Origin of the sequence: Methylobacterium sp. Leaf399 (genome assembly GCF_001424525.1) — a bacterium.
GTDB lineage: Bacteria > Pseudomonadota > Alphaproteobacteria > Rhizobiales > Beijerinckiaceae > Methylobacterium.
In genome coordinates this window covers 1-56136 of sequence record NZ_LMQK01000002.1, presented here as the reverse complement: position 1 = coordinate 56136, position 56136 = coordinate 1, and the positions used below count along the sequence as shown (strand labels likewise).

General features: G+C 70.9%; 52 protein-coding genes, 1 tRNA gene, 1 other RNA gene and 1 pseudogene (1 of these 55 only partly in view). 23 read left to right on the top strand and 32 right to left on the bottom strand.

Annotation, left to right across the window (positions count from 1 at the left end; genetic code table 11):
- Positions 1-1504, top strand: the 3' portion of a protein-coding gene (gene alaS / locus ASG40_RS04640) for an alanine--tRNA ligase (RefSeq protein WP_055881479.1). The gene continues 1181 nt to the left of window position 1, outside the view; the window shows 1504 of its 2685 coding nt (coding positions 1182-2685); the start codon falls outside the window, past its left edge; the stop codon is at positions 1502-1504.
- A gap of 38 nt (positions 1505-1542) precedes the next feature.
- Here the strand turns inward: alaS and ASG40_RS04635 are convergent, their stop codons facing one another.
- Positions 1543-1962, bottom strand: a complete 420-nt coding sequence (locus ASG40_RS04635) for a DUF2147 domain-containing protein (protein WP_244472296.1) — start codon at positions 1960-1962, stop codon at positions 1543-1545.
- Between the two features lie 160 nt (positions 1963-2122).
- Here ASG40_RS04635 and rfbC point away from each other — a divergent pair, with 160 nt between their 5' ends.
- A complete protein-coding gene (rfbC, locus tag ASG40_RS04630; RefSeq protein WP_055881470.1) occupies positions 2123-2674 on the top strand; it encodes a dTDP-4-dehydrorhamnose 3,5-epimerase in 552 nt (183 codons plus the stop codon).
- Between the two features lie 5 nt (positions 2675-2679).
- Here rfbC and ASG40_RS04625 read toward each other — a convergent pair whose 3' ends face one another.
- From ASG40_RS04625 to ASG40_RS04605, 5 genes are all read right to left on the bottom strand, one after another.
- Complete coding sequence (locus tag ASG40_RS04625; protein WP_055881467.1) at positions 2680-5391, bottom strand: ATP-binding protein; 2712 nt, start codon at positions 5389-5391, stop codon at positions 2680-2682.
- A gap of 103 nt (positions 5392-5494) precedes the next feature.
- On the bottom strand, positions 5495-6871 hold the full coding sequence (locus ASG40_RS04620; protein WP_055881464.1) for a TadE/TadG family type IV pilus assembly protein: 1377 nt from the start codon (positions 6869-6871) through the stop codon (positions 5495-5497).
- Positions 6872-7202: 331 nt separating this feature from the next.
- Complete coding sequence (locus tag ASG40_RS04615; protein ID WP_055881459.1) at positions 7203-8291, bottom strand: HD-GYP domain-containing protein; 1089 nt, start codon at positions 8289-8291, stop codon at positions 7203-7205.
- A 161-nt stretch (positions 8292-8452) separates the two neighbouring features.
- Positions 8453-9127 carry a TadE/TadG family type IV pilus assembly protein gene (locus ASG40_RS04610; RefSeq protein ID WP_055881455.1) on the bottom strand — a complete coding sequence of 225 codons (675 nt, stop codon included), beginning with the start codon at positions 9125-9127 and terminating at the stop codon, positions 8453-8455.
- Positions 9121-9720: a TadE/TadG family type IV pilus assembly protein gene (locus ASG40_RS04605; RefSeq protein ID WP_055881451.1), complete on the bottom strand. Its 600-nt coding sequence runs from the start codon at positions 9718-9720 to the stop codon at positions 9121-9123. Before ASG40_RS04605 ends, ASG40_RS04610 begins: the two co-directional genes overlap by 7 nt.
- A gap of 252 nt (positions 9721-9972) precedes the next feature.
- Here ASG40_RS04605 and ASG40_RS22035 point away from each other — a divergent pair.
- The 3 genes and pseudogenes from ASG40_RS22035 to ASG40_RS04595 form a co-directional block, all read left to right on the top strand.
- A pseudogene (locus ASG40_RS22035) lies at positions 9973-10113 on the top strand (IS5/IS1182 family transposase); the annotation flags it as partial.
- A 384-nt stretch (positions 10114-10497) separates the two neighbouring features.
- Entirely contained in the window at positions 10498-12669 is a 2172-nt protein-coding gene (locus ASG40_RS04600; RefSeq protein ID WP_055881448.1) for a M10 family metallopeptidase C-terminal domain-containing protein, read from the top strand.
- Positions 12670-12927: 258 nt separating this feature from the next.
- Positions 12928-13821 carry a CRISPR-associated endonuclease Cas3'' gene (locus tag ASG40_RS04595; protein WP_055881444.1) on the top strand — a complete coding sequence of 298 codons (894 nt, stop codon included), beginning with the start codon at positions 12928-12930 and terminating at the stop codon, positions 13819-13821.
- A gap of 365 nt (positions 13822-14186) precedes the next feature.
- Here the strand turns inward: ASG40_RS04595 and ASG40_RS04590 are convergent.
- Positions 14187-14262 (bottom strand) — tRNA-Lys (locus tag ASG40_RS04590).
- 114 nt (positions 14263-14376) lie between these two features.
- Positions 14377-15936 (bottom strand): 2-isopropylmalate synthase, encoded by a 1560-nt coding sequence (locus ASG40_RS04585; protein WP_055881442.1) that lies wholly within the window; start codon positions 15934-15936, stop codon positions 14377-14379.
- Positions 15937-16497: 561 nt separating this feature from the next.
- Here ASG40_RS04585 and ASG40_RS04580 point away from each other — a divergent pair.
- A complete protein-coding gene (locus ASG40_RS04580; protein ID WP_055881440.1) occupies positions 16498-16983 on the top strand; it encodes an SRPBCC family protein in 486 nt (161 codons plus the stop codon).
- A gap of 126 nt (positions 16984-17109) precedes the next feature.
- Here the strand turns inward: ASG40_RS04580 and ASG40_RS04575 are convergent, their stop codons facing one another.
- The 6 genes from ASG40_RS04575 to ASG40_RS04550 all read right to left on the bottom strand — a co-directional run bounded on the left by ASG40_RS04575 (position 17110) and on the right by ASG40_RS04550 (position 23227).
- Positions 17110-17775: a L,D-transpeptidase gene (locus ASG40_RS04575; RefSeq protein ID WP_055881437.1), complete on the bottom strand. Its 666-nt coding sequence runs from the start codon at positions 17773-17775 to the stop codon at positions 17110-17112.
- Between the two features lie 194 nt (positions 17776-17969).
- Positions 17970-18827 carry a carboxylating nicotinate-nucleotide diphosphorylase gene (gene nadC / locus ASG40_RS04570; protein WP_055881434.1) on the bottom strand — a complete coding sequence of 286 codons (858 nt, stop codon included), beginning with the start codon at positions 18825-18827 and terminating at the stop codon, positions 17970-17972.
- Between the two features lie 101 nt (positions 18828-18928).
- Entirely contained in the window at positions 18929-20458 is a 1530-nt protein-coding gene (locus ASG40_RS04565; RefSeq protein WP_055881431.1) for an L-aspartate oxidase, read from the bottom strand.
- On the bottom strand, positions 20455-21471 hold the full coding sequence (gene nadA / locus ASG40_RS04560; protein ID WP_055881427.1) for a quinolinate synthase NadA: 1017 nt from the start codon (positions 21469-21471) through the stop codon (positions 20455-20457). Before nadA ends, ASG40_RS04565 begins: the two co-directional genes overlap by 4 nt.
- A gap of 142 nt (positions 21472-21613) precedes the next feature.
- Positions 21614-22636, bottom strand: a complete 1023-nt coding sequence (locus ASG40_RS04555; RefSeq protein WP_082523902.1) for an NUDIX hydrolase — start codon at positions 22634-22636, stop codon at positions 21614-21616.
- Between the two features lie 51 nt (positions 22637-22687).
- Positions 22688-23227 (bottom strand): sugar O-acetyltransferase, encoded by a 540-nt coding sequence (locus tag ASG40_RS04550; RefSeq protein WP_443136583.1) that lies wholly within the window; start codon positions 23225-23227, stop codon positions 22688-22690.
- 131 nt (positions 23228-23358) lie between these two features.
- Between ASG40_RS04550 and thiE the strand changes: the two genes are divergently transcribed.
- From thiE to ASG40_RS04535, 3 genes are all read left to right on the top strand, one after another.
- On the top strand, positions 23359-24105 hold the full coding sequence (gene thiE / locus ASG40_RS04545; protein WP_082494439.1) for a thiamine phosphate synthase: 747 nt from the start codon (positions 23359-23361) through the stop codon (positions 24103-24105).
- A gap of 40 nt (positions 24106-24145) precedes the next feature.
- Entirely contained in the window at positions 24146-24952 is an 807-nt protein-coding gene (thiD, locus tag ASG40_RS04540) for a bifunctional hydroxymethylpyrimidine kinase/phosphomethylpyrimidine kinase (RefSeq protein ID WP_055881424.1), read from the top strand.
- A 117-nt stretch (positions 24953-25069) separates the two neighbouring features.
- Entirely contained in the window at positions 25070-25696 is a 627-nt protein-coding gene (locus tag ASG40_RS04535) for a helix-turn-helix domain-containing protein (protein ID WP_055881422.1), read from the top strand.
- A gap of 127 nt (positions 25697-25823) precedes the next feature.
- On the opposite strand, the gene ASG40_RS04530 is transcribed toward ASG40_RS04535, so the two are convergent.
- The 4 genes from ASG40_RS04530 to ASG40_RS04515 form a co-directional block, all read right to left on the bottom strand.
- Positions 25824-26864, bottom strand: coding sequence for a sensor histidine kinase (locus ASG40_RS04530; protein WP_055881419.1), 1041 nt, complete (start codon positions 26862-26864; stop codon positions 25824-25826).
- Entirely contained in the window at positions 26851-28359 is a 1509-nt protein-coding gene (locus ASG40_RS04525; protein ID WP_055881414.1) for an ATPase domain-containing protein, read from the bottom strand. The genes ASG40_RS04530 and ASG40_RS04525 overlap by 14 nt, the downstream gene beginning before the upstream one ends.
- A gap of 191 nt (positions 28360-28550) precedes the next feature.
- The gene (locus ASG40_RS04520) at positions 28551-29468 is read right to left on the bottom strand and encodes an alpha/beta fold hydrolase (protein ID WP_055881411.1); all 918 of its coding nucleotides are present in this window, start codon (positions 29466-29468) and stop codon (positions 28551-28553) included.
- A gap of 51 nt (positions 29469-29519) precedes the next feature.
- Complete coding sequence (locus ASG40_RS04515; protein ID WP_244480529.1) at positions 29520-30575, bottom strand: SDR family oxidoreductase; 1056 nt, start codon at positions 30573-30575, stop codon at positions 29520-29522.
- Positions 30576-30737: 162 nt separating this feature from the next.
- Between ASG40_RS04515 and ASG40_RS04510 the strand changes: the two genes are divergently transcribed.
- The 5 genes from ASG40_RS04510 (at position 30738) to ASG40_RS04490 (ending at position 35588) form a co-directional block, all read left to right on the top strand.
- Entirely contained in the window at positions 30738-31841 is a 1104-nt protein-coding gene (locus ASG40_RS04510; protein ID WP_055881409.1) for an OpgC family protein, read from the top strand.
- Positions 31842-31972: 131 nt separating this feature from the next.
- A complete protein-coding gene (locus ASG40_RS04505) occupies positions 31973-32782 on the top strand; it encodes a GDSL-type esterase/lipase family protein (RefSeq protein WP_082523909.1) in 810 nt (269 codons plus the stop codon).
- A gap of 150 nt (positions 32783-32932) precedes the next feature.
- Complete coding sequence (locus ASG40_RS04500) at positions 32933-34270, top strand: lipopolysaccharide biosynthesis protein (protein ID WP_055881771.1); 1338 nt, start codon at positions 32933-32935, stop codon at positions 34268-34270.
- A 74-nt stretch (positions 34271-34344) separates the two neighbouring features.
- Positions 34345-34776: an FKBP-type peptidyl-prolyl cis-trans isomerase gene (locus ASG40_RS04495; RefSeq protein WP_055881406.1), complete on the top strand. Its 432-nt coding sequence runs from the start codon at positions 34345-34347 to the stop codon at positions 34774-34776.
- A 107-nt stretch (positions 34777-34883) separates the two neighbouring features.
- Complete coding sequence (locus ASG40_RS04490; protein ID WP_055881402.1) at positions 34884-35588, top strand: gamma-glutamylcyclotransferase; 705 nt, start codon at positions 34884-34886, stop codon at positions 35586-35588.
- On the opposite strand, the gene ASG40_RS04485 is transcribed toward ASG40_RS04490, so the two are convergent.
- The 9 genes from ASG40_RS04485 to ASG40_RS04455 form a co-directional block, all read right to left on the bottom strand.
- A complete protein-coding gene (locus ASG40_RS04485; protein WP_055881399.1) occupies positions 35569-36582 on the bottom strand; it encodes a peptidoglycan -binding protein in 1014 nt (337 codons plus the stop codon). The two genes, ASG40_RS04490 and ASG40_RS04485, sit on opposite strands and share 20 nt — an antisense overlap.
- Positions 36582-37547: a MotA/TolQ/ExbB proton channel family protein gene (locus ASG40_RS04480; RefSeq protein WP_055881396.1), complete on the bottom strand. Its 966-nt coding sequence runs from the start codon at positions 37545-37547 to the stop codon at positions 36582-36584. Before ASG40_RS04480 ends, ASG40_RS04485 begins: the two co-directional genes overlap by 1 nt.
- Before the next feature lie 235 nt (positions 37548-37782).
- On the bottom strand, positions 37783-38085 hold the full coding sequence (locus tag ASG40_RS22495) for a protease inhibitor I42 family protein (RefSeq protein ID WP_082494438.1): 303 nt from the start codon (positions 38083-38085) through the stop codon (positions 37783-37785).
- A 47-nt stretch (positions 38086-38132) separates the two neighbouring features.
- The gene (locus ASG40_RS04475; protein ID WP_082494437.1) at positions 38133-39056 is read right to left on the bottom strand and encodes a C1 family peptidase; all 924 of its coding nucleotides are present in this window, start codon (positions 39054-39056) and stop codon (positions 38133-38135) included.
- Between the two features lie 227 nt (positions 39057-39283).
- Positions 39284-40105, bottom strand: coding sequence for a TIGR00282 family metallophosphoesterase (locus ASG40_RS04470; RefSeq protein ID WP_055881390.1), 822 nt, complete (start codon positions 40103-40105; stop codon positions 39284-39286).
- A 13-nt stretch (positions 40106-40118) separates the two neighbouring features.
- Positions 40119-40712: a 5-formyltetrahydrofolate cyclo-ligase gene (locus ASG40_RS04465; protein ID WP_055881385.1), complete on the bottom strand. Its 594-nt coding sequence runs from the start codon at positions 40710-40712 to the stop codon at positions 40119-40121.
- Positions 40702-40858: non-coding RNA, 6S RNA (gene ssrS, locus ASG40_RS20220), on the bottom strand. Before ssrS ends, ASG40_RS04465 begins: the two co-directional genes overlap by 11 nt.
- Before the next feature lie 44 nt (positions 40859-40902).
- Complete coding sequence (locus ASG40_RS04460) at positions 40903-41262, bottom strand: cell division protein ZapA (RefSeq protein WP_055881380.1); 360 nt, start codon at positions 41260-41262, stop codon at positions 40903-40905.
- Between the two features lie 15 nt (positions 41263-41277).
- On the bottom strand, positions 41278-41565 hold the full coding sequence (locus ASG40_RS04455; protein WP_244475647.1) for a DUF4164 domain-containing protein: 288 nt from the start codon (positions 41563-41565) through the stop codon (positions 41278-41280).
- Between the two features lie 430 nt (positions 41566-41995).
- Here ASG40_RS04455 and gap point away from each other — a divergent pair, with 430 nt between their 5' ends.
- The 7 genes from gap (at position 41996) to ASG40_RS04420 (ending at position 48870) form a co-directional block, all read left to right on the top strand.
- Positions 41996-43003 carry a type I glyceraldehyde-3-phosphate dehydrogenase gene (gap, locus tag ASG40_RS04450; RefSeq protein WP_055881373.1) on the top strand — a complete coding sequence of 336 codons (1008 nt, stop codon included), beginning with the start codon at positions 41996-41998 and terminating at the stop codon, positions 43001-43003.
- 121 nt (positions 43004-43124) lie between these two features.
- Positions 43125-43625 carry a hypothetical protein gene (locus ASG40_RS04445; RefSeq protein WP_055881370.1) on the top strand — a complete coding sequence of 167 codons (501 nt, stop codon included), beginning with the start codon at positions 43125-43127 and terminating at the stop codon, positions 43623-43625.
- Positions 43626-43668: 43 nt separating this feature from the next.
- Complete coding sequence (locus ASG40_RS04440) at positions 43669-44871, top strand: phosphoglycerate kinase (protein ID WP_055881367.1); 1203 nt, start codon at positions 43669-43671, stop codon at positions 44869-44871.
- Positions 44872-45060: 189 nt separating this feature from the next.
- Entirely contained in the window at positions 45061-46125 is a 1065-nt protein-coding gene (gene fba / locus ASG40_RS04435; protein ID WP_055881364.1) for a class II fructose-bisphosphate aldolase, read from the top strand.
- A gap of 33 nt (positions 46126-46158) precedes the next feature.
- A complete protein-coding gene (locus ASG40_RS04430; RefSeq protein WP_055881361.1) occupies positions 46159-46830 on the top strand; it encodes a thiamine phosphate synthase in 672 nt (223 codons plus the stop codon).
- Positions 46827-47858, top strand: coding sequence for a tetratricopeptide repeat protein (locus ASG40_RS04425; protein WP_244480527.1), 1032 nt, complete (start codon positions 46827-46829; stop codon positions 47856-47858). The genes ASG40_RS04430 and ASG40_RS04425 overlap by 4 nt, the downstream gene beginning before the upstream one ends.
- A 217-nt stretch (positions 47859-48075) precedes the next feature.
- Complete coding sequence (locus ASG40_RS04420) at positions 48076-48870, top strand: inositol monophosphatase family protein (RefSeq protein WP_055881358.1); 795 nt, start codon at positions 48076-48078, stop codon at positions 48868-48870.
- Between the two features lie 44 nt (positions 48871-48914).
- Here the strand turns inward: ASG40_RS04420 and ASG40_RS22030 are convergent, their stop codons facing one another.
- Positions 48915-49043, bottom strand: coding sequence for a type II toxin-antitoxin system RelE/ParE family toxin (locus tag ASG40_RS22030; RefSeq protein ID WP_244480526.1), 129 nt, complete (start codon positions 49041-49043; stop codon positions 48915-48917).
- Between the two features lie 150 nt (positions 49044-49193).
- Entirely contained in the window at positions 49194-49418 is a 225-nt protein-coding gene (locus ASG40_RS04415) for a hypothetical protein (protein ID WP_055881356.1), read from the bottom strand.
- 162 nt (positions 49419-49580) lie between these two features.
- Here ASG40_RS04415 and ASG40_RS04410 point away from each other — a divergent pair, with 162 nt between their 5' ends.
- Positions 49581-50126 carry an adenine phosphoribosyltransferase gene (locus ASG40_RS04410; RefSeq protein ID WP_055881352.1) on the top strand — a complete coding sequence of 182 codons (546 nt, stop codon included), beginning with the start codon at positions 49581-49583 and terminating at the stop codon, positions 50124-50126.
- A gap of 21 nt (positions 50127-50147) precedes the next feature.
- Here the strand turns inward: ASG40_RS04410 and ASG40_RS04405 are convergent, their stop codons facing one another.
- Both ASG40_RS04405 and ASG40_RS04400 read right to left on the bottom strand, forming a co-directional pair.
- The gene (locus ASG40_RS04405; protein WP_055881349.1) at positions 50148-51005 is read right to left on the bottom strand and encodes a formyltransferase family protein; all 858 of its coding nucleotides are present in this window, start codon (positions 51003-51005) and stop codon (positions 50148-50150) included.
- Positions 51002-51796 carry an SDR family NAD(P)-dependent oxidoreductase gene (locus ASG40_RS04400; RefSeq protein WP_055881345.1) on the bottom strand — a complete coding sequence of 265 codons (795 nt, stop codon included), beginning with the start codon at positions 51794-51796 and terminating at the stop codon, positions 51002-51004. The genes ASG40_RS04405 and ASG40_RS04400 overlap by 4 nt, the downstream gene beginning before the upstream one ends.
- A 249-nt stretch (positions 51797-52045) precedes the next feature.
- On the opposite strand from ASG40_RS04400, the gene ASG40_RS04395 reads away from it, so the two are divergent.
- Positions 52046-54043 (top strand): capsular polysaccharide biosynthesis protein, encoded by a 1998-nt coding sequence (locus tag ASG40_RS04395; protein ID WP_055881343.1) that lies wholly within the window; start codon positions 52046-52048, stop codon positions 54041-54043.
- A 58-nt stretch (positions 54044-54101) separates the two neighbouring features.
- On the opposite strand, the gene ASG40_RS04390 is transcribed toward ASG40_RS04395, so the two are convergent.
- On the bottom strand, positions 54102-55484 hold the full coding sequence (locus tag ASG40_RS04390) for a capsule biosynthesis protein (protein ID WP_082523901.1): 1383 nt from the start codon (positions 55482-55484) through the stop codon (positions 54102-54104).
- Positions 55485-56136: the final 652 nt, after the last annotated feature.

Genomic DNA, 56136 nt, shown 5'->3' with positions numbered 1-56136 from the left:
CTACGGCTTTCCCCTCGACCTGACCCAGGACGCCCTCAAGGCCCGCGGCATCGGCGTCGACACCGACGCCTTCGGCGCCGCCATGGAGCGCCAGCGCAAGGCGGCCCGCGCCGCCTGGACCGGCTCGGGCGAGGCCGCCACCGAGACGGTCTGGTTCGGCGTGAAGGAGCGCGTCGGCGCCAGCGAGTTCCTCGGCTACGAGACCGAGACCGCCGAGGGCATCGTCACGGCGCTCCTGCGCGAGGGCGCGGAGGTCGAGGCGCTGGCGGCGGGCGAGACCGGCCTCGTCCTCCTCAACCAGACCCCGTTCTACGCCGAATCCGGCGGCCAGGTCGGCGACACCGGGCGCCTGTCGGGCGCGGGCCTCGAGGCCCGCGTCACCGCCACCGAGAAGAAGCTCGGCGACCTCTTCGTGCACCACGTCACCGTGGACGAGGGCCGGCTCGCCCTCGGCCAGCCGGTTGAACTCGCCGTCGACCGCGCCCGGCGCGCGGCGATCCGCGCCAACCATTCGGCGACCCACCTGCTGCACGAGGCCCTGCGCCAGGTGCTCGGCGACCATGTCGCGCAGAAGGGCTCCCTGGTCTCGCCGGACCGCCTGCGCTTCGACTTCAGCCATCCCAAACCGATGGACGAGGCCGAGCTGCGCGCCGTCGAGGAGATCGCCAACGCGGTCCTGCTGCAGAACACCCCCGTGGTCACCAAGCTGATGGCGCAGGAGGAGGCGGTGCAATCGGGCGCCCGCGCCCTGTTCGGCGAGAAGTATGGCGACGAGGTCCGCGTGGTCTCCATGGGCCGACCGGTCGCCGACGATGGCGCCCCCAAGGAGGGCGGCCGCTTGCCGGCCTTCTCGATCGAACTGTGCGGCGGCACCCATGCGGCGCGCACCGGCGACATCGGCCTGATCTCGGTGGTGGGCGAGAGCGCGGTGGCCTCCGGGGTGCGCCGGATCGAGGCGATGACCGCCCATGGCGCCCGCCGCCATCGCGGCCAGGAAAGCCGCACGCTCGGCCAGATCGCCGGGCTCCTCAAGGCGCCGGTGGCGGAGGTGCCCGATCGCCTCGCCGGGCTGATCGAGGAGCGCCGCCGCCTGGAACGCGACCTCACGGACGCGCGCAAGAAACTGGCGATGGGCGCAGGCTCGGGCGGCGCCACCAGCGAGATCCGCGAGGTCGGCGGCGTCAAGCTGCTGGCGCGGGTGGTGGAGGGCGTCGAGCTACGCGACCTCAAGAGCCTGGCCGACGAGGGCAAGACCCGGCTTGGCTCTGGCGTCGTCGCGCTGGTGGGCGTCTCGGCAGACGGCAAGGCCGGCCTCGTCGTCGGGGTCACCGCCGACCTCACCGGCACCCACGACGCCGTCGCCCTGGTGCGCGCCGGCGCCGAACACCTCGGCGGCAAGGGCGGCGGCGGGCGCCGCGACATGGCCCAGGCCGGCGGCCCCGACGGCGCCGGCGCCGAGGCGGCGCTGGCGGCGATCGTCGCGGCGCTGGAGGCGGCGGGCTGAAGCCGGCCGCCGCCCTTACGGCTCGATGTCGGAAAAGTTCAGTTCACCCGCTTCCAGGTCTGGCGCTTGCAGAACACGCTCATGACGCAGCCGGCCACTTCCAGCGTATCGGGGCCCTTGATCTTGAGGCTGCCCGAGTAGGTCTTGCCGTCCTTGGGGTTGTAGAGGGTTCCGTCATAGCCGTCGGCGGTGGCCGAACGCACGTTCATGATCTGGACGCCGACGAGGCTGCGGTTCTTCAACGACGCGTCCGGATTGTTGGAATCGACGCCCGTGCCGGAGGTGCTGGCGATGGTGCCGCAGAAGCCGCCGCCGCAGCGGCCGATGCGGATCTTCGAGTCGCCGCCCTCGGTCAGCCACATCCCGGTGGCGTCCGCCGCCTTCTGCGCCACGGCGAGACCCGGCACGGACAGGCCCGCCAGCAGCGTGGCCGCGAGGACGACATGCGCGCGTCGTATGGATACCAAGGTCCCGCTCCTGTCGCCGGCGCCGCTTCGGCGCGTCGGGCGAGGGCATAGCGTGGGGCCGGCGGATCGGGCAAGCGGGCTTGACGCGGGGGCCCGATCGTCCCGAGAACCGCCGCGACCGCCGGGCGCCCCGGAGCAGGAGAGACGAACGATGCGCGTGATCGAAACCGACATCCCCGCGGTCAAGCGCGTGGTCCCCGTCCGCCACGGCGACGCGCGCGGCTGGTTCAGCGAGACCTTCCGGGCGGACGTCCTGGCGGACGCCGGCATCGCGAACGTGTTCGTGCAGGACAACCAGTCGTTCTCGGCGCCGCAGGGCACGATCCGCGGCCTGCACTTCCAGATCGCGCCGGCGGCGCAGGCCAAGCTGATCCGGGTCCTTTCCGGCAGCATCCTCGATGTCGCGGTGGACCTGCGCCGGGCCTCGCCCACCTTCGGGCGCCACGTGGCGGTGCGTCTCGACGCGGAGAACGGCGAGCAGCTGTTCGTGCCGGCGGGCTTCGCGCACGGGTTCTGCACCCTGGAGCCGGGGACGATGGTCGCCTACAAGGTCGACGCCTACTACAGCCGCGCCCACGACCGCGCCCTGGCGTGGAACGACCCCGAGGTCGGCATCGCCTGGCCCGTCGCGGAAGCGGAGGCACAACTCTCGGACAAGGACCGGGTCGCCCCGCGCCTGAGTGACCTGCCGGACCTGTTCTGAGCGCCTCAGGAGGCGAGGGGGAGCCCTTCCGCCACGGGTAGCGGCGCGGGGAAGCGGGCCTCCAGGCCCGTGACCGTCACCGCGAGGAGGCCCGCCACCGCGTCGATCGCCTCCGGTGAGGGACAGATCGCCCGGCCCCGCGCCTCCTCCTCGATGGACGCCAGCGCGCGCGCCAGGGCCCGGCCGCCGACGTTGAGGCTCATCGACTTGAGGCTGTGGGCCGCGCGGGCGGCGGCCTCGCCGTCCGCGGCGGCCGTGGCCTCGCGCAACTGGGCGATGGCGGCGGGGGCATGCTCGGTGAAGATCGCCACGACGCGCCGGGCGAAGGCGCCGTCCGACACCCGGCCCATCTCCTCGAGGTTGGCGATGGTGTCCTCGTCGAGGACGGCATCGGGCTCCTGAACCGCCGGCACGGGCTCGACGTCGCCGCCGTCGGCCACCGCGGCGCCGGGCGTGAGCAGGCGGGACAGGACCTCGGACAGGGCCTGGAGGGTGAAGGGCTTGGTCAGCGTGGCATCCATGCCGGCCTCGCGCCAGACGTTGGCGGCCGAGCCGACCACGTGGGCGGTGGCCGCCACGATGGGCATGTGGGACACACCGTGCTCGGATTCCCACCGGCGGATCGCGCGGCTGGCGTCATAGCCGTCGAGCACCGGCATGCTGCCGTCCATCAGGACGAGATCGTAGGTTCCGGCCTGGCAGGCGGCGACCGCTTCGCGTCCGTCGTTCACGGTCTCGATCAGGGTGATGCCGAACCGGGCCAGCGCCTCGATGGCGACCTCGCGGTTGACCGCGCTGTCGTCGGCCACCAGCACCCTGGCGTGGGGGAAGCGCGGCCAGGTGCCGTCGCTGCGCGTGGGCCGCCGCTCGGACCGGTCGAAGGCCGCATCGGTCGCCAGCACCGCGAGCACGACCGCGAGATCGTCCTGAACGAGGGGCCAGCGCAGCACCGCATCGGCGAGGCCCGCATTCGTGAGGGTCGTGGCCGAGACCTCGTCGAGACCCGCGACCGCCACGATCCGGCCCGGACCGGGTCTCGTACCGCTGGCGAGGAGCGCGCCGGCATCGACGAACCGATCGGCCTCCCCGGCGGCTTCGGCGGAAGCCAGCGCGAAGCCGGCCTGCGCGAGGCGCTCGCACAGGACCTCGCGGGTGGCGCCGGGCGCCAGCGTCACCGCGACCGCACCGCGTGCACCGGGGGCGAGCGGGGGGGCGGCTTCCGTCCCGGCGGCGGCCGGGAGGGGGATCTGCGCCCAGAAGGTCGAGCCGGTGCCGACCTCGCTGTCGACGCCGATGGTGCCGCCCATCGCCGCCACCAGGCGCTGGGCGATGGAGAGGCCGAGGCCGGTGCCGCCGTAGCGGCGGGTGGTGGACTGGTCGGCCTGCGAGAAGGCGGAGAAGATCGAATCGCGGGCCTCGGCCGCGATCCCGATGCCGGTGTCGCGCACGCTCAGGCGCAGGCCGCCGGGGGAGGGGGCGATCCGCACCAGCACCGAGCCCCGCTCGGTGAACTTGAGGGCGTTGTTGACGAAGTTGCCGAGGATCTGCCCGAGGCGGACCGGATCGCCGGTGATGTGGGCGGGGAGGTCCGGGGAGACGTAGGCGGCGAGATCGAGCCCCTTCTCCCGCGCCTTTTCCGAGAACAGCGACACCACCGTGTCGGCCACCTCGGCCGGCGACACGGGGATCGCTTCGAGGTCGATGCGGCCGGCCTCGACCTTCGCGAAATCGAGGATGTCGTTGATGATCGACAGCAGGGTCTGGCCCGAGCGTGCGATCACCTCGGCATGGCGGCGCTGGCGCTGGGGCAGGTCGGCGCCGGCGAGCAGTTCGGCCAGCACCAGCATGCCGTTGAGCGGCGTGCGGATCTCGTGGCTCATGGTGGCGAGGAAGGCGGACTTCGCGCCGTTGGCGGCCTCGGCCGCGTCCTTGGCCTCCAGGAGGTCGGCGGTGCGGTCGGCCACGTCGCGCTCCAGGCTGGCGCGATGGCGGGCGAGGCGCGCATCGCGCTCGCGCACCGTGTCGAGCAGGCTGTTGAAGGTGGCGGCCAGCACGCCGACCTCGTCGTCGCGCGCGATCCGGGCGACCCGGCTGTAGTCCTGGTCGGTGCGGACCCGCTCCATGGTGCCGGCCAGGGCCGCGATGGGCTGGGTGATCGAGCGCTGCATCGCCCAGGAGACCACCAGCCCCAGCGCCAGCGCCACCGCCGAGCCGTAGGCGGAGGCCTCGACGATGGCCAGCAGGCGCGCGAACAGGTCGGAGGTATCGGCCACGAGCACCAGCGTGCCGACGACGCTGCCCTGGTGCACGATCGGCACGCGGACCTGCGCGGTGCGGGTGGTGAGGAGGTCGAGGGCGGAGACGGTGTGGTCGAGGTCGAGGTCGCTGGCCAGGCGGATGGTCAGGCCCTGGTCGGCCAGGGTGCTGCCGTCGGGCCGTTCGATGGCGGTGTAGACGAGCTCCGGCCGGCGGGCGATGGCGCGCAGGGTCTCGTTGGCGCTTCGGGTGTCGTTCTCGAAGGTCGCCCGCGCGGTGGCCGAGGCGAACACCTCGCCGGTGACGGCCAGAGCGTCGCGCTTGGCGGCGGCGTAGCGGTCCACCTCCTGCCACAGGCTGGAGGCGGTGCCGACCACCAGCGCCAGGGCGACCGATGCGAACACGGCCAGCGCCATCCGCCCGGCCAGGGAATGGGTGAGGCGACGGAGGGGCTTTCGCATCAGGGCGGTCTCGGCCCCGGCCTGGGGTGGCCGGAAGAGTAGGGCCGGGACCGTTGTCGCCGTCTTAAGAAGCCCTCACCGGCGGCCTCCGGGCCGGAAGGGATCAGTGCGACAGCACGGTATCGGCCGAGCTCGGGCCGACGCCCTCGGGGACGGGGATGTCGGTGGTGCCGTAGCGGGCATTGAGGACGAGGTCGGGCCCGTCGTAGAGGTTGATCATCCGGGCGATGATCACCGTGTAGGCCGACTGGTCGGCGATGGGCTTCTTCGAGTCGATGATGAGGCGGCCGGCGGGCAGGTAGATGGTGCCCAGCAGGTTGCGGGCCTCGTTGCTGATGATCCGGTACTCGCGCAGGCCAACGACGGCGCCGAGCAGGGACGGCGCGGGGCCCTTGCCGCTGAGGGGCGGCGGCAGCGGCACGAGGTTGATGAGGGCGCGGTCCTCGAAGAACAGCAGTCCCGCCATGATGCCGTCCTTGGGCGCGGTCAGGCTGATGACGCTGTCTTCGTCGAACAGCAGGCCGGCGCGCAGGCCGGTGAAGTAGAAGCCGGTGTTGGTACCGGTGAACGACGACTTCTTGTCCACCACGAGGGGCCCACCGGACATGATGTAGATGCCGGGCTTGAGCGTGACCTTGGCGCCCTTGGTGATGTGCAGGCCGCCGCAATAGGTGCCCGGCTCAAGGGTCGCCGTGGTGCTGACCACCTGGGTGCCGTAGAGCGGGCTGTCGATCCCGTCGAACAGCATCTTGGGGTTGTACCACAGTGGCAGGATCTTGCAGAGGCCGAGCGGCGGGCCGGCGCGGTCGGCGAGCGGGTCCTTGAGCACCGGGCAGTCGGTGGCCGGCGGCGGCATGAAGCTCGCCTTGTTGCCGGTGTAGCCGCCGGCCGAGCAGGTCGAGAGGGCGCGGGCGACCGCGTTGCTCTCGCCCTCGATGCCGGAGGCGTGGCGCGAGTTCGAGTAGAGCGAGCAGTCGCCCGCCGTGATCCGCGCCGAGGATTCGAGGTGGAAGGCGCCGCGCGCGGCGGGATCGAGGGCGAGCAGGCACAGGCGCGTCGTCCCCGACAGCTTGGCCGTCGATTGCACCTTGATCGTCATCTCCGACATCGCGAGCAGCTTGCCCATGGCCAGGGGCACGGTCTCGGTGAGCGTGACCTGCACGCTCGAATGGTTCCCGAGCACCTGCGCCGCGGCCTGGAGCGTGGCGCCGGCGGTGGCCTGCACCGCCGCCTGGGTCTGGGCGGTGGCGATCGCCACCTGCACGGAAGAGGCGTCGTCGGCATTGGCGAGCTTGAACTGGTTGACCCCGGCGATGCTGCCGCTGTCGGCGGCCCGCTGGAGTTCGCCGCGCCGCTTGACGATGGACCCGTATTCGAGGGCCGCCGCGCTCACGGCCAGCAGGATCGGCAGCGAAAGCGCGAAGATCAGCATCACGCCGCCGTCGCGATTACCGGCCGCGTCCCTCAACCAACGGATCATTCCACGCACTCCTTATGGAGACGAGGTAGCGCCGAAACGTTCTGCGATTCCGTGAAGACAAAGGTCGATTTTTCGAGGATTTCCCGAAAGACGAACAAATCGTTAGCGTAACCGGATATTTGCCATGGCTTGGCGATGTCACCGGAGCGATGTCGTCAGCGCGGCAACATCGCCTCCGGCACCGCGACCGGAGGAAAACGGCGACCGAGACGACGGAGCGTTCGCGTCTGACCATTTCCGGTTGATCACGTCGTGATGCGGACATGGGCTTCGCTCAGGCGCCACCCGGGCTCGGTGATGCGGTTCCCGCTCGATTCAAGCGGGAACCGTCTCAGGCCGCATCCGGGGGACGGGCCAGCGCCATGCGCGCCCGGCTTTCCTCGGCCCGTTCGGCCGGATCGAGGGAGCCGTCGGTCGCATCGATCGTCGCCAGCAGGGCCGCCACGCAGCGCGGGTCGAAGTGCCGGCCGGCCTGCTCCGACAGGAAGGCGAGGGCCTCCTCGCGCGGCCAGGCCGCCTTGTAGGGCCGCGCCGAGGTGAGGGCGTCGAACACGTCGGCGACGGCGACGATCCGGCCGCTGAGGGGGATGGCCTCGCCGCGCAGGCCCCAGGGGTAGCCGGTGCCGTCCCAGCGCTCGTGGTGGGTGCCGGCGATCTCGGCGGCGATCTGGACCATGCGCGAGGAACTGCCCTCGAGGATGCGCCGGCCGCGGTCGGCGTGAAGCTCCATCTCCGCCCTCTCCACCGGCGTGAGCGGCCCCGGCTTGAGCAGGATCGCGTCGGGGACGCTGATCTTGCCGACGTCGTGCATGGTGGAGGCGAGGCTGAGCTGACGGGCCTGCGCCTCGTCGAAGCCGAGCCCCCGGGCGATGAGGGCGACGTAGCTCGCCACCCGCGCGACGTGGTTGCCGGTTTCGGTGTCGCGGTGCTCGGCGGCCTTCATGAGCATCGTCACGATCTCGCGCTCGCGCGCCTCGATGGTGGCGGTGGCGGCGCGGACCTCGCGGTCGAGCCAGGCGGCCCGGTCGACCTGTTCCAGTCGCGCCCGGTTCAGTTCGAGCAGGTTGGCGACGCGGGCGCGGACCTCGAAGGCCTCGAAGGGCTTGGCCAGGAAGTCGGTGGCCCCGGCCTCCAGCGCCTCGCGGCGCAGGGCGCGCTGGTCCATGCTCGTCACCATGACGATGGGCACATGCGCGAACCCCGGCACCTGCCGCACGGCCTTGATGAAGCCGACGCCGTTCATCCCCGGCATGTCGTAGTCGGTGATCGCGATGCCGATCTCGGCCCCGTGCGCCTCGACGAAGGCCAGGGCCGCGAACGGGTCCGTGAAATCCTTCGGGACGCAATCGGGTATCGACCGGATGGCCTCGGCCATCAGGACGTTGTTCAGGACGGCGTCGTCGAGGATGAGCGCGATCATCGGCACAGGGGCTCCCTGACGTCGGGCGTCGGCCCCGGTGGGCGTCCCGGCCAGGGGACACCCGAGGCGGGCGGGTCCTCCGTCGTGCCACGGAAAGGTTGATGGCCGGTTGATGACCGGCCGCGAATACCCGCGCGGAGGGAAGCCGACGTCCCGTGCCCTCAGGAGGCCGGGCAGGGGCCGCCGCCGGGCAGGACCACTTCGGGGGCCTGGCTGTGGTAGCGCAGGCCCACGCGGACCGGCCAGTAGATCTGCCGCGAGAAGACGATGTTGCTCAGGACCTGCCCGAACAGGGCGGTGAAGGTCGAGCCGGCGATGGGCCGATAGGGCATGCGGGTCTCGACCAGGAGCATGCGCGCGCCGCCGACCCGCTGGTCCGCGGGCAGGGCGACCGCCGGCGTGTCTCCCACCGGCCGGGCCGTCGCATTGGCGCCGGCGACGCTCGAACACACCCGCATGACCCCCGATGGGACGGTGCCGAGGACGCCCACCGCGCTGACGACGATGGTGATGCCGGAATCGTCCAGGGGCTGCACGACCACCTTCGAGGCCGCGAACATGCCGTCGATCTCCGCCCGGCTGGCCACGGCGACGCTCCCGGCGAAGTCGCCCACGGTCTGGGTGAAGAGGTCGAGCTTGCGCAAGGTACCCATCATGTTCGAGACCTCGATCGTCCCGATGTAGGTCATGAGCAGGACCGGCAGGATCAGCGCGAATTCGAGGATGGCGAGGCCGTCCTCGTCGCCTGCGAAACGCCGCCGCAGGCCCCGGCCGGGACCGGTGCGACGCCGGAGCCATCCCGCCAGGGCGGCGCGCAGGATCGCGCGGCTCAGCATCCGGTGAGCCCGGTGGACCGGCGCCCGAGGGTGACGACCATGGTCGACTGGATCAGCCGGCTGCCGTCCGAGAAGGTGGCGAGGCCCGCAATGGCGTTGTGGACGCTCTGCTGGGCGAGGGCGGCGCGCACCACCACGATCCGGCTGTCCTCGGTGCAGCCGTGGGCGGTGCCGAACCCGGTCCGCCAGGTCTTGGTGGCCGGATCGACGGGACTGGGTGCGGTGACGGCCGAGAAGTCCGCGTAATAGCTGAGATCGACCTTGAGGCGGTCGCAGTTGATGAGCCCGCTCGCGCGCTCGCAGATGCCGGTGCGAACCGTGTCCACCATCGAGGCGGCACTGGCGCCGGTGTCGGTATAGAACGTCCTAGCCGTCGCCTGGACGCCGTTGTCGAGCACCGCCCCGGTCCAATAAACGAGGCCGACTTCGAGGACGAGGAGCAGGAGCGTCAGCAGCGGGAAGACGACGAAGGCGAATTCGATAGCGGTGGCGCCGCCCGCGTCGCCGGCGAACCGCGACACGACCCGGCCGTGCTCGCCCCGCGACGGCCCCTCGAGCGGCGTGGTCGCCGTGAGCGTTACGACCTCGCTCACCTCCGTCGATTCCTCCCGGCAACACCGCCTTGGCGATAGGCTACGACAGGGAATCTTCGCATTGTCTTACGAAGAGGCCGGACGTGGCCGAAACGACGCCGGCCGATGGCCGGAATCTCCACAGCGGCGCCCCGGCTTCGTCGTCGGAGACGTGTTGGGTGGGTGCGCAAGGGTTCGTACCGTGGGCCCCCCGACGGGGCTCGGGAGGCATCGGGTTGGTTTGGCGGGCACGTTCGCGACTCTTCCCCGGTGATGGAGAAGCGGTCCGAAGGGATCGCTTCGCGCCTGCCGAAGGAGCCGCGGGGCAAGGAGCGCGTCGACGATCGGCGCAGGTTCGGCGGGATCGTCCGCGTCTCGACGTCGGGCGGGCGTTGGGCCGATGCCCGGCGTGAGACCGCACGCATGCCCGGCGGCGGGCAAACAGGGATGCAGCTTTTTGCTTGGAGCTTTTTGCTTGGACAGGGCGGACGCGGGATCCGCGACAGTCGGTGGCCGGTCGCGGATCCCGAGCCCAAATAGATAAAATTCTCCATCAAGGTCGATCGTGCATCCGTAAACCCAAAATAGGGGGACATATTATCTTCGATGATTTATTAGGTCCCTATTAAGTCTGACTAAGACGGAAATTGTATTATCTGATTGAGGCTATATCGCCGCAGAGAATCTATGATAGACCTACAAAACCGCAAATAATACAAATCATTCCAAGGTTTTCCTATGTCTTCAATGGGTATCGCGGCTCCGCCGTCCGGAAATGCTGTCGTCAACGGCTTGCTGATGGGGCAAGCCTGGTCTGGGTCCGAGGTCACGATCGGTTTCAAGTTCGGCGACATCAACGCGAACGGGATCGACGATTTCGACGAGGGTGACTGGAAACCCTTCCACCGTGAGATGGTGGCCAACGTCGAAACCTTCACCGCCCTCACGTTCCGCGAGACGGACGAGCCGGCCAACATCATGTTCAGGCTGGACCTGGGCGGCGGCGGCGAGTCCGGCACGCCATCCGCGGGCACGACCTCCGTCGAAACCGCCGTGGGGATCAACGTGGACGTGGCCGGGTCAGCGCAAGCCGTTCGGCTCGGAACATTTTCCCTGACCTGGTTCCATGAGTTCGGCCACGCCCTCGGCCTGAAGCATTCCCATGACCAGGACGGCGGCACCTTTGGGAAACTGCCCGGCATCCAGGAACCCGGCGACCAGGGCACGACCTTCCTGAACTCCCAACTGAATACGGTGATGAGCTATACGTGGTCGTTCCTGGCGGAGGACAACCCGTTCACCGCCGCCTTCGATCCCGGCACGTCGGTCAACGCGCAGCCCGGCTCCTTCAGCGCCATCGACATCGCCGCCCTCCAGCACCTCTATGGAGCGCGCGCGCGCAACGCCGGCAACGACACCTATCGCTTCAGCGACGATGTCGACGTCAACCGCGGCTACACGACGATCTGGGACACCGGCGGCTCCGACACGATCGAATACGCCGGCACCAGCCGGGCCAAGATCGACCTGCGCGCCGCCACCCTCGAGAACGAGATCGGCGGCGGCGGCTGGATATCCACCTCCGAGCCGTTGCGGGGCGGCTACGCGATCGCGCATGGCGTCACGATCGAGAACGCCACGGGCAACAGGGCCGACGACATCCTGATCGGCAACGCCGCCGCCAACACGCTCACGGGTCTCGGCGGCATGGACGTGCTCCGAGGCAACGCCGGCGACGACCGGCTCGATGGCGGAGCGGGCGACGATACGCTCGACGGGGGAGCGGGCAGGGACAGCGCCGTCTACCACGGCGCCTTCGAGACCTACGCGGTCCGCGTCGAAGGCGATGTCGCCGTCGTCACGGGGGAAGGCGTCGACACGCTCCAGAACGTCGAGCAGGCGATCTTCGCCGACGGGGTCTACGATTTCGGCCGGCACGCCTTCGCACCGACCGTGGCGCCGGCGCCGGTCACCACCCTGACGGGGACCGCCGGGGCCGACAGGCTGACCGCCACCAGCGGTGCGGCCTGGACCCTCGACGGTCGCGGGGGCGCCGACATCCTCATCGGCAGCACCGGTACCGATCGCCTCGACGGCGGGGTCGGCGCGGACAGGATGATCGGCGGCAAGGGCGACGACACCTACGTCGTCGACAACATCGGCGACGTGGTCGTGGAAGCCGGCAACGGCGGGCACGATTCCGTCGAATCCTCGATCAGCTACGCGCTGGGCGCGTGGGTCCAGGATCTCACCCTGACGGGCTCCGCCGCCCTGACCGGCACCGGCAACGGGCTCGACAACACCCTCGTCGGCAACATCGCCGCGAATGTGCTGAACAGCGGCGCCGGTAACGATCACCTCGACGGCGGGGTCGGCGCGGACAGGATGATCGGCGGCAAGGGCGACGACACCTACGTCGTCGACAACACCGGCGACGTGGTGGTGGAAGCCGGCAACGGCGGGCACGATTCCGTCGAATCCTCGGTCAGCTACGCGCTGGGCGCGTGGGTCCAGGATCTCACCCTGAAGGGCTCCGCCGCCCTGACCGGAACCGGCAACGGGCTCGACAACACCCTCGTCGGCAACGATGCGGCGAACGTGCTGAACGGCGGCGCCGGTAACGACTGGCTGGCTGGACTCGGCGGCCGCGACCAACTCACCGGCGGCAGCGGCAACGACACCTTCGTCTTCTTGAAGGGCGACACGGGATCGATCAGGAGCCAGGCGGATACGATCCTGGATTTCCAGAACGGCGACGTGATCGACCTGCGCGATTTCGGCTCCGGAGATTCGAACGCCCTGCACTTCGTCGGCACCGCGGCGTTCAGCGGCAGTGCGGGTGAAATCCGGGTCACGCAATCCGATCGCGCGGCGCTGATCGAGGGCGATCGGGATGGCGATGCCCGGGCTGACTTCGCCATCAACCTGGTCGGCCTCCAGAACCTCACTGCCAGCGACGTCCTGCTTTGAGACAGGACCTCACCGGGCGTCATACAAAATCCGGTCGACCGCGTCGTGATGCGGATGTCGGCTTCGCGCAGGCGCCGCGCAGGCTCGGTGATACGGCCGCTTCGGCACGACCTTCGAAACCGCCGGCGCCCGAACCCCGCCATCATGGACGCGGGCGATCACCAGCCTTGACCGCACGTATCATCCGGCGACGACGTTACGCTATCGCTCGATCGCTGGTTCTGAAGAATGAAACCGGGGAGATCGGAGACATTGGCTGTGTCTTATGCCCATTCCCTCGAAGGCGCCCCGACCACCGCGTGGGAACCTCTCCCGGTCCACGCGCGGGAAGTCGGTGAAGCCGCCGCCGGAAAGGCCTCGAAATTCCAGGCCGCCGCGCTCGGCCGCGTCGCCGGCCTGCTGCATGATTTCGGGAAGTACAAACCCGCCTTCCAGGCCTATCTTCACGACCCGAAGGTGACCGACAAGGGGCATTCGAGCGCCGGCGCGCTGTATGCCAAACACCGGCTCGGGCGCCTCGGGCTGCTTCTCGCGCACGTCATCGCGGGGCACCACGCCGGCCTCCAGGACGGGCTTCTCGCCCGCGACGGCCGGCTCGATGCCAGCGAGGCGGACCTTGCGCTGGCCCTGGCGGGTCACGCGGCCGGCCGGGACGGGTTCGTGCTGCCCGGCACGCCCGAGCCGCCCACCGGCCTGCGGCCGGAGGACGGACGCGGCGCGGGTCCGCTCAGCGGGTTTCAATGGGCCTTCCTGACGCGGATGCTGTTCTCCTGTCTGGTCGATGCGGATCGCCTCTGCACGGAGCGCTTCTACCAGGGCGTCGTCGCGCGCGGGCCGGGCGCCTCCATCGCCGATCTTCGGACAGCCCTGGATCGGACCCTCCGGGCGGCGGCCCGTGCCCGGGAGGAGACCGGCGCGGCCGAGCGGCCGGTCAACCGGCGCCGTGCCGAGATCCTGGCCCATGCCACGTCCCGTGCCGCGGGGCCGAAGGGCGTGTTCACGCTCACCGTCCCCACCGGCGGCGGCAAGACGCTGACCTCGCTCGCCTTCGCGCTCGCCCATGCGGCGGCGCACGGGCTCGACCGGGTGATCGTCGTCATCCCTTTCACGGGGGCGTGGATCGAAACTGGTCCGAGGTCTATCGCGTCCTGAAGCCGGGCGGTCGCTCCCTCACGGGGGCGTGGATCGAAACCGCAATGCTCTGGCGTCTGGCCGCCGTATCCAGAGTCGCTCTATCGCGGGAGTGTGGATCGAAACGACCGGGTCGCCGGGGCCGGCTGCACCATGTGGATGCCGCTCCCTCGGAGGGCGCGTGAAGCAAGACACGTGGCAGAGGTCCGCATCGAACGACGCGAGACGACATCGCGGGGTCATGACGAATGAAGACTGGGTCGAGCGACGTACGGGCCGGAAGGATCGGCTTCAAGGGAGCGGATCTGCTCGGACGACAATCGCGATCCACGAAGGCCAGGAGCCTGATCGGCTCGCAGGCAAACTGCCCAGGCTTTGAAGTTGTTTGGTGGGTGCACAAGGGTTCGAACCTTGGACCCGCTGATTAAGAGTCAGCTGCTCTACCAACTGAGCTATGCACCCATTGCCTTGCGGCAACCGGGGGGACCACCAAGCCGCCCCGTCAGGAGGCGGCTGATAGCAAGGCCGTCCGGGGGTGTCCACCCCCGGACGGCGATTTTCTTGACGCGTGGGCGATCACTGCGCCGCGGCGTGCTGGGCGTGCAGGCGCACGGCGGTGGCCGAGAGCTTGTTGAGCGCGGAGAGATAGGCGCGGGCGGAGGCGACCAGGGTGTCGGGGTCGGCGCCGCGGGCGGTGACGCTGCGCTCGGGCGTCTTCAGGCGCACCGAGACCTCGGCCTGGGCGTCGGTGCCCTCGGTGACCGCATGGACCTGGTAGAGTTCGAGTTCGGCCTCGTGCGGCACCAGCGCCTTGATCGCGTTGAAGACCGCGTCCACCGGTCCGTTGCCCTCGGCCTCCTCGCTGACGACCCGGCCGTCCATGGCGAGTTCGAGGGTGGCGCGCTGCGGCCCGCGGGTGCCGGCGATCACCGAGAGGGAGACCAGCCGGATGCGGTCGTGGGCGGTGGCGAGGTTCTCGTCGACCAGGGCCTCGATGTCCTCGTCGTAGACGTGCTTCTTGCGGTCGGCCAGCGCCTTGAACCGCTCGAAGGCGTCCTGCAGCTGGTTGTCGGAGAGGCTGAGCCCGAGTTCCTCGAGCTTGGCGCGGAAGGCGGCCCGGCCCGAGTGCTTGCCCATCACCAGGGCGGTCTTGGCCACGCCCACGGAAGCCGGGGTCATGATCTCGTAGGTCTCGGTGTGCTTGAGCATCCCGTCCTGGTGGATGCCGCTCTCGTGGGCGAAGGCGTTCCGGCCGACGATGGCCTTGTTGTACTGGACGGGGAAGTTGGTCGCGTGGCTCACGAGCTTGGAAGCGCGGGTGAGCATCGTCGACTCGATGCCGGTCTCGTATGGCATCACGTCGGCCCGGGTGCGGATCGCCATGACGATCTCCTCCAGGGCGGCGTTGCCGGCGCGCTCGCCGATGCCGTTGATCGTGCATTCCACCTGGCGCGCCCCGCCCTCGATGCCGGCCAGGGAATTGGCGATGGCGAGGCCGAGGTCGTCGTGGCAATGCACCGAGAACACCGCCTTGTCGGAATTGGGCACCCGCGCCCGCACCGCCTCGAACATGGCGCGGTACTCGGACGGCGTGGCGTAGCCGACGGTGTCGGGCAGGTTGATGGTGGTGGCCCCCGCCCCGATCGCCGCCTCGACGCAGCGGCAGAGGTAGTCGATGGGCGTGCGGGTGGCGTCCATGGCCGACCATTCCACGTCCTCGACGAGGTCGCGGGCCTGGGCCACGGTCTTGAGGATGATCTCGACGACCTCGTCCTGCGACTTGCGCATCTGGTGGGCGAGGTGGATCGGCGAGGTCGAGACGAAGGTGTGGATGCGCCCGCGCCGGGCCTGGCGCACCGCCTCGCCGGCCCGCGCGATGTCGGCGGGGATGGCGCGGGCGAGCCCCGCGACGGTGGCGCGCTTGGCCCGGCGCGCGATGGCCGCCACCGCCTCGAAATCGCCGTTGGAGGCGATGGGGAAGCCCGCCTCGATGATGTCGACGCCCATGGCGTCGAGGAGTTCGGCCACCGCGAGCTTCTCGTCCAGCGTCATGGTGGCGCCGGGGCATTGCTCGCCGTCGCGCAGGGTGGTGTCGAAGATGAGGACGCGGTCGCGCGCCGGGGTCGGGGTGGTCATGGCTGGGAGGTCCCGTGGCGGCGCGCCGGGCTCGCGGTCGCGCCTGAAGGTTTCGAAGACGGCGATCGAAGGTCGGCACGGGCTCTCACGGCGAGCGGTGCGGTGCCGGACGACGCTCCCCTGAGAGCCCAGGCGCCAAGCGCCCGGACGGCCCTCAGGGGCGTGTAAGCAGGAGCTCGAGAAGACCCGAAGACTCGGGAAAGCCCGAAGACTTGGGAAAGCCGGAAAGCGCACAGGAGTGCGGCGCCGCGACAGCGGCTCCTGCGATCCAATGCGTGGAGCCGGCGCTGGCCAAGGCTCGTCTCTCCCGATGATCACGCGATGCCCATTGTTGGCTCGAGCGTGATGCGAGCGAAAACCCTAGCCGGCGGACCGGACGTTGACAAGCCTCGCATCTCCCAGGGCGGGCCTTGTCCGAGGGCGGGCCTTGTCCGAGGGCGGGCCTTGTCCTCCGGCGGCACTTGCCGTGGATCCGATCCTGTCTAGCTCTACCGCAGGCCCACGGGCCCGGACCGGGAATCATCCCGTGCACGATCAAAAAAATCGAAGGAAACACCCACGATGCTGCGTAACGCCCTGCGCTTCTGCGCCTTGCCGGCCCTCGCCCTGATCGCCGGAACGGCGCCGGGCCTCGCCCTCGACGTCATGAAGTCCGTGGACGTGGCCGCTCCGCCGGCCAAGGTCTGGTCGACCATCGGCGACTTCTGCGGGATCGGGTCCTGGCACCCGGCGATCGCCAAGTGCGAGCCCTCGACCAAGGGCGGCACCAGCCTGCGGACCCTGAGCCTGAAGGGCGGCGGCACCATCGTCGAGTCGCAGACCTCCCGCGACGACAAGGCCATGACCTACACCTACGCCATCGTCGAGAGCCCGCTGCCGGTGTCCGACTACTCCTCGACCATCGCGGTGGCCCCCTCGGGCTCCGGCTCGAAGGTGACCTGGACCGGAAGCTTCAAGGCCAAGGGCGCGCCGGACACGGTGGCCAAGGACGCCATCGAGGGGATCTACACCTCGGGCCTGGCCGCCATCGCCGACAAGGCCAAATAGGTTCCGACATCGCCAAGTAGGTTCCGACGAGGCCAGTCGGGTCTTCGGCACGCCGGCGCTCCGTCGGCGTCAGAAAAAAGGGGCCGGCGTCACCGCCGGCCCCTCTCTTCATCGCACGCGCCCGGCTCAGCGCAGGACGACGACCTTCGTGCCGACCTTGGTGCGGGTGTAGAGGTCCGCGACGTCGTCGTTGGTCATGCGGATGCAGCCCGACGAGACGGCGCCGCCGATCGTCTCCGGCTCGTTGGAGCCGTGGATGCGGTAGATCGAATTGCCGAGGTACATCGCGCGGGCGCCAAGCGGGTTCTCGAGGCCGCCCTTCATGAAGCGCGGCAGGTCGGGCCGGCGACGCAGCATCTGCGCCGGGGGACGCCAATCGGGCCACTCGCGCTTCATGGTGATGCTCTGCACGCCGCCCCAGGTGAAGCCGGGACGGCCGACGCCGACGCCGTAACGCAGGGCCTGGCCGTTGCCCATCACGTAGTACAGCCGGCGCTCGGTGGTGGAGACGACGATGGTACCGGCGCCGTAGGGGCCGTTGTAGGCCACCGTCTCGCGCTGGATCGCCGACATCTGCGGCACGGCCGCCGCCAGCGGGTCGGACGGGTTGAGGGAGGCGTTGGCGGTGGGGATCGGCGTGGCGATCGGCTCGCTCTGCGGCCGCACCCGGACCATGAGGGCGTTGTCGAGCGGCTGGCGGGTGAGGGGATCGATCTCGTAGGCGGCGGCGGGCGTCGCCCAAGCCCCCGTCATGCAGGCGAGCCCGGTCAGGGCGGGAGCGAAACGACGCATCAAGGCCTCTCGAATACAGGCAAAATCTTGGGAGAACGCGGGGGCTACAGCGGCGCACCGTAACGCGACGAGCATCGCCAAGACGTAAACGCGCCCCGCCCAAAGCCAAGGTCAAATCGCACTGCGGCAACACTTGCCCCGGCGTCGTGACTCCGTGGCAACAGTGTGGCGGCTTGGCCTTAACGCGGCGCGATTCAGGCGGCGTCGAGCCCCAGGTCGACGATCGGCGCGCTGTGGGTGATCCAGCCGCAGGAGATGAGATCGACGCCCGAGGCGGCGACCGCACCGACGGTCTCGCGGGTGATCCGGCCGGAGGCCTCGGCCAGGGCCCGCCCGGCGATCATCGCCACGGCGCGGGCGAGCTGCTCCGGGCTCATGTTGTCGAGGAGGACCGCATCGGCCCCCACCGAGAGGGCTTCTTCGAGCTGGTCGAGGGTATCGACCTCGACCTCGATCTTCACGAGGTGCCCGGCGCGGGCGCGGGCACGGGTGATGGCGGGCACGATGCCGCCGGCCACGGCGACGTGGTTGTCCTTGATCAGCACGGCGTCGTCGAGGCCGAAGCGGTGGTTCGAGCCGCCCCCGGCCCGCACGGCGTGCTTTTCCAGCGCGCGCAGGCCCGGCGTGGTCTTGCGGGTGCAGACGATGCTGGCCTTGCCGTGCGGGCGCGCCGCCTCGACGAGGCCGTGCGTGGCGGTGGCCACCCCCGACATCCGGCACAGCAGGTTGAGGGCGACGCGCTCGGCGGTGAGGATGGCGCGGGCCGGGCCGGACAGGCGCAGCACCACGTCGCCGGGGGCGACGAGGACGCCGTCGCCCCGCTCCACCGCCACCGCGACGGCGGGATCGATCAGGGCGAAGGCGATCGCCGCCGCATCGACACCGGAGACGACCCCGTGCTGGCGGGCGGCGATGACGCCTTCGAGGCGGGCGCTCGCGGGTACGATGGCGTCGGTGGTGATGTCGCCCGCCCGCCCGAGGTCTTCGAGCAACGCCGCACGGACGATGGGCTCGACGAGGAGGCGGGGAAGGGGGAGGAGATCGTCGCGCATCGGGTCACTCGTGGCAAGAAATGTCGGAGGGTGGCCGCGCCCCTCCGGGACGGGACCGGCCCTTCCCGGAGGGAGAGAGATCGAGCGAGCGTCCCGGGGGCTCAGGCGCCCACCGGCACCGCGGCGTCCGCCATCCGCCAGACCTGCGCCAGCGTCACCTCGGTGTGGCGGGCGGGCAGCTGCTCGGGGTGGTCGGAGCGCCGGTGCGCGCCGCGGCTCTCGGTGCGGGACAGGGCCGAGACAGCCACGATCAGGCCGGTCAGGGCCGCATCGCAATGCCGGGCGGCGGGCGTCAGGCGCGCCACGGCCGCACGCAGGCCCGCCTCCTCGCGCACGACCCCGACACGGCGCTCCATGGTGGCGCGCAGGTCGGCGAGGTCGCCCGCCTCCGGCCGGGTCTCCCAGGGCGCGGCACAGGCCCCGGCCGGCGCCGCGGCGGCGATCGCGGCAGCGATGCGCGGGGCGAAGGCCAGCGCCTCCAGCAGCGAGTTGCTGGCGAGGCGGTTGGCCCCGTGCAGGCCGGAGGAGGCGACCTCGCCGCAGGCGTAGAGGCCGGCGACCGAGGCGGCACCGTCCTGATCCACCGCGATCCCGCCCATGTGGTAATGGGCGGCCGGGCGCACCGGGATCGGCTGGCGCTGCGGGTCGATCCCGGCCGCGGCGCAAAGACCCGCCACGGTGGGAAAGCGGCCCGCCATGCGCAGGCCGAGCGCACCGCGGCAATCGAGGAACACCTCGGTGCCACGGCTGCGCACCTGGAAGATCGCCCGGGCGACGACGTCGCGCGGGGCGAGGTCGCCCCCGGCGATGCCGGCCATGACCGGCGCGCCGTCCCGGTCGATCAGGCGCGCGCCCTCGCCGCGCAGGGCCTCGGTGGCCAAAGGCATCGGGTCGGCGCCGGTGGCGATGGCGGTGGGGTGGAACTGCACGAACTCCATGTCGCGCAACACGGCCCCCGCCCGCGCGGCCATGGCGAGGCCGCGGCCGGTGGCGCCGGTGGGGTTGGTGGTGGAGGCGTAGAGCGCACCCAGACCGCCGGTGGCGAGCACCACGGCCCGGGCCGGCAGCGGGAACGAGACCCCGTCGCGCTCGCACACCAGGCCGGCGACGCCGCCCGCGTCGTCGCGGATGAGGTCGCGGGCACGGGCGACGAGCACCTCGATGGACGGGCAGGCGGCGGCCGCCCGCACCAGGGTCTCGAGGACGGCGCGGCCGGTGGAATCGCCGCCGGCCCGCACGATACGGCGGCGGCAATGGGCGGCCTCGAGACCGAGCGCCAGGGCGCCGGCCTCGTCTCGGTCGAAAGGCGCACCCAGGCCGACCAGCCAGTCGATCAGGCCGGGGCCGGCCTTCGCGACCGCCTCGGCCACCGCCGGATCGGTCAACCCGGCGCCGGCGGCCTGCGTGTCCAGGGCATGAAGCGCGGGTTCGTCGTCATCGCCCATGGCGGCGGCGATGCCGCCCTGGGCCCAGCCGGTGGCGGTGCCGAAGCCCAGGGGCGCGGCCGTCACCACGGTCACCGGCAGTGGCGCCAGGCGCAGCGCCGTGGCGAGGCCGGCCACGCCGGCCCCCACCACCACGACGCGGTCGGCCGCGAGCGGCCGGAAGGGGAAGCGGGCGGGCGCGTTCATCGGGCCCGCACCGCGAGCATGCGCTCCACCGCCGCCCGCGCCCGCTCGGCGAGTTCGGGCTCCACCGTGACCTCGTGGGTCATCGTCTCGAGGGCGCGGCGGATGGTGCCGAGCGTGATCCGCTTCATGTGCGGGCACAGGTTGCAGGGCTTGATGAACTCGATGTCGGGGTTGGCCGCGGCGATGTTGTCGCCCATCGAGCATTCGGTGACGAGCACCACCTGCGCCGGGCGCTTCTGCGTCACGAAGTTCATCATCATCGCGGTGGAGCCCGAGAAATCGGCCTCGGCCACCACGTCGGGCGGGCATTCGGGGTGCGCGATCACCGTGACACCAGGATAGCTCTCGCGAACCTCGCGGATGTCGGCGGGCGTGAAGCGCTCGTGGACCTCGCAATGGCCGGCCCAGGTCAGGATCTCGACCTCGGGCACCAGGGCCTGGACGTTCTGGGCCAGGAACTCGTCGGGAATCATCAGCACCCGGCGCGCGTTGAGCGAACGCACCACCTCGACCGCGTTGCCGGAGGTGCAGCACACGTCCGACTCCGCCTTCACGGCGGCCGACGTGTTGACGTAGGTCACGATCGGCACGCCGGGGTGCTTGGCGCGCAAGCCCCTGACGTCGGCGGCGGTGATCGAATCGGCCAGCGAGCAGCCGGCGCGCAGGTCCGGGATCAGCACCGTCTTGCCGGGATTCAGGAGCTTGGCCGTCTCGGCCATGAAGTGGACGCCGGCCAGCACGATCACGTCGGCATCCACCGTCACCGCCTCGCGGGCCAGCGCCAGGCTGTCGCCGACGATGTCGGCCACCGTGTGGAAGATCTCCGGCGCCTGGTAGTTGTGCGCGAGGATGACCGCGTTGCGGGTCTTCTTCAGCTCCAGGATCGCGGCGACGTCGTCGGCGAGCGCCGGCCATTCGATGGCCGGGACGTGCCGACTGACGCGCTCGTAGATCTGCGGCAGCGGGAAAGCCGCCGTCGGGGACTGGCTCGCCGGGTGCGTGGTGGCCGCCATGGACGCCTCCTCACTTATGCTCAAATTGAGCATTGCGCCGACTAACGTAGGGCCCGGAATCGCGGTTGTCCAGATATGCTGGAGTTGAGCATAACAATTTCGCGGTGCAATGAACCGTCGCGTCGGACCGCGTGCGGTGCGGTCAGACCGGACGGCGGGCGGGGGTCAGGCGAAACCCCGGCGCCGGGCGCTCCAGCAGCACCTCGCGACGGAAGCGCACGAGGCGGGCCGGGCGGCCGGCGGTGCCGCTGGTGAGGTCGTCGGTCTCCTCCACGAGCCCCTGCTGCGCCACCAGCCTGCGGAAGTTCTGCTTGTGGAGTTCGGCGCCCGACAGGGCTTCCACCGTCCGCTGCAGCTGGAACAGGGTGAAGGTCGGGGGCATCAGTTCGAACACCACCGGGCGATACTTGATCTTGCCGCGCAGCCGCCCGATCGCCGTGGCGAGCACCCGGCGATGGTCGAAGGCCATGGGGTGGCCGGTGACGGCGGCCTCGGCGCAGGCGCCGTTCCCCGCCTGCCCCTGCGCCTCGGGGATCAGGCCCGCCTCGAACAGGAGCTCGTAGCGCTCCAGCACCCGCTCCTCGTTCCAGGCACCGCCGCAGAGGCCGAAGGTGAGGCCGAGCCGGTCCTCGCGCCGGCGCCGCAGCTTCGGGTCGGCGACCTCGCCGGCCCAGGCCATGAGGCGCGGCTCGATCGCGCCCAGCGACTCCGGGCGCCCCGCCCGCCAGTCCTCCCAGGGCAGGTAGCGATACCAGTTGCGCCAGGAGGCCTCGGCGAGGCCGGCCGGGCGCATCTCGCGCACCAGGGCGAGATAGGCCACGGAGAGCGAATGCAGCCCCGCCGGCTCGTCGCCCTGCCGGTCTCGGTCGCCGAACGTGTAGAGCTGCTCGACGTAGCCGAGGCGCTGGTGGGTCTGGCGCTCGACCCAGGCGCGCAGGCCCCGTTCCAGGGTCGGGTGCTCGGGCACGAGCGGCCCGAACGGCAGGCCGTCCTGGCGGCCGGGCGCCTGCCCGGGCACCTGCACGGTGAGCGCGCGCGGCTCCCCGTCGGTGGCGGCGACGATCACCGCCACCAGCCCCACGGCGGAGGGATGGGACAGGGCATCGCTCGTCCCGGTCCCGAGCGCGTGGTCGGGCGGGTCCTTGGCCGTCGTCAGGCTCGACATGATTCCCGCATCGCTACCGCACCGGTGGTCTTGGCATATTGCGGTCCGGGGTCAACGCGGCGATGTCGCGAGCGGTCGCGCGGGGTTGCCGGCGACGGTCGCTCCCGCCGCCACGTCCCGCGTCACCACGGCGCCGGCACCGACGATGGCGTGGTCGCCGATGCTGACGCCCGGCAGGACCAGGGCGCCGCCGCCGATCCAGACGTTGGTGCCGATGGTGATCGGCCGCGCGAACTCCAGGCCGGACTCGCGCGCGGCGGCCTCGCGCGGATGATCGGCGGTGAGGAGTTGCACGCCGGGGCCGATCTGGGTGCGGTCGCCGATGGTGACGGGCACGATATCGAGGATGACGCAGCCGAAGTTCAGGAAGGTGTCGGTGCCCAGCGTGATGTTGTAGCCGCAGTCGCAATGGAACGGCGGGCGCACCACCGCGCCGTCGCCGACGCCGGCGAAGATCTCGCGCAGGAGCGCGATGCGGTCGCGCGCAGGCATCGCCAGGGTGGCGTTGTAGCGGGCGAGCCACTCCATGCAGCGCCGGGAATCGGCTCTGATCTCGTCGTCGCCGGGGTGGTAGAGTTCGCCGGCCAGCATCCGCTGCTTCTGGGTCTTGTCCACGGGCATCTCCTCCAGGGTCCGGGCCGACCGTCGACATGGGGGCTTCGCGCGCGCCTCGCCACCGGAAGGGCGGCGGCGACGGGTTCCTGCGGGCCGGCCTTGGCCTTATGGAGGACGAAACGGACCGCGGGGAGACCGTCACGGTGATCGGACAGGGACAGGCGGCGGGGCCGGCCGTGCCGGTGGATCTGCGCCTCTACGGCATCCTCGACGTCGGCGTCTGCGGCGGCGACGGCGCCAGGCTCGCGGCCATGGCGGCACAGGCCGCGGCCGGCGGCGCGACGCTGATCCAGTACCGCGAAAAGGACATCGCAGACGCCAGGGCCGCGCTGGCGCGCATCCGGGCGATCCATGCGGCGCTGGCCAGCCGGCAGGTGCCCCTCCTCGTCAACGACCGGGTCGACCTCGCGCTGGCGGCCGGCGCCGAGGGCGTGCATCTGGGACAGGGCGACCTGCATCCGTCCGACGCCCGCCGCCTGCTGGGGCGCCACGCGATCATCGGGCTCACCCTCAAGACCGGGGGGCAGGCGGACGAACTCTACCGCCTGCCGGTGGACTACGGCTGCATCGGCGGGGTCTTCGCCACCGCGAGCAAGGACAACCCCGATCCGCCGGTGGGCCTCGACGGCTTCGGCCGGGTGGCGTTCCGGGCGCGGCTGGCCCGCGGCACCAACTTTCCCCTCGGCGCCATCGCCGGCATCGACGCCAGCAACTGCGCCGCGGTGATCGCGGCGGGCGCGGACGGCGTCGCGGTCATCTCGGCGCTGTTCACCGGCGATTCCGTCGAGGGCCGCGCCGCCGATCTGCGCCACAGGGTCGATTCGGCCCTCGCGGCACGGGGCGCGCGCACGTAAGCTCGCCGGCAACGGAACATCACCATCCGACGGGAAAGCCATGACACCGATCGCCGTCACCATTGCCGGGTCCGATTCCAGCGGCGGCGCCGGGATCCAGGCGGATCTCAAGACCTTCGCGGCCCTGCGCGTCTACGGCGCCAGCGTGATCACGGCGCTCACCGCCCAGAACACCCTCGGCGTCCAGGGCATCCACGACGTGCCGGCCGCCTTCGTGCTCGCCCAGATCGAGAGCGTGTTCTCCGATCTCGCGGTGACGGCGGTGAAGATCGGGATGCTGTCGCAGGTGGAGACCATCGTCGCGGTGGCCGAGGGGCTGGGACGGTACGCCGGTCGCATCCCCATCGTCCTCGACCCCGTCATGGTGGCCACCAGCGGCGACCGGCTCATCACCGACGAGGCGGTGGAGGCCCTGCGCCGGCACCTGCTGCCGATGGCCGAGATCGTGACCCCGAACCTGCCCGAGCTCGGGTGCCTCATCGGCGAGCCGGCCGCCGCCACCGAGAACGCCGCCGTGGCGCAGGGGCGCAAGCTCCTCGCCCTCGGCGCCCGCGCCGCGCTGGTCAAGGGCGGCCACGCCGAGGGGACCGAGAGCATCGACCACCTGATGGGGGCCGACGGCACCATGCGGCGCTTCTCGGCACCCCGCATCGCCACGCGCAACAGCCACGGCACCGGCTGCACCCTGTCCTCGGCCGTGGCGGCCGGCCTCGCGCGCGGCGTCCCCCTGGCGGAGGCGGTGGCCCAGGCCAAGCGCTACGTCACCGCCGCCATCGCCGCCTCCGATAGCCTGCCGGTGGGCAAGGGGCACGGGCCGATCCACCACTTCCACGCCCTCTGGCAATGACGGATGGGTCCAGGCCGGCGGTCCCGAAGCCCTCCTCCACCTTGCGCCGGACGCGAGAATCCGTTTGTAGTAGCGCACGATCGTCCGGTTAACGGAACGAGGCACGGGTTTGGCGAGATGCAGGACGAGGTGACGACGGAGCGGGGGCGTCCGCGCGAGGTGCTGACCGGGGCGCAGGTTCTGTCGGGCCAGCTCGGCAAGACGATCCAGCGCCTTCGCAAGGCCTACAACCTGTCGCTGTCGGAACTCGCCGAGCAGTCGGGTGTGGCGAAATCGATCATCAGCCAGATCGAGCGCAACGAGACCAACCCGACGCTGGCCACGATCTGGCGCCTCAGCCAGGCCCTCGACGTGTCGATCGAGCGGGTTCTCGCCACCAACGACGAAGAACCCTTCATCGAGAAGATCTCCCGGGCCGACACCCCGAACCTGGTCTCCGAGGACGGGCGGGTCCGCCTGTCGATCATCGGCTGGATCAAGACGGTGGAGTGGCTGCAGTGGTACGAGGTGACCGCCGAGCCCGGCGGCATCCTCGATTCCGACCCGCACCAGCGCGGATCGGTCGAATCGCTGACGGTGACGGAGGGCGTGTTCGAGGTCGACGTCGCCGGCACCCATCACCGCGCCCGCGCCGGCGAGACCCTGCGCTATCGCTGCGACCGGCCCCATACCCTGCGCTGCATCGGCGAGGGACCGTCGCGGGCGATCATGGTGGTGATCATGAAGGCGGCGGTGATGGAGTGACACGGTGTCCGCTTGAATCGAGCGGGAACCGTATCGCCGAGCCCGCGCGGCGCCCGAGCGAAGCCCATGTCCGCATCACGAAGTGATCAACCGGAAATGAGATCATCCGGCTCCGTCGCGCCACTCGTCAGTAGGTCGGCACCAGCCGCTCCTCGGTGAGCGGCACCCGCATGCGGAAGACGAGTCCGGTCGCGGCGTAGTCGATGCTGACCTCGGCGTTGCATTGCTGGGCCAGCACCCGCTGCAGCAGGATCGAGCCGAAGCCCTTTCGCGTGGGCGGCGTCACCGCCGGTCCGCCGGATTCGACCCAGGACAGGTCGAGGGTCCGCTTGGCATCGTCCTGGTGAAGCGTCCAGGTGATGTCGATGCGCCCGTCGGGCCTCGCCAGGGCGCCGTGCTTGGCGGCGTTGGTGGTCAGCTCGTGGATCGCCATGCCGGTGGGCACCGCCAGATCGGCGGCCAGTTCCACGGCCGGGCCGTCGAGCCGGATGCGGGCCCCGCCGGTGGAATTGTAGGGATCGAGCTCGTTGCGCAGCAGGTTCTCGAGGGGCGCGGTCTGCCAGTAGTCCTCGGTGAGGAGGTTGTGGGTCTTGCCCAGCGAGACGATCCGGTCCGAGAACGAGTGATAGAAGGTCTCGACGTCGCGCGTCGAGCGCGCGGTCGCACCGAGCAGCCCCTGCACGGTGGCCAGCGTGTTCTTCACGCGATGGTGCAGTTCGCGGATCAGCAACGCCTGGCGCTCGTGCGTGCGCTCGCGCTCCTGGAGGGCGGCCTCGACCTCGCGCTGGCGCCGCCGCGCCCGTAGCGCCGAGCGCACGGCATTGGCGAGCACCGCCGGATGGAACGGCCGCTCGAGCACGGTGACGTTGCCGAGAAGGTCGGTGAGGCGACGATCCGGCGTCGAGCCGCGCAGGCTGAGGAGAACGAAGGGGAAGTCCGACCAGGGCGGCTGCCGGTCCACCCATTCGGCGATGGCGCGGCGGTCCCACCGCAGCAGCGCCTCTTCGGTCACCACCGCGCAGGCGGCCCGATCGATCTCGGCGACGAGGTCGTCGAGGTTCGCCTTCACCTCGGAGGCGATGCCGACTTCGTCGAGGATGGCGGCGGCGACCTGCGCATCGCGGCCGGCGGGGGCGAGGACGAAGGCGAGGCGATCACGCTGGGGCATCGGTGTCCCGGTCCCGCAGCAGGGTGCCGCGTTCGCCCTCGAAGATGGGCACGCCGGTCAGGACGCCACGGAAGTCCGTGAGGGGCAGGCCGACCCTGATGCCGCCGGTGTCGATCTTGAACTCGCGGATGGCGTCCTCGTGCGGGCCGGTGCGCTTCTTGAGCACCGAGATCGCCCGCCGCACCCGTCCGGCCGCCTCGAAGAAGCGCAGCATCACCACGGTGTCGCTGACGTAGGTGAGGTCCACGGGCGAATCCGCGCGGCCGATCATGCCGTGCTGGGCCAGGATCAGGATGGTCACGACGCCGAGCTGGTTGAGGAAGGTCAGCATCTCGTGCATCTGGAGCACGAGGTAGGGCTGGTCCGGCATCGCGCTCATGTAGCCGGTGAGGCTGTCGATCAGGACGACCCCCACGCCGTCCTTCTCGACGGCGTCGCGCATCCGGCCGGCGAGCTCGCCCGGCGTGACGTCGGCGGGATCGACCTGTTCGATGCGCAGGAGGCCCGAGCGCAGGTAGGGCGCCAGGTCCATGCCGATGCCCGCCGCCCGCTGCAGCAGGATGCCGGCGGTCTCGTCGAAGCTGACGACGAAGGCGCGCTCGCCGCGCTTCAACGCCGCCAGGAGGTAGCACAGGGCCAGGGTCGACTTGCCGGCGCCCGACGGCCCGATGATGAGGGTGCTGGTGCCGCGATCCACCCCGCCCCCGAGGATGCCGTCGAGCTCCGGGATGCCGCTCTCGGCCGAGCCGGGGACGAAGGCGCGGTGGTGGTCGGCCGGGATCAGGCGGGGAAAGACCCGCACGCCGCCCTCCTGGATCAGGAAGTCGTGGTACCCGGCCTGATAGCGGGCGCCTCGCATCTTGATGACGTTGAGGCGCCGCCGCGAGGTGCCGTAGGCCGGCGTGATCTGCTCCAGGCGGATGACCGCGTGACTGATCGAATGCAGGTTGAGGTCGTCGTCGTCCGAGCTGAGGTCGTCGAGCATCAGGACGGTGGCGTTGTTCAGGAGGAAATAGCTCTTGAGCGCCAGCACCTGGCGCCGGTAGCGCAGCGACCCCTGTGACAGCAGCCGGATCTCCGACAGGCTGTCGAACACCACGCGAACCGGCTTGACGCGTTCGATCTCGGCGAGCGCCATCTGCACGGTCTCGCCGAGCTCCAAGTCCGAGGAATGGACGAGGCTCTGCTGCTTCTCCGAATCGAGGCTCAGCTCCGGCGGCACCAGCTCGTAGATGTCGATGCCGTCCAGCGACCAGCCGTGGCGCTCGGCCACCGACATCAGCTCGCGCCGGCTTTCCGACAGGGTGATGTAGAGGCCGCGCTCGCCGCGTGCGACACCGTCCATCAGGAACTGCATTCCGAGGGTGGTCTTGCCGCAGCCCGGCCGGCCTTCGATGAGATGGGCGCGTTGTCCGGCGTAGCCGCCGGACAGGACCTGATCGAGCCCGGGGACGCCGCTGGGAACGGGTGCGGCGTCGAAGGAGGGTGACGTCATCGGTGAACTCGGCACATCGCGAAGGCTCGGACAGCTGTAGGGAGGGGTCGACCCGCAAGCACAAGTGGAACGGCCGGAAAAGCCGCCACCCGGAGGGGTTCGTCCGCGGGTGTTGTCGGCATACAACCCTCGACGGGGCCGCCCGATCCATCACCCGGCATGCAAGCGTGTCCGCCTTCGTGCGAAAGCCCTCAGGCCCGGCCCATTTCCATCGCCGCCGCCGTGATCGCATCGGCGTGGAAGTGGTGCAGCATGTGCCCGGCCCCGGCGATGAGGTCGAAGCGCGCGCCCGGGATGAGACGCGATGCGTTCCAGCCGTGGATCAGGTTGCCGACGACGAGGTCGGCGTCGCCGCCCAGGATGTGCACGGGCACGCGGCACCGGCCGTAGGCCATGGCGAGGCGGGTGAGCGCCGGCCATAGGGCGGCGGCGTCCTCGCCGTTGGCGATCATCGGCGCGGGGCGGCGTGCCCAGGCGAAGGGGAACTCGGCGGCAAACCGCGGCGGCATCGCCTGGGGCAGGAACATCGTCCGCCACAGCATCGGCAGCATCGCCGTGTCGAAGGCGGCCCCGCCCGTGAAGGCGAGGGCGTCGCCGAGGACCGGGACCGCGCGCGGGCCGAACAGAAGCTGCTCGAGGCGCAGCTCGGGAAAGCAGATGGGCGCCAGCGCCACGACGCCGGCGATCTCGTCGGGAAAGCTCATGGCGTAGGACAGCGCCACCGCCCCGCCGAAGGAATGGCCGACGATCACCGGCCGGTGAAGACCCAGCGCCCGCAGCGCCTCGCGGACGATCGCGGCCTGGGCCCAGGGCGAGCCGTCGCGGAAGCGGATGCGGTCGCTGGCGCCGTGGCCGGGCCGGTCGACGGCGATGACGCGGAAGTGCCGGCTCAGGGCCGTCATCGGGCCGAGCCACATGTCGTCCAGGGTGGTGAGAGCGCCGTGGATCAGGACGAGGTCGGGACCCGAGCCCGCCTCGACGTAGGCGATCCCGCGTCCGCCGGAGGACCGCAGGATGCGGCGATCGAGGGAGACGGTACGGCCCCGGCGTTCGGAAAGGGCCACGACGGTGTCGTCGCGCCCCGATGTCCTGTCCACAGCCTGCTCCATGTCAGCCCTTCGTCCCGCTCGAACCGGATCGCAATCCCCCGCCCCTCCCGCTCAGGACCGCCGCCCCGTCGCGGGCCGCCCCGACCGCGTGGCGAGCAGCGCCACCACCGCCAGCACCCCAGCGAGGCCGAGCGCCGGCACCAGGTTCCGCTCGACGCGGGTATAGGCGCTCGTGCGCATGACGTAACCGGGGTGGTCGCCCCGCGCCCGGCCGTCGGTGCCCGCGGCATGCAGGGATCCCGCCGGATCGCGCGGCGCCTCCTTGCGCCGCTGCAGGGCGCTCACGGCCGGCGACAGCGCGTCGTAGGCGCCCGGCGCGAAGGTCTTGAAGCTCGCCAACGCCTTGGCCGCACCGCCGACGAAGACGTCCCGCCGCGGATGGACCGCGGCATGCAGGATCGCCTCGGCCACCTCCTCGGGGGGATAGACCGGCGGCGGGAGCTTCGGCTCGCGGTCCATGTAGTTGCGGGCGTGCTGGGGCAGGGGGGTATCGATCGAGGCCGGCTTGATCAGGGTGACGGAGATCGGAGCGCCGTCCTCGAGGAGCTCCATCCGCAGGCTGTCGGTGAAGCCCTTCACGGCGTGCTTGCTGGCGCCGTACATCCCCTGCAGCGGGAAGGCGAGGTCCGAGCCGAGGCTCCCGACGTTGATGAGGGCGCCGCCGGCCTTCCTCAGGTGCTCCACCGCGATCAGGGAGCCCAGCACCGTTCCCCACAGGTTGGTCCGGAGCAGGCGCTCGTGGTCGGCGTCGCTCACCTGCCAGAGCCGGCCGTAGATCGTCAGGCCCGCGTTGTTCACCCAGGTGTCGATCCGGCCGTAGGCCTCGATGGCGCATTCGGCGACCACCTCGACCTCCTCGCGGACCCCGACGTCGGCCGGCACCGCGATCGCCTGGCCGCCGGCGTCGAGGATCTCGTTGCGCAGGATGTCGAGGGCCTCGGCGTTGCGGGCGACCAGCACCACCCGCGCGCCGCGCGCGGCCGCCAGCCGTGCGGTGACGAGGCCGATGCCGCTCGAGGCGCCGGTGATGACGATCACCTGATCGCACAATGGCTTGAGAGCATTCATGGTGGGGCGCTCGGTGTTGAGGTCGGGACCATACTCCATGCCAACTCGCGATCGTACCGCTTGTTCGGTGCACCACGACCGCCGGGCGGGCCGCAGGCGTCGGAGATGCGCAACGACAGGTGGATCGGCCTTTGCAGTTGGGATGTCGCGGCCTTATCAGGGCCGGCCCCTCGCCGAGCCGACACCGGAGCCACCCTGCGGATGCGCGACCCGAACGCGATCGATTTCTGGCGCGGCCTGGCCCTGGTGACGATCTTCATCAACCACATCCCCGGCAACACCTTCGAGCGGTACACCTACTCGCAGTACGGCATCTCGGACGCGGCCGAGCTGTTCGTGTTCCTGGCCGGCTGGTCGATCGGGATCGCCACCCACGGCAAGGACGGCACGCCCGAACCGGCCCTCACCAGCGTACTGCGGCTGCTGTCGCGCACGGTGGAGGTGTACCGAGCCCAGATCACCACGATGGCATTGGCGCTGGCGATGATCGCCGGCACGGCGCTGGCCCTCGACAACCCCCTCATCCTCGAGTGGCACAATGCGGGCGGCTTCTTCGCCGACCCGATCCAGACCATGGTCGGGTTCGTGCTGCTCACCCATCAGCTCGGGTTCTTCAACATCCTGCCGCTCTACGTGGTGCTGATCGGGGTCGCCCCGGCCTTCGTGCTCCTGGCGCGCCGGAGCCGCGCCCTGGCGCTCGCCCTCTCGATGGCCGTCTACGGCGCCAGCCTCGTGTTCGAATGGAACCTGCCCGCGTGGCCGGGGGAGGGGGACTGGTTCTTCAACCCCCTGTGCTGGCAGCTGCTCCTGGTGCTCGGCATCGTCATGCAGGGCTGGCACCGGGAGCACGCCTGGCTGCGGCTGTGGACGGCGCGGCTGGTGCCGCTCGGCGTCGTCATCGTCGCGGCCGGCATCGTGCTCTCGGTCTGGGAGATCCGGCCCGATCCTCTGCTGGTGCCGGACCCGCGCCTGCTGTTCACCTTCGACAAGACCTACCTGTCGCCGGCCCGCCTCGTCCACTTCGTGGGCGTGCTGCTGGCCTTCCAGGCCGTCTACCGCCTCGTCGCCCCGCGGATCGGCCCGGTGGCGCGCTATCTCGCAGGATTGGGCCGGAATTCGCTGGCGGTCTTCTCCATCGGGTCCCTCCTCAGCCTCGGGGCCCAATTCGTCAGATTCCAGACCGGCGGCGGTGTATTCGTCGACTGTGTCGTCGTAGGATCGGGATTGATCGCTCTGGGTGTCACAGCATGGTTCGTCGAATGGCGCTCCCGAAGGCCACGGCCCTCGTCCTCGGCCTCACGCTAGGGCTCGTCGCCCCCTCGGCGCGCGCCCAGGCGACCCCGCAATCGCCGGCTACCCAAGCACCGGCCATGCCAGCGGCGCCTGTCATGCAAGCGCCCGCCATGCAAGCGCCGGCCATGCAGGCGCCGCCGGCGATGGTCGTGTCCCCGCCGCGCTCGACCGCGACCGCGGAGGGGGGCGAGGCCCTCGACGCCACCCTGTCGCCCGAGTGCAGGGTGCCCGGCTCGCGGCTCTACACCCTCAATCGGCTCGCCGCGGTCAAGGCGGCGCTGAAGGAAAAGCGCCCGGTGCGCGTCCTGGCCATCGGCGCACCGGCCGCCAGCGCGGGCGCCTCCACCTCCTATCCCGTCAAGCTCGAATCGGCCCTGGAGCGGTCGATCCCCAACGTCGACGTCGAGATCGAGAGCCGCGGCCTGTCCGGCGAGGTCGCCTCCGGCGCCGCCGAACGATTGCGGACCATGGTCGCGGAATCGGAGCCCGATCTGGTGATCTGGCAGGTGGGCACCCACGACGCGCTCGCCCGCGTCGATGTCGGCGATTTCGCCAACGCCCTGCGCGAGGCGGTGCAATGGGTCAAATCCCACGAGATCGACATCGTGCTGGTCGACCCGCTCTATACGGCGAGCCTGGCCGAGGACGCTTATTACACGAGCATCGTCAAGGCGGTGAAGGACGTGGCCGCGAGCGAGGGCGTGCCGTTGGTGCAGCGCTACGAGGCGATGCGCTACCTCGCCGGCAGCGGCGACAAGGGCGAGGGTCATCTGCTGGGCAAGCAGTTCCGCCTCAACGACCTCGGCCTGCGCTGCATGGCCGAGCACGTGACCCGCGCGATCTCGCTGTCGCTACTCCAGCCCGATCTCGCCACCGTCACCGGCACCGCCGTGACGCCGCCCAAGGACGGCCCGAGGGCGGCGGCCCCCGGCCCTGCCGGCAGCGGCCAGTGACGGTTTACCGGACCGAAACGCGGGAGCCTTAGGCTTCCCGCCCGGGAGGCCGGTCTCGAGGGGAGCATCGGCGTCCGAGGGCGGGCGGCCGGAGGCTCCGTGACGGTTCCGGCGGCGACGCGATCCATCCCGGCCGATGCCTTCGTCGGCATCCGGCGCTCCGGCCCGGCGTCCGTGCCGGCCGGCCGGTCGGTGGGCACCGCCTCCCGCGCGGCGGCGACCGTGTTCGGCATCCGGATCGCGGCCGCCGGCTTCGCCTACGGCGCCCAGGTCCTGATGGCGCGCCTGCTCGGTGCTGCCGAATTCGGCATCGTCGCGGCGGTCTCGGTCTGGATCGCCATCCTGGGCCATGCCGCGAGCCTGGGGTTTTCGCAGGGCGCCTGCCGCTTCCTCCCGATCCATCGGGCGAACGGCGACCTCGACGCGGTGCGCGGGTTCCTGCGCGCCGGTACATGCCTTTCGCTGACCGGCGGCATCGCGCTCGCCGGGTTCGGCCTCGGCCTCGTCTGGATCGAGGGTTCCCTGCCCGGCGGGCCCTTCGCGGGGCCGATCCTAGTGGCGGCCCTGATCCTGCCCCTGTTCGCCCTGCAGGATTACTGCGAGGGCCTCGCGCGCAGCCAGAACCGGGCGGTGCTCGCCATCGCCCCGCCCTACCTCCTGCGCCAGGGCGTCATGATGGCAGCGCTCCTGGCCGCGATCGGCCTCGGCCTGCCGCCGGAAGCCGCGACCGCGCTCGCCTGCCTGCTCGTCGCCACCGCCGTCGCCCTGTCGGTCCAGGCCCTGGCCCTGCGCCGGCTCCTCGGCCGGTCGATCCCGAACGGGCCCCGCCGCTACGCGTGGCGGACGTGGCTCGGCGCCTGCGTTCCGATCGCGGCCGGAGACCTCGCCGGCGCCGGCCTCGGCGTCGCCGACGTCGTCGTCCTGAGCCTCGTGGCATCGCCCCAGACGGTGGGCCTGTATTTCGCCGCCACCCGCATCCAGCAGTTCGTCGCCTTCGTGGCCTATGCCGCCACCGCCGCCACCGCGCATCGCTTCGCCGCCCTGGCCGCCACCGGCGAGCGCGGGGCCCTCCAGGACCTCGTGCGGCATCAGGCCCGGCTCACCGCCCTGGGCACCGCCCTCGTCGGCAGCGGGCTCCTCGCCGTGGCGCCCTGGCTCCTCGACCTGTTCGGGCCCGGGTTTCGCGACGGTCTTCCCATCCTGGCGATCCTCGTGGGGGGTAGCCTCGGTGCCAGCCTGTTCGGGCCGGGCGAACACATCCTGGCGATGCTCGGGGGCGAGCGTCTGGCGGCCGGCATCACCCTGTCGGCGCTGGTCCTGGCCGCGCTCCTGACCGGGCTCCTGTTCGCCTGGATCGGCGTGACCGGTGCCGCCACGGCCATGGCGCTCGCCGTGAACGCGCGGGCGCTGGCCATGGCGATCGCCGCGAATGCCCTGCACGGCATCGCCACGCCCGTGCTGGCCCTGCCGGGCTCGTCGCGCCGCTGATCGCCCCCTCGGCAGCGGCCCCTCGCCTGTGCTAACCCACCGCCTCGGCACGTCAGACAGGACATCCCCGCCGCATGCCCAGACTCCTTCCCCGCTTCCTCTCCCTCATCGCCGGAGCCTCGTTGATCGCCATGACCGCATCCGCCTCAGCCGAGTACGTGACGACCCCGTCGGGCCTGAAATACCAGGACGAGGTGGTGGGCACCGGCCCCGAGCCCAAGGCCGGCCAGAAGGTCAACGTCCACTACACCGGCTGGCTCGACGAAGGCGGCAAGCCGGGCAAGAAATTCGATTCCTCCGTCGATCGCGGCCAGCCCTTCAGCTTCACGCTGGGCGCCGGCCAGGTCATCGCCGGCTGGGATACGGGCGTCGCCACCATGAAGGTCGGCGGCAAGCGCCGCCTCGTGATCCCGCCGGACCAGGGCTACGGCTCGCGCGGCGCCGGTGGCGTCATCCCGCCCGGCGCCACCCTGATCTTCGACGTGGAACTGCTCGGCGTCCGCTGACGCTCCCGTCGGGCGGCCGGGGAACCGGTCGCCCGCATCCGATCTGCCCGAATATTGCCTGTGCCGCAGACGCGCGAGACCGAGCCCTCGTGCCCGTGGAACCCGCGATGCCGCAGCGCGACCTGACCCTCACCGCCGAACTGATCGCCGCCGCCCATCCCCGGCGGCCGGCCGACGATACCGCCGCGATGCCGCTCATGACCGACGCGGACGTCGAGGCCGCCCTCCACAGCGAACTCGATGCACGCCCGGCCCCGGCCGGCGGGGGGCCGTGGGTGTTCGGCTACGGCTCGCTGATCTGGCAGCCGGAATTCGCGATCGCGGAGCAGCGCCTGGGCCGCGTGCGCGGCTGGCACCGGCGCTTCTGCCTGCTGCAGCGACGCTTTCGCGGCTCGACCGATCACCCCGGCCTCGTCCTGGCGCTGGTGGCCGGCGGCGTCTGCGACGGTGTCGCCTTCCGCCTGCCCGCGGGCGACTGGCGGGAGGTGCTGATGCCTGTGTGGCGCCGCGAGATGCGCGGCAACGGCTACCGCGCCCGCTGGGTGCCCGTGGCCACGCGCGAGGGCGTGGTCGAGGCCCTGACCTTCGTGGCGAACCCGGCCTGCGACCGCTACACCGGCCGCCTCGGCGAGGCCGAGATCGCCGACCTCATCGCCCGGGCCGACGGCGGCCTCGGCCCCAGCGCCGAATACCTGCGCCGCACCGCGCTGGCCTGTGCCGAACTCGGCATTCGCGACCGCCACCTGTGGTCGCTCCAGGCCCTGGTCGCCGAGCGGCTGCAGGCCGCTCCGCTCATCGCTCGGTCAGCTTGAGCTCGATCCGGCGGTTGCGGCCGTAGGCCTCCTCGGTGGTGCCGGCCTCCAGGGGCTGGAACTCGCCGAAGGCCGCCGCCAGGAGGCGCTGGGGCGGGATGCCCTTGCCCGCCATGTATTGCACCACCGCGATGGCGCGGGCGGCCGAGAGCGCCCAGTTCGAGGGGAACTGCGAACTGGCGATCGGGCGCGCGTCGGTGTGGCCGTCGATGCGCAGCACCCAGGGGATGTCGGCGGGGATCTGCCGGGCGAGGTCGATGATCGCCGTGGCGATGCGGTCGAGTTCGGGGCCGGCCTCCGCCTTCAGGCTCGCCGAACCGACGGGGAACAGCACCTCCGATTGCAGCACGAAGCGGTCGCCGACGATGCGGATGTCGGGGCGGTTGCCGAGGATCTGGCGCAGGCGCCCGAAGAAGTCGGAGCGGTAGCGCGCCAGTTCCTGCACCCGCTGCGCCAGGGCGACGTTGAGGCGGCTGCCGAGGTCGGCGATGCGGGCCTGGCTCTCCTTGTCGCGGTTCTCGGAGGCCGAGAGCGCGTCCTCGAGGGCGGCGAGCTGGCGGCGCATGGCGGCGATCTGCTCGTTGAGGAGGTCGACCTGCGACAGGGCGCGGTTGGTGTTGGCCCGCTCCACCGCGATCTGCTTGTCGCGCTCTTCGACGCGCGAACCGCTGCCCTGCGCCCCCTCGGCCAGGACCTGGAGCCGGTCGCGGTCGGCCTCGGTCGCCGTGAGCGTGCTGCGCAGGTTGGCGGCGCTCTCCTCCTGCGCCCGCTTGTTGGAGCGTTCGAGGGCCAGCAGGTCCGTGAGGTCGGCGATCTGGCGGGTGAGGCGGTTGAGGACCGTGTCGCGGCCGGTGATCTCCTGGGACAGGAAGAACTGCCCCACCACGAAGATCGTCAGCAGGAAGACCACCGCCAGCAGCAGCGTGGCCAGGGCGTCGACATAGCCCGGCCAGACGTTGAGGCTCCGGTCGCGCCGCGTGCGCAGCGAGGCCATCAGGCCCGCTCGCGGCCGAGGCGGTCCAGCGCCTGCTTCAGCTCGCGCTCGCGGCTGGCCTGGGCCTCGACCCAGTCGCGGATCATCTGCTGCTCGGCGCGCATGTGCTGGACGAGGCCCTGGATGCCCTCGGCGAGGTTGGTCATCGCCTGGGTCGCGACCCGGCCGTTGGCGCCCTCGGCGACCACGGTGGTCAGGCGCTCCACCGCCTCCGTCAGCTCCTTGGCCGAGGCCGGCACGGCGGGGAGCGCCGTGGCGGCCTCCTGCGTCTCGCCCGAGGTCAGCCAGTCCTCGAGGTCGTTGTGGAAGCGGGCGTGGGCCTGGCCGGCCTGCAGGTCGAGGAAGCCGATGACGAGGGAGCTGGCCAGACCGAACAGCGATGCCGAAAAGGCCAGGCCGATGCCGCTGAGGGGAACGGCCAGGCCGTTCTTCAGTTCGTCGAACATCGCGCCGGCCTCGCCGCCGCCGCGCATGGTGCGGATCACCGAGCCGACCGCGCTCAGGGTGTCGATGAGGCCCCAAAAGGTGCCGAGCAGGCCGAGCAGGATGAGGAGGCCGGCGACGTAGCGCAGGATCTCGCGACCCTCGTCGAGGCGGGCGGCGGTGCTGTCGAGGAAGGCGCGGGTGGCCGGCAGGCTGCGCCCCTCGCGCCGCGCCGCGATCGCCGGTGCCAGCGGCGCCAGGAGCGCGGGCCCCTTGGCCGGCTCCTGCCCCATCGCCATCGCATTGACGTAGGCCGTCTCGCGGTTGAGGCGCAGCACCTGCCCGAAGGCGAGCAGGACCGCCAGCAGCAGCACGCCGAGGATCAGCCCGTTGAGGCCGGGATTGGCGAGGAAGGCCGGCGTGATCTGCTTGAACAGGACGAAGGCGAGGAACCCGACCAGGGTCAGGAAGACCAGCATCCGGATCAGGTAGATGCCCGGCTTGACCAGCGGTGCGTCGGGATTCGCGGGAGGGGTCGCCATGGGCTGATGGGAAACTCTTCGACGCTGACTTGCTAGCGTTCACGACACGTCGAGACGCGCGCGCATCGCGGCGGGACCGAGCGCACACTGGCCGCAGGTCTGGCCACGATCAAGTCGTCGGGGGCCTCGAAATGACGGCCGCGCCAGCTTTGCACGCAATTGATGGCAAGACGACTGATGGCAAGACGACCTCGCCGACCTCCATCACGAACACAGACACGAGACGCGTGGCTGGCTAACGTCCTGAGACGCACCGGATCGGCACCTCGATGACACGCCCGGGCACCGAATCCCAGGACCGTGTCTGAACGAGGCGCAACGTCGTGTCACCCGGCCCTTCGAGGCGCACGCGAAAGACCTTTGCCGTTCCGGCCCCAACCCCATCGGACGGTGGGCCGAGCGTCTCACCAACGATCGTCGCCGCATGGTGAGGCACTTCCGCATGCCAGAGGAACCCTCCGATTCCTTCTCCCGGCGCCGCGATCTCGATCGTCTCGCCGGGGCGGGCGTCGATGGGACCACGCCGCTCAAGATCCATCACGACGTCCTCCGAAAGGCCCGCTCATATCGCGCCCGCGACGCGATTCAAGCAAGCTTTTCAGTGAGCTTCGCGGCTTTCGTACGGCGGGGCGACAGCTGTCGAGCGACCACGGTCGTGCTCGCCAGTGCGATCTCGGGATCGTAGAACAACACCTCGGAATCGATTCCGCATTCACCATATCCGATGCGAAAATAGCCCTTCTCGCCCCATCCCGATCCCCAACTGTTCTTGGCGATCCAGCATTGCTCGGCGTCGTCATAGCCGATCACGGCAACGGCATGCCATCCGAGAAACTCACCCGCCACATGAGTGTAGATGCCTTTTCGGTAAGCATAGAAATCCTGGAACACGCGAAATCCGCCGATCACCGGCCCCTTCTGGAGAGCCTGCTTGCGGGCCATCTGGGATACCGCGGTCTGGTAGCGAGGCACGCTGACGATGGGCGGAATCGGCTGGCACGCCTGATTGCCGGGCGTGTAGGGGAAATCCGACTCCTGGCCGATGCCGTGCTTTTTCGCGTAGTCCAGCGCCTTCGTGTAGAACCACCCCTGGTCGCAAGAGTTCGGCGCGCCGCAGTAGAAGAGATGGGCCTCCGAGAGGTCGATCGACCCACCGGGATTCCCGGTACCGATGAGAATCCGGCTTTCCACGGCGGCGCATGTCGCAAATGCGACGCAGGAGCCGCAGCTCGATTGATCCTTGACTGGTGTCACGAAGTTCTGACCGCCGCTATTACGCCAGTCGAGTTTCGGCGGCGGCGGTGCGACAACCTTGAATAGCGCCGATTCGGCATTTCGCGCCTTGACGACCTCCTTCTTGGCCCGCTCCGGGTCAAAGGAAAGGCCGAACCGCCCAGTCGGCGATGCTTCGACATCGTAGAATTCGCTGATGGACGTCGGACCGGCGTCCCATCGCGCGCCCGCTCGCTGAATCGCGGCATTGATCCGCTCGAAATCCGGCTGACCCACGGGGACGTCCTTTCCACAACTTCAGAGCCGCATAAGACACCCTCAAGTTGTGTTCGGAAATCGCACGTCCGTCAACCGGCGCTTGTGACGAAAGCAATGTTCCTCAAGTCAAAATGCCGACAGGCGCCCATGGATGCAGTCGTCAGAGGGCCCGTCCTATCGTCCAATCGGAATCCGCAGACCGACCGGCGTCGTGCGTCGCGGCACCGCTATCCCTTGGGACCGCCTCAATCCCACTCCCGCGGCCAGGTCTCCTCCAGGTGCGGCCCGAGGCGCACCGGCGCCACCCGCGTGGCGAGGCCGGTGGCGTCGTCCGTCTCCACCGCGATGCCGCACAGGGTGCCGGTCCCCTGCGCCGCCTCGAGGCGGGCGCCGGGGGTCTTCTGCAGGAAGCGGCGTAGGGGCTCGTCCTTCTGCATGCCGAGGATCGAATCGTAGTCGCCGCACATGCCGGCGTCGGAGAGGTAGGCGGTGCCGCCGGGTAGGATACGGTGGTCCGAGGTGGGGGTGTGGGTGTGAGTGCCCACCACCAGGCTGGCGCGGCCGTCGAGGAAGTACCCGAAGGCCTGCTTTTCGCTGGTCGCCTCGGCATGGACGTCCACGATCACCGCATCGGCGACCTCGCCGAGCGGGCAGGCGGTGAGTTCGCGCTCGGCTGCCGCGAAGGGATCGTCGAGGGCATCGAGGTAGATCCGCCCCATCACGTTGAGGACGAGGACGCGCGCCCCGGCGCGGGTCTCCACCACCGTGGCGCCGCGCCCGGGCGTGCCCGGCGGGTAGTTGGCCGGGCGCACCAGACGGGTCTGGCGGGCGATGAAGACCAGGGCCTCGCGCTGGTCGAAGGAGTGGTTGCCCAGCGTCACCGCGTCGGCCCCGGCCTGGAGGAGCTCGTCGCAGATCGCCTCGGTGATCCCGAAGCCGCCGGCGGCGTTCTCGCCGTTGATCACCACGCAATCGAGGCGCCAGCGTTCGCGCAGGGCCGGCAGGCGGCCGGTCACGGCGGAGCGGCCGGGACGCCCAACGACGTCACCGAGGAAGAGGAGGCGCATCGGCGGCGGGCCTTCAGGTCCGGAGGAGGGAGACGGGGCCGGCCTCGGTCACGAGATGGTCAAGGGGCCGGTCGTGCGACTCGGCCGGGACCGCCTCGATCTCCTGGACCGCGAAGGCGATCCCGATGGTGAGGACCGGGCCGTTGCCGCTGAGGCGCGCGATCGCCCGGTCGTAGTAGCCGCGCCCGTAGCCGATGCGATGGCCGCGGCGGTCGAAGGCCGCCAGCGGCACGATCAGGGCGGTGGGATCGAGGGGAGGGAGGTCGTCGCGCGGCTCGCTCAGGCCAAAGCGGCCCGCGACCAGGGCCTCGCCGGCCTTCCACTCGCGGAACACGAGGCCCTCGGGCGTCACCTTCGGCAGGGCGACGCGCTGGCCGCGGGCGAACAGCCGGTCGATGAGCGGGCGCGGATCGACCTCGCTGCGGATCGGCCAGAACGCCCCGACGATCCGCGCCCCGGCGAGGGCGTCGATGGCCATGACCGCATCGGCGACGGCCACGGACCCGTCGCGGCGGGACTCGGGCGCGAGCCCGTCGCGCCGGGCGAGGACGGCATCGCGAAGGATGGCCTTGAGGCCGGAGGTGGGGGAGGAGGAGTGCGGAGCCACGTGAGCCGTTGGAGGATCGATCCCGGGAAACCTACAGTGTAGGTGGGCGCCGTGTTGACCAAGTCCAGGGACGAGGCCAGGGACAGCTCCCGGGGGAGTCGATAAGGCCCCGGGGAAAGTGCTCCTGACGGACTCTGCAGCCCCGCCAGCAGTATGTAGCGTCGGCGGGGGCGCGGCGCCAGGGGGACCCTCACCCCGTCGCCAGCCTGTGGGCCAGTCGCTCGATCCGTTCGGCCGCCCGGTTGAGCCCGTCCTCCAGCTGCGCCTCGTCCACCGCCCGCTCGGCGTCGAGGGAGGCGAGGCGCTCGCGGATGGCCCCGGTCTCGGCCTCGAGGTCGGCGAGACGGCGCCGGACCTCCAGCAGTTCGTCGGCCTGGGTCAGCGCCGCCATCACCTGGAGGCGCATGTCGCCGATCTCGCCGAAGGCCTGGCGCATCTCGGCGACCTTGGCGCCGAAGCTCGCGGCGAGGGCGGCCAGGTGCGGCTCCTCGCCCTCGGCGCAGGCCATCCGGTAGCTCTTGCCGTCGATGGTGACGTTGATCTGGGGCATGGGCGCGCCGTCCGCTCAGAGGTCGGGATGGCGGCGGGGCCGCAGCAGGACGCCCTCGACGGTGGCGATGGCGCGCCCGAGGCGATGCCCGACGTCGTCGGTGGTGGCCTCCACCGCGGCGAGCCGGGCGCTGGCCGCATCGAGCTCGGCGGCGAGCCGCGCCCTGTCCTCGCCCATGATCGCGAGCTCGATCTCGGTCTCGCCCGGTGCGCGCACCGCCTCGAAGCGCTGGGCGACGGCCTCCTCGAGCCGGGTCAGGGCGGCTTCGAGGCGCAGGATGCCGGGGCCGGCGGCGTGGCTCACGATCGGGATCTCACGGTGCGGGGCCTTACGATCGGGACATCATCGCCAAGGCGCGTTCTGACGGCCCGCATTGTCGAGCCGGCCGGGTCGGGAAATCAACCTGACTTTCGCGTCCGATCGTCACCCGGCAACCTTTGCCAGCCCGAACGGCCATGATAGTCAGCCCTCGTCCGCCTGACGACAGGCCCCGCGGGGCCGCGAACGGTCCGACCCCGCGCCAGCGCGGGGGCCGGCCGGTTCATCTCAGGTTCAAACGTGGCACCGCTCAGGAACGGGCGCGGCGCGAAACGCCGGCATCCGGGCCACGCGGTGTCGTTCGCGGGAGCGATCTCGCGCGAGAGTGTTCTTGCCCGGCGGCCCCGGCGTGCCGATGTGGGCCTCACGGGGGCGCCGGACGCCCGGCCCCTCGACAGAAGAAGGATATCAGGCCGTGACGGTCAAGGTTGCCATCAACGGGTTCGGACGCATCGGCCGCAACGTGCTGCGCGCCATCCACGAAGCCGGACGCACGGACATCGAGGTCGTGGCGATCAACGATCTCGGCCCCGTCGAGACGAACGCCCATCTCCTGCGGTTCGATTCGATCCACGGCCGCTTTAACGCGAAGGTCGAGGTCGACGGCGAGTTCATCGTCGTCGACGGCCGGCGCATCAAGGTCACCGCCGTGCGCAACCCGGCCGAGCTGCCGCACCGCGAGCTCGGGGTGGACATCGCGCTGGAATGCACCGGCATCTTCACGAGCCGCGACAAGGCCAAGGCCCATCTCGACGCCGGCGCCAAGCGCGTGATCGTGTCCGCCCCCGCCGACGGCGCCGACCTCACCGTGGTCTACGGCATCAACCACGACGCCCTCACCGCCGACCACGTGGTGATCTCGAACGCCTCCTGCACCACCAACTGCCTGGTGCCGGTGGCCAAGGTGCTCCACGACCTCGTGGGGATCGAGCGCGGCTTCATGACCACGATCCACTCCTACACCAACGACCAGCCCTCGCTCGACCAGATGCACAAGGACCTCTACCGGGCCCGTGCCGCCGCCCTGTCGATGATCCCGACCTCCACCGGCGCGGCCAAGGCCGTTGGGCTCGTCCTGCCGGAACTGAAGGGCAAGCTCGACGGCACCTCGATCCGCGTGCCGACCCCCAACGTTTCGGCGGTGGACCTCGTCTTCACGGCCAAGCGCGCGACCTCCGTCGAGGAGATCAACGCCGCGATCCGCGCGGCGGCCGACGGCCCGCTGAAGGGCGTGCTCGCCTATACCGACGCGCCCAACGTCTCGATCGACTTCAACCACGACCCCCATTCCTCGACGTTCCACATGGACCAGACCAAGGTGATGGACGGCACCTTCGTGCGCATCCTCGCCTGGTACGACAACGAGTGGGGCTTCTCGAACCGCATGGCGGACACCGCCGTGGCCATGGGCAAGCTGCTCTAGGCTCGGGATCGGACCAGCCGCTCCGGGCGGACGGCGTCTTTGACGCCAGGCCGCCCGGAGCGGTCGGATCGACGACCGACGCGCCCCGCATCCTCCCCGCCCACGACCAGGTGTGCCCGAGATGACCGAGACTTCGCCGACGACCACGGCCTCCCCGACGACGAAGGCCTCGACGACGACCACGGCCGGCAGCGACTTCATTCCCGGCGGCTCATCGCCGACCCCCTCGTCCCCGATTTCCTCCTCGCCAAAGCCCGCCACGGCCGTCGTCGCACCGGAGCCGGTGACCGCGGTCAGGACGACATCGGCCTCCGCCACGGGCGACCAGCTCGCCCGGATCGAGGACAAATGCGCCCGGATCGAGGACAAGTACGCCCGCTCCGAGGCGCTGCTGTCCAAGGTCGAGGACAAGGTCGAGGGCGCGGCCCAGCGCATGAACGAGGCGGCGCGCCAGTCCGACCTCACCGCCCTGCGCAGCGAGGTGCGGGCGATCGCGGACCGCACCAAGCGCCTGCCGGGCGCCGGGGCCCTCGTGCTCACCGCCGTCATCACCGCGGTGCTCACCGTCGTCCTGACCATCGCCGTCCAGCGGCTCAACCTCCAGGCGCTCATCCCGGTCTGAGCCGGGCCAGCCGCCGACAGGATTCCAGCGTGAAAAGGCCAGCATGACCGCGTTCCGTACCCTCGACGACGCCGGCTCGCTCTCGGGCAAGCGGGTGTTGCTGCGCGTCGATCTCAACGTGCCGATGGAGGCCGGACGCGTCACCGACGCGACCCGGATCGAGCGGATCGTACCGACCATCAAAGAGATCGCCGACCAGGGCGGACGCGTGGTGCTGCTCGCCCACTTCGGGCGCCCGAAGGGCAAGCCTGAGCCGCGCGACTCGCTCCGGCCCGTGGTCGCGACCCTGTCGGAGATGCTCGGACGCCCGGTCGCCTTCGCCGACGATTGCATCGGCGAGGCCGCCGCCGCCGCCGTCGCCGCCCTGGGCGACGGCGAGGTGCTGCTCCTGGAAAACACCCGTTTCCATGCCGGCGAGGAAACGAACGACCCCGCCTTTACGGCCGCGCTGGCCGCCAACGGCGACGTCTACGTCAACGAGGCCTTCTCGGCCGCCCACCGGGCCCACGCCTCGACGGAAGGCCTCGCCCACCTCCTGCCGGCCTTCGCCGGCCGCCTGATGCAGGCCGAGCTCGACGCCCTCACCAAGGGACTCGAGGCACCGACCCGCCCGGTCATCGCGCTGGTGGGCGGCGCCAAGGTCTCCTCCAAGATCGACCTCCTGGAAAACCTGGTCACCAAGGTCGACAGCCTGGTGATCGGCGGCGGCATGGCCAACACCTTCCTGCACGCGAAGGGGTCGAGCGTCGGCAAGTCCCTGTGCGAGAAGGATCACGCCGAGACCGCGCTGCGCATCCTCGCCGCGGCAAAGGCGGCCGGGTGCCGGATCATCCTGCCGGTGGACGCAGTGGTGGCGACCGAGTTCAAGGCAAACGCCCCCCACGAGACCGTCCCGGTCGCCGCGGTCTCCGAGACCGGCATGATCCTCGATGCCGGCCCGGCCTCCGTCGCCGAGATCGAGGGCGCCATCGACGAGGCGGCGACCCTGGTCTGGAACGGACCGCTGGGCGCGTTCGAGCTGACGCCCTTCGACGCCGCGACGGTGGCCGCGGCCCGGCATGCGGCCGAGCGCACCCGCGCCGGCAAGCTCGTCTCCGTGGCCGGCGGCGGCGACACGGTGGCCGCCCTCAACCATGCCGGCGTGGCGCAGGATTTCTCCTACGTCTCCACCGCCGGCGGCGCCTTTCTCGAATGGCTGGAGGGCAAGGTGCTCCCGGGCGTCGAGGCGCTGCGGGTGAAGGAATAAGCGTCGTCCCTCCCTCGACCTCATCCTGAGGGGCACGCGGCAAGCGGGCCTCGAGGGAGGGTTCCGGGGATCACATCGAGAACGGGAGGGCTCCTTCGAGGCCTCCGCTTCGCTACGGCACCTCGGGACGAGGTGATGGATCAGGATCGGCCTTGCTGTGCCGACCGCAGATGATTGGGAAACCGGATCATGGCACGCATCACCCTCAGGCAACTCCTCGATCACGCCGCCGAGTTCGGCTACGGCGTGCCCGCCTTCAACATGAACAACATGGAGCAGGGGCTCGCCATCATGGCGGCGGCCGACGCCACCGATTCGCCGGTGATCCTCCAGGCGAGCAAGGGCGCGCGCGCCTATGCCAACGACGTGGTGCTGGCCAAGCTGATCGACGGTCTCGTGGAGATCTACCCCCACATCCCGGTCTGCATGCACCTCGACCACGGCAACAACGAAGCCACCTGCGCCACCGCGATCCAGTACGGCTTCACCTCCGTGATGATGGACGGCTCGCTGAAAGCCGACGGCAAGACCCCGGCGGACTACGCCTACAACGTCGAGATCACCCGCAAGGTCACCGAGATGGCGCATTGGGCCGGCGTCTCGGTGGAGGGCGAACTCGGCGTGCTCGGCTCGCTGGAGAGCGGCGAGGGCGAGGCCGAGGACGGCCACGGCGCGGAAGGCGTGCTCAGCCACGACCAGCTCCTCACCGACCCGGACGAGGCGGTGAAGTTCGTGCAGGCCACCAAGGTGGATGCCCTGGCGGTGGCGATGGGGACCAGCCACGGCGCCTACAAGTTCACCCGCCAGCCTGATGGCGACGTGCTCGCCATGAACGTCATCGAGGAAATCCACCGCCGCCTGCCGACGACCCACCTCGTCATGCACGGCTCGTCCTCGGTGCCGCAGGACCTGCAGGACATCATCAACCAGTACGGCGGCGAGATGAAGCCGACCTGGGGCGTGCCGGTGGAGGAGATCCAGCGCGGCATCAAGCACGGCGTGCGCAAGATCAACATCGACACCGACAACCGCATGGCGATGACCGGCCAGATCCGTAAGGTGCTGGCCGAGAACAAGGCCGAGTTCGACCCGCGCAAGTACCTGAAGCCGGCCATGGACGCGATGCAGAAGCTGTGCAAGCAGCGGTTCGAGGAGTTCGGCACCGCCGGCCAGGGTTCGAAGATCCGTCCGGTCTCGGTCTCGGCCATGGCCAAACGCTATGCCGACGGTTCGCTCGACCCCCGGATCGGGTAGACGGACCGGACACGACGTCAACGCCAGGACCCCATGACCGCGCCGCGCACCCGCCTCGCCCTGCTCACCCCGCACCGGGTCGAGGCCTCCCATGTCGATGGCCTCGTCGCGGCGATCCGCAGGGCCACCGCGGCCGCCGACGTGGCGGCGGTGGTGCTGCGGCTGGCGCCGGCCGACGAGCGCAGCCTCGTCAACCTCGTCAAGCGGCTGGCACCGGGCGTGCAGGAGGCCGGAGCGGCCGTCCTCGTCGCCTGTGCGGGCTATGACGGCGACCTCGTGAGCGTGGCGGCGCGGGGCGGCGCCGACGGCGTCCATCTCGACAAGCCCGGCGAGGGCGACCTGCGCGACCTGCGCGGGCGCCTCGCCGACGGCCGCATCCTCGGCGCGGGGGGCGGCGAGTCGAAGCACGCCGCCATGGAGGCGGGGGAGGCGGGGGTCGACTACGTGATGTTCGGCGGGCTCTACCCCGACGGCGTCGCACCCGACGCGGAGCTCGTGCTGGCGCGCACGCAGTGGTGGACCGAGATCTTCGAGACGCCCTGCATCGCCGTGGCGCAGGAGATCGGGCAGGTCGCGGCGCTGGCCGCCACCGGAACCGAGTTCGTCGGCATCGAGGGCGGGCTGTGGCTCGACGCCTCCGCCGATCTCGGCGCGATCATGGCGGTGCTGGCCGAGCAGGCGGCCCTGCGGGACGCCGCCTCGTGAGAACGCGTCCGTCACTGGCCCTGCTGGCGCTGCTCGGGGCGATGTCCGCGGCGTCGGCCGAGACGCCCGGAGACGGGGTGCCCAAGGACGTGGTGCCCGCCACCCCGCGCACGATCAAGGTCGCCCCGCTCAAGGACCTGCCGACCCCCTATACGCCGGGCGCGATCGGGGCGGTGCCGGGCCCGTCGAGCAAGACGCCGGACGTGGCCTTCGGCGCCTACCAGCGCGGGCAATACGCCACCGCCTTCCGCGAGGCGACGAAGCGCATTGAGGCGGACCCCAAGGACGCCGCCGGCATGACGCTGGTGGGCGAACTCTACAACCAGGGCCTCGGGGTGCGGCAGGACCCGGTCAAGGCGGCCGAATGGTACCGGCTGGCCGCCGCCCAGGGCGACGCGCACGCCATGGCGGCCCTCGGCCTCATGGCGATCGACGGCCGCGGCGGCCCCAAGGACCCCAAGGCCGGACGCGCCTGGCTCGAACAGGCCGCCGCCAAGGGCGACGTCACCGCCTCCTACAACCTCGGCCTGCTGCTCCTGGGCACCGGCGCCCCGGCCGACCTGGCGCGGGCCGCCAGCCTGTTCGAGAAGGCGGCACAGGGCGAGATCGGCGCCGCCCAGCACAACATCGGCGTGCTCTATCTCCAGGGCCGCGGCGTCCCCAAGGACGCGTCCAAGGCCGCCGACTGGTTCCGGCGGGCGGCCGACAACGGCGATCTCGCCGGCGAGGTCGAGTTCGCCATCCTCCTGTTCAACGGCACCGGCCTGCCCAAGGACGAGGTCCGCGCCGCACGCTACTTCACGCACGCCGCCTCCCGCGGAAATGCCATCGCGCAGAACCGCCTGTCGCGGCTGTTCGCGGTGGGGCGCGGCGTGCAGAAGAACCTCGTGGAGGCGGCGGCCTGGAACCTCGCGGCCTCGGCCCAGGGACTCACCGACGCCTGGCTCGACCAGACCCTGACCGGCCTGAGCGCCGAGGAGCGCTCCAGGGCCGAAAAGCTCGCGGCCGATCGCGCCGGCGGCAACTGACGCCCGTCTCACGAAAGCCCCCTGGGCCGTGCGCCTCAGGCCCGCGTCCACGGGGACGCTCGGGCGTGTCCTGTCGCGACGCGATCTGCTAGGGAACCCCCAGCCAGGACAACCCGGATCGGGCGGACCGGCCTCCCGACGAAGGGTGGGCCAGGCCGTGGCCCGTGCCGGGCCGGTCAGCCCTCCTGCCCGTCAACGACCCGGACTCGAAGCGACGATGATCAGCTCACCCCTCATGACCGTGATGGTCGATGCCGTGCGCAAGGCCGCCCGTGGCCTCAAGCGCGATTTCGGCGAGATCGAGAACCTTCAGGTCTCGCGCAAGGGGCCCGGCAACTTCGTCTCCGCCGCCGACCGCAAGGCCGAGGAGGTGCTTCGCGACGCCCTCACGAAGGCGCGGCCCGGCTACGGGCTGATCCTGGAGGAATCCGGCAACGTCGAGGGCCAGGACAAGAGCCACACCTGGCACGTCGACCCCCTGGACGGCACCACCAACTTCCTGCACGGCATCCCGCATTTCGCGATCTCGGTGGGTCTCGAGCGCGAGGGCCAGATCGTGGCCGGCGTGATCTACGATCCGATCAAGGACGAGCTGTTCGTGGCCGAGCGCGGCAAGGGCGCCTACCTCAACAACCGCCGCCTGCGCGTATCGGGCCGCAACGAGATGCCCGATGCGCTGGTGGCCTACGGCTCGCCCTACCTCGGGCGCGGCGACCACCCCAAGCTCCTGCGCGAGGTCGCCGCGGTGATGGCCGTGACCGGCGGCGCCCGCCGCTTCGGCTCGGCGGCGCTGGACCTCGCCTACGTCGCCTGCGGCCGCTCCGACCTGTACTGGGAGCGCGACCTGCAGACCTGGGACATCGCGGCCGGCATCATCCTGGTGCGCGAGGCCGGTGGCTTCGTCACCAGCGCCGACGGCGGCGCAGAACCGCTCCTGGCCAAGTCGGTGGCCTGCGGCAACGAGGTGCTCCACGGGGAGCTCGTGAAGCTGCTGCGCAAGGCGCACGCCTGAGCGGGACCGGCGCCAAGCAACGCGACAAGGATCGAGGTCGCCCTTCAGGCGAGCCGTTTGCGAGCGGCGTGCCGCACCGTCAGGATCACCACGGCCCCGGCACGCTCATCGACGGTATAGTAAATCAGATACGGCAGACGAGGCACAGGATACCGGCGCACATCGCGCTGCATCGGTCGTCCGGCTTCGGGGTTAGGCGGCAAGCATGCTGAAGGCATCTTGGATGGCTTGGCTGACACCCACGGCAGCCGCAGGATTGCGGGCGTGAACATAATCCGCGATGTCATGCAACCTGCATGCAGCGCGCCGCGAGACGCGAAGGTTCATCGTGAAAAGCTGCGGAAGGCTGTCGCGACCTCCTCCTGCGTGGCAAACTCGCCGCGTTCCACCTCCGACAGGGCATCCTCGACATCCTGCCAATGGTCCGGATCGACGGCCTCGCCGTCACCGATCTTAACCATGCTGAGGATGGCTTGAGCGATCGCATCCTGGTCGGCAGACGGCATCCGGCGGACGGCCTCGACGGCCTTTTCGAGCAGTTCGGTCATCGCACACCTCTTTCCGGCAACCATAAGGGGACTTCGACGATCGGCACAGATCGTTTCTGAGGCAGGTTCAAGCGGCGGTCACGATCCGGTCCACCGACCACTGGCCCTCGGCGCCGCATCTGCTGTAAGCCGCACTGCCTTCGACACGAGGACGCAGCCCGCATGGAAGCCCGCCGCCACAACGCCCTCAAGGAGTCGATCCGCTCGATTCCCGATTACCCGAAGCCGGGGATCATTTTCCGTGACATCACCACCCTGCTCAGCGACCCGCGGGCGTTCCGGCGCGCGGTGGATTCGCTGGTGCATCCCTATGCCGGCGGCCGGATCGACCAGGTGGCGGGGATCGAAGCACGCGGCTTCATCCTCGGCGGGGCCGTGGCCCACCAGCTCTCGTCGGGCTTCGTGCCGATCCGCAAGAAGGGCAAGCTGCCCCACGCCACCGTCTCGATCGCCTACGCGCTGGAATACGGCACCGACGAGATGGAGATCCACGTCGACGCCATCAAGCCGGGCGACAAGGTGCTCCTGGTCGACGACCTCATCGCCACCGGCGGCACCGCCTGCGCGGCGGTGAACCTGTTGCGCCAGATCGGGGCCGAGGTGGTGGCGGCCTGTTTCGTCATCGACCTGCCGGAGATCGGCGGCGCCCAGAAGCTGCGCGACCTCGACGTTCCGGTGCGGACCCTGATGGAGTTCGACGGGCACTGAGCGACGGGCTCCCCCCGCCCCTCAGCCGCGGGTATGGAGCGCCAGCGCGTCGGCCAGGTCGGCCCGGTCGGTCAGCTTGCGGCCACGGCGCTTCAGGTCGGCCAAAAGACTGCGGTCGGGAAACGGGCAATAGGGCAGCACCGCCGCCGTCTCTCCCTCCGGGATGGCGCCCGACAGGTCGATCCGCGCCAGGACCCGGTCGAGCAGGATGCGTCCGTGCTCGTGCAGGAGGACGGAGGCGCGGGTGGCCGTGGTGCCCGGCGGCAGGGCCACCGCCTCCTGGGCGAGGATCGCGCCGGCGTCGATGGTCACCGCGAGGTGGTGGACGGTGACGCCGAAGGCCGGCGGCTCTTCGGCGAGGGCGTGGATGGTCGGCACCGGCCCGCGATGGCGCGGCAGCAGGCCGGGGTGGACGTTGAGCCCGCCCAGCCGCACCCGCGCCAGGGTCGGCCCCGAGAAGATCTGGTCGAAGTGGAAGGCGACGATCAGGTCCGGCTGGTGCCGGCCGATCGTCGCGGCGACCTCGGTGCCGTTGACGTCGTCCACCCGCAGGGTCGGGATGTCGAGGTCCCGGCACAGGGCCCTGAGCGGGGTCGCCCCCGCCCGGCCGGTGGTGCCGGCGAGGCGCTGGATCAGGCCGGCGGCCGGCGCCAGCAGGTCGGGCAGGCCGAAGTTCACGGCGAGGTAGGGCAGGAATCCCGGCCCCGAGCGGGCGAGATGGCGCCGGACCTGGCCGACGAGGCCGCCCGTACTCGGGCGCTCCGCGTTGGAGAGCCCGACGAAGGCGATGTCGGCGGCATGCTCGGCGACGAAGCGGCGCACGGCCCGGGCGTTGGGCAGGGCCTCCAGCACGAACAGCGCGATGCGCGGGCGGCTCATCGGCTCGGCCCGTCCTGCGGCGTGCGGCTCGCCTTGCCGACCTTGAACGCAAAATCGCGCATGCCGAGGCGGCGCAGGCGCTCCGGCAGCAGGGCGGACAGCCGGGCGAGCGCCGCCAGCGGCTGCGGGAAGGCGACGATCTCGTCGTCCCGCGCCAGGCCCCTGGCGATCCGCCGGGCGGCCTCCTCTGCGCTCATCTCCATCGGGCGCCAGCCCTCGTAGTCGCCACCCATGGCGGTCTTCACGTAGCCCGGCGTCACCACGTTGATGCGCACGCCTTGGGGTTTCAGCTTGGCCCGCAGGGCGAGGCCATGGGCGAGGAGGGCCGCCTTGGTCCCGCTGTAGGCGGGCGCGTCCGGCAGCGGCGCGAAGGCCGCGAGGGAGGAGATCAACGCGATCTGGCCGCGCCCGCGCGCCAGCATCAGGGTGACGCCGGGCAGGGCGACGTTGAGGGCGCCGTTGAGGTTCACGTCCACGGTCTCGAAGGCGGCGGCCTCGGTCTCGACGCCGCCGGACGGGTCGCCGCCGTTGATGCCCGCGTTGGCGATGACGAGGTCGAGCCCGTGCGCGGCGTCGATCCGCGCCAGCCAGGCGCCGACCGCCGCCCGGTCGCGCACGTCGAGGGATTCGGTGAGCACCGTGGCGCCCTTGGCCCGGCAGGCCTCGGCGACGCCCTCCAGCCTGGCGAGGCCCCTGGCGTTGAGGACGAGGGTGGTGCCGGCCGCCGCATAGTGGAGGGCGAGGGCCGCGCCGATGCCGCTCGACGCGCCGGTGATCAGGATGACGGGCATGGACCGACCGTTGGGGATTGGGGCTTGCGAGGCATAGCCCAGTCCCGCGGGCAGCGGCAAACCGGCTCCGCCTTGACGTCCGGCGCGGTGTGTCGGTACGGCAAGGGCCACTCATGTCGTCGATCCCGGCACGGACCGGGCCCGCTCCCGGCCCGTCGGCGAACGGGCGGCCCGCGCGCGGGGAGCGAGGGGCGACCTCCGGTATCGCCGGACCGGCCGTCGCGATCGACCCTGGAGACGGGAACCCGAATGGATCAGGGCAAGGTCAAGCGCCTGTGGCCGCGGACGCTCTCGGCCGAGGCGGCGCCGCCCGGCCAGCGCGGGCAGCGCGGCGTGCCGCGCCTCGCCAGCGAGCCGGTCTCCCGCCGCGTGCGTCTCACCGACCGCTGGCAGGAGGGGTTCCTGCGCCTGCCCGCAAGACCCAGGGACCGCTCGCTCAGCTACATCGTCGACGGCCTCGGGGTCTATTACGACGCCACCGCGCCGAGCGAACTCGAGGTCATGCTCGAAATGGGCGGCTGGGAGGACCCGGCCCTGCTCGCGCGCGCCGGGGCCGGCCTGGCCGAACTGCGCCGGCTGGCGATCTCCGTCGACAACGACCCGCGCCGGCTCGACCTCGGCGCCGCCCTCGCCCGCAAGGGCGACGCCTCCGGCAAGCCCGTCGTCGTGGTGGTCGATCAGCCCCGCGGCGATCCCTCGATCGGGTTCGGTCTGGCCGGGGAGGGGCGCTTCACCGCCATGCTCGACGCCGCCATCGCCGAGAACCCGGGCGCGCAGGTGGTGGTGGTGATGGACCCCGCCGCTCCCTACCAGTCGGGCCCGGGGCACCTCGACGGGATCGCCTCGGAGAAGGGAGCGCGGCTGATGCGCGATCCCGTGGCGGCCTGGTCGGTGGTGGAGGCGGGGGCGGTCGTCTACGTCGTCACCAGCCACGTCGGCTTCGAGGCGGCCACGGCGGGGCGGGCGGTGGCCTGCTTCGGGATGCCCTTCTATGCCGGCTGGGGTTTCACCGACGACCGCCTCGACCTCGCCCGGCGCACCCGTGAACGCACGGCCGAGGAGGTGTTCGCGGCGAGCTACCTGGTGTCGTCGCGCTACTTCGAGCCCTACGGCGGCGAGCCCTGCAGCTTCGAGGAAGCGGTCGCCATCCTCGGCCTCTCGGTGGTGCGGGACCGCGAGAACGCCGTGCGTACCCTCTGCCTCGGGTTTCCGGCCTGGAAGCATCCGTGGCTGCGCAAGACCCTGTCCTCGGTGGGCAACGCCCCGGTCATCGCCCGCAAGGGAGCGGCGGTGGCGGCGGGCGACCTCTCCGGCTACGGCCGCGTCGTCGCCTGGTCGAGCCGGGCCCCCGCCGAGACGCAGGCGGCCTGCGGCGCGGCCGGCGTGCCGCTGGTGCGGATGGAGGACGGCTTCCTGCGCTCCATCGGCCTCGGGGTCGCCCTGAGGCCGGGGGCCTCCTACGTCCTCGACGGCACCGGGATCTACTACGATGCCACGGCGCCGAGCGACCTCGAACGGCTCCTCGAGGCGGAGGACTTCGACGCGGCCGTGCTCGAGCGGGCGGTCCGCCTGCGGGCCGCCATCGTCGAGGCGCGCATCAGCAAGTACAACGTCGGCAGCGGGGCGATGCCGGCGCTGCCGAAGGGCCGGCCCGTGGTCCTCGTGGCGGGCCAGGTGGAGGACGACGCCTCGATCCGGCTCGGGGCGACCGGGATCCGCACCAATGCTGCACTCCTGCGCATCGCCCGCGAGCGCAACCCCGGCGCGGTCATCGCCTTCAAGCCGCATCCCGACGTGGAGGCGGGCCTGCGGCCCGGACGCATCGCGCCGGCGGAGTTGGAGCGCCTCGCCGACGTGGTCCTGCGCGACGTCTCGGCCCCCGATGCCATCGAGGCGGCCGATTCGGTCGAGGTCATCACCTCGCTGATCGGGTTCGAGGCGCTGTTGCGCGGCAAGCCGGTGACCACCCACGGCCTGCCGTTCTACGCGGGCTGGGGCCTGACCCGGAGCCCGGAGTGCCCACGCCGCACGCGCAGGCTCACCCTCGACGAACTCGTGGCCGGGGCACTGATCCGCTACACGCGCTATCTCGATCCGCGCACGGGACTCGCCTGCCCGCCGGAGGTGGTGGTGCGGCGCCTGGCCGACGGCGACCCGGGACTGGCGCGCCGCGCGCCGACCCTGGAGGCGGCGCTCAAGCACGTCTGGTCGCTGGCCTTCCGGCGCCTGCTGCACCGGAACGGCTGAAGCGCACCGCTGCGGGGCTTCTCGTCCCGCAGGCCGCGCCGACCGCGATCGAAGATCTTCAGGCGTTCTGCAGTCGCTCGATGCCGAAGGCCTGCTCGCCGGTCCAGCGGGTGTCGCGCGCGCCGCGGGCGGCCCGCGCCCGCGCTTCGAGCCAGGCACCGTCGGCGAGATCGAGCTTGGCGGCCGCCGCCTGCACGGCGGCATCCAGCCCCTCGCGCTTGTAGTAGACGCCGCGGATCTGGATGTGGGCGACGATCGCCTTGAGGAAGGCGTTCCACAGGTCCTGGCGCGGCGTGGTCCCGCCGGTCCAGAAGTCGTCGAGCTTGCCCTGGAAGGTCAGGCCGTCGATGTCGTAGACCGCCTGCCCGAGGGTCATGACCGGAGTCTGGGCCCGCATCGCCCACAGGCCGACCGTGCTGTTGACGGTGACGACGCCCTTCGACTTCTCGAGGAGCTTGGGCAGGTCGCCGCCGTCGAGGTAGTCGACCCGGTCGGCGACGCCCCATTTCTGGGCCGAGCGCGCGACGATGCGGCGCCAGTTGCGCACGCCCGGATCGAGGGGGTGGACCTTGACCATCAGCCGGGCATCGGCCGGGGCGTTCTGGGCGAAGGAATTGATGACCTCGTGGATCGGGGTCTTCAGGTCGAAATACGGGGAATAGGCCCGCAGCTGGAAGTCGTTCTCCATCTGCAGGGGCAGCACGTAATAGGGCACGCCGGAGGCCTGGATCTCGGCGATGCGCGCGTTCGCCTTGAGGCCGTCGCGCCGCGCCCGCAGGATGTGCAGTCCGGTGCCGATGTAGACCATCGCCGGATGGTGGACCTGGTGCGAGCGATAGCCCGGGTGCAGGAACCACAGCCAGTTGCTGAAGAAATGATAGGCCATGTCCCACATGACCTGGGTCTTGAAGTCGTCCTTGAAGCGGGGCTTCAGGTCGAGCTCGGGGGCCTGGCGGGCCAATTCCATGATGGCGTCGGGATCGCGCGGGAAGCAGCTCTCGCCGGACATGCCGTTGCGCTCGAGGGTGATCCAATCCGGGCGCAGGTAGCCGAAATCGGTCACCGTGATCTTCACGCCGCGGGCCTTGGCGGCCGTGATCGCCACCTTGTGGTAGAACCGCTGCTCGCCGAGCAGGACGATGTCGGTGACGCCCTCGCGGTCGATCAGGTCGGCGATGAAGGCGGGCCAGGCGTCGCGCTTGCCGGTGAAATTCACCGCGCCGGGGCGGCGCCAGAACAGGCGGTCGCCGAAGCACAGGTTGACCCGCAGGCAACGGTGGCCGCGCCCTTCGAGGGCGGTGGCGATCTCGGCGAAGAAGGGCGTGATCGGCCCCTGCAGGAACAGGAAGACCTGCCGGGCCGGCGACGGGCGGGGGCCGGAAGCCCGGGGAGACTGGTCGATGCTCGAAGTCAGGCTCGATCCCACGTGCTCACCCCACATGACGCCACTCCGGCGAAGCGGAACGGCTCGTCCATTCGGTCCGGAAGATGAGCCGCGCGATCGGGCGCGGCTATGTCTTCGATGCAACAGCCGGGAAAACTCACCTGATTTCCCGACGATCTTCGACCGCGGACGAGGTCCGGATCGCAGTCTCTTCGCGGCGTCGGCCGCTGGAATCATTGCCCGGCGCCGCGACGGCCCGGTTTAGAACCGAGATCTTGGCAGCATCAAGGACGCCGCCGCCCCATCCACGGCGGCAAAGCCTGGCGTGGCCCGAAACTCGGGTGTGCCCGAAACTTGGCCGTGCCCGAAACTTGGCCGTGCCACAGTGCGACCGCAAAGTTCGACGAGCACCCGGATGCGAGGCGTCAGGCCCGATGCGGCGGCCCTTAAGCCGATCGCAGGGTTTGGCTGCGCTCCATCACCGATCGATCCTGCGGGCCGGGCGACAGGCCCGCGCCGGGACGGCAAGGACACATATGCTGCGCGTTCCCTCCGTTCCGGTCTCGCTGAGAGCCAGCGCCGCGGCGGCGACCCTGGCGACGATCCTGCTCTCGGGCTGCTCGTCGATCCTGCCTGCGGCGGGTCCGACGACGAGCGCCGTTCTGGAGGGGGCGGACGTGACGACGGCGCAGGGGACGTTCGCGCGCTA

Bases quoted from the DNA above. Each gene is read 5' to 3' on its own strand.
- rfbC (WP_055881470.1), top strand. From the start codon at position 2,123: ATGCGCGTGATCGAAACCGACATCCCCGCGGTCAAGCGCGTGGTCCCC.
- ASG40_RS04625 (WP_055881467.1), bottom strand. From the start codon at position 5,391: ATGCGAAAGCCCCTCCGTCGCCTCACCCATTCCCTGGCCGGGCGGATG.
- ASG40_RS04620 (WP_055881464.1), bottom strand. From the start codon at position 6,871: ATGATCCGTTGGTTGAGGGACGCGGCCGGTAATCGCGACGGCGGCGTG.
- ASG40_RS04615 (WP_055881459.1), bottom strand. From the start codon at position 8,291: ATGATCGCGCTCATCCTCGACGACGCCGTCCTGAACAACGTCCTGATG.
- ASG40_RS04610 (WP_055881455.1), bottom strand. From the start codon at position 9,127: ATGCTGAGCCGCGCGATCCTGCGCGCCGCCCTGGCGGGATGGCTCCGG.
- ASG40_RS04600 (WP_055881448.1), top strand. From the start codon at position 10,498: ATGGGGCAAGCCTGGTCTGGGTCCGAGGTCACGATCGGTTTCAAGTTC.
- ASG40_RS04585 (WP_055881442.1), bottom strand. From the start codon at position 15,936: ATGACCACCCCGACCCCGGCGCGCGACCGCGTCCTCATCTTCGACACC.
- ASG40_RS04580 (WP_055881440.1), top strand. From the start codon at position 16,498: ATGCTGCGTAACGCCCTGCGCTTCTGCGCCTTGCCGGCCCTCGCCCTG.
- ASG40_RS04575 (WP_055881437.1), bottom strand. From the start codon at position 17,775: ATGCGTCGTTTCGCTCCCGCCCTGACCGGGCTCGCCTGCATGACGGGG.
- nadC (WP_055881434.1), bottom strand. From the start codon at position 18,827: ATGCGCGACGATCTCCTCCCCCTTCCCCGCCTCCTCGTCGAGCCCATC.
- ASG40_RS04565 (WP_055881431.1), bottom strand. From the start codon at position 20,458: ATGAACGCGCCCGCCCGCTTCCCCTTCCGGCCGCTCGCGGCCGACCGC.
- nadA (WP_055881427.1), bottom strand. From the start codon at position 21,471: ATGGCGGCCACCACGCACCCGGCGAGCCAGTCCCCGACGGCGGCTTTC.
- ASG40_RS04555 (WP_082523902.1), bottom strand. From the start codon at position 22,636: ATGTCGAGCCTGACGACGGCCAAGGACCCGCCCGACCACGCGCTCGGG.
- ASG40_RS04550 (WP_443136583.1), bottom strand. From the start codon at position 23,227: ATGCTGGCCGGCGAACTCTACCACCCCGGCGACGACGAGATCAGAGCC.
- thiE (WP_082494439.1), top strand. From the start codon at position 23,359: ATGGAGGACGAAACGGACCGCGGGGAGACCGTCACGGTGATCGGACAG.
- thiD (WP_055881424.1), top strand. From the start codon at position 24,146: ATGACACCGATCGCCGTCACCATTGCCGGGTCCGATTCCAGCGGCGGC.
- ASG40_RS04535 (WP_055881422.1), top strand. From the start codon at position 25,070: ATGCAGGACGAGGTGACGACGGAGCGGGGGCGTCCGCGCGAGGTGCTG.
- ASG40_RS04530 (WP_055881419.1), bottom strand. From the start codon at position 26,864: ATGCCCCAGCGTGATCGCCTCGCCTTCGTCCTCGCCCCCGCCGGCCGC.
- ASG40_RS04525 (WP_055881414.1), bottom strand. From the start codon at position 28,359: ATGACGTCACCCTCCTTCGACGCCGCACCCGTTCCCAGCGGCGTCCCC.
- ASG40_RS04520 (WP_055881411.1), bottom strand. From the start codon at position 29,468: ATGGAGCAGGCTGTGGACAGGACATCGGGGCGCGACGACACCGTCGTG.
- ASG40_RS04515 (WP_244480529.1), bottom strand. From the start codon at position 30,575: ATGGAGTATGGTCCCGACCTCAACACCGAGCGCCCCACCATGAATGCT.
- ASG40_RS04510 (WP_055881409.1), top strand. From the start codon at position 30,738: ATGCGCGACCCGAACGCGATCGATTTCTGGCGCGGCCTGGCCCTGGTG.
- ASG40_RS04505 (WP_082523909.1), top strand. From the start codon at position 31,973: ATGGTCGTGTCCCCGCCGCGCTCGACCGCGACCGCGGAGGGGGGCGAG.
- ASG40_RS04495 (WP_055881406.1), top strand. From the start codon at position 34,345: ATGCCCAGACTCCTTCCCCGCTTCCTCTCCCTCATCGCCGGAGCCTCG.
- ASG40_RS04490 (WP_055881402.1), top strand. From the start codon at position 34,884: ATGCCGCAGCGCGACCTGACCCTCACCGCCGAACTGATCGCCGCCGCC.
- ASG40_RS04485 (WP_055881399.1), bottom strand. From the start codon at position 36,582: ATGGCCTCGCTGCGCACGCGGCGCGACCGGAGCCTCAACGTCTGGCCG.
- ASG40_RS04480 (WP_055881396.1), bottom strand. From the start codon at position 37,547: ATGGCGACCCCTCCCGCGAATCCCGACGCACCGCTGGTCAAGCCGGGC.
- ASG40_RS22495 (WP_082494438.1), bottom strand. From the start codon at position 38,085: ATGGATCTTGAGCGGCGTGGTCCCATCGACGCCCGCCCCGGCGAGACG.
- ASG40_RS04470 (WP_055881390.1), bottom strand. From the start codon at position 40,105: ATGCGCCTCCTCTTCCTCGGTGACGTCGTTGGGCGTCCCGGCCGCTCC.
- ASG40_RS04460 (WP_055881380.1), bottom strand. From the start codon at position 41,262: ATGCCCCAGATCAACGTCACCATCGACGGCAAGAGCTACCGGATGGCC.
- ASG40_RS04445 (WP_055881370.1), top strand. From the start codon at position 43,125: ATGACCGAGACTTCGCCGACGACCACGGCCTCCCCGACGACGAAGGCC.
- ASG40_RS04440 (WP_055881367.1), top strand. From the start codon at position 43,669: ATGACCGCGTTCCGTACCCTCGACGACGCCGGCTCGCTCTCGGGCAAG.
- fba (WP_055881364.1), top strand. From the start codon at position 45,061: ATGGCACGCATCACCCTCAGGCAACTCCTCGATCACGCCGCCGAGTTC.
- ASG40_RS04430 (WP_055881361.1), top strand. From the start codon at position 46,159: ATGACCGCGCCGCGCACCCGCCTCGCCCTGCTCACCCCGCACCGGGTC.
- ASG40_RS04420 (WP_055881358.1), top strand. From the start codon at position 48,076: ATGATCAGCTCACCCCTCATGACCGTGATGGTCGATGCCGTGCGCAAG.
- ASG40_RS22030 (WP_244480526.1), bottom strand. From the start codon at position 49,043: ATGCAGCGCGATGTGCGCCGGTATCCTGTGCCTCGTCTGCCGTATCTG.
- ASG40_RS04415 (WP_055881356.1), bottom strand. From the start codon at position 49,418: ATGACCGAACTGCTCGAAAAGGCCGTCGAGGCCGTCCGCCGGATGCCG.
- ASG40_RS04410 (WP_055881352.1), top strand. From the start codon at position 49,581: ATGGAAGCCCGCCGCCACAACGCCCTCAAGGAGTCGATCCGCTCGATT.
- ASG40_RS04405 (WP_055881349.1), bottom strand. From the start codon at position 51,005: ATGAGCCGCCCGCGCATCGCGCTGTTCGTGCTGGAGGCCCTGCCCAAC.
- ASG40_RS04400 (WP_055881345.1), bottom strand. From the start codon at position 51,796: ATGCCCGTCATCCTGATCACCGGCGCGTCGAGCGGCATCGGCGCGGCC.
- ASG40_RS04395 (WP_055881343.1), top strand. From the start codon at position 52,046: ATGGATCAGGGCAAGGTCAAGCGCCTGTGGCCGCGGACGCTCTCGGCC.
- ASG40_RS04390 (WP_082523901.1), bottom strand. From the start codon at position 55,484: ATGTGGGGTGAGCACGTGGGATCGAGCCTGACTTCGAGCATCGACCAG.